Origin of the sequence: Ruminococcus sp. AF37-20 (genome assembly GCF_003460465.1) — a bacterium.
Taxonomy (GTDB): domain Bacteria; phylum Bacillota; class Clostridia; order Oscillospirales; family Ruminococcaceae; genus Hominimerdicola; species Hominimerdicola aceti.
The window spans coordinates 57,672-115,342 of record NZ_QTVE01000003.1 but is presented as its reverse complement, the minus strand read 5'-3'; the positions used below and the strand labels follow the sequence as shown (position 1 = coordinate 115,342).

At 43.8% G+C, this 57,671-nt stretch carries 52 protein-coding genes (2 of these 52 cut by a window edge); 28 read left to right on the top strand and 24 right to left on the bottom strand.

Annotated features, from left to right (window positions below):
* The 6 genes from ptsP to DW015_RS02835 all read left to right on the top strand — a co-directional run.
* Positions 1-1,301 carry the 3' portion of a phosphoenolpyruvate--protein phosphotransferase gene (gene ptsP / locus DW015_RS02860; protein WP_117904057.1) on the top strand. Its footprint begins 334 nt before the window's first position, so 1,301 of the gene's 1,635 nt are visible here — the last part of the coding sequence; the start codon falls outside the window, past its left edge; it ends in the stop codon at positions 1,299-1,301.
* Between the two features lie 220 nt (positions 1,302-1,521).
* Positions 1,522-2,082, top strand: a complete 561-nt coding sequence (locus DW015_RS02855; RefSeq protein ID WP_117904055.1) for a sigma-70 family RNA polymerase sigma factor — start codon at positions 1,522-1,524, stop codon at positions 2,080-2,082.
* Positions 2,075-2,878, top strand: coding sequence for a hypothetical protein (locus tag DW015_RS02850; protein WP_117904053.1), 804 nt, complete (start codon positions 2,075-2,077; stop codon positions 2,876-2,878). The genes DW015_RS02855 and DW015_RS02850 overlap by 8 nt, the downstream gene beginning before the upstream one ends.
* A gap of 51 nt (positions 2,879-2,929) precedes the next feature.
* Entirely contained in the window at positions 2,930-4,552 is a 1,623-nt protein-coding gene (locus DW015_RS02845; RefSeq protein WP_117904051.1) for a von Willebrand factor type A domain-containing protein, read from the top strand.
* A gap of 153 nt (positions 4,553-4,705) precedes the next feature.
* Entirely contained in the window at positions 4,706-5,161 is a 456-nt protein-coding gene (locus DW015_RS02840) for a LytTR family DNA-binding domain-containing protein (RefSeq protein WP_117904049.1), read from the top strand.
* Positions 5,158-5,862 (top strand): hypothetical protein, encoded by a 705-nt coding sequence (locus tag DW015_RS02835; RefSeq protein ID WP_117904047.1) that lies wholly within the window; start codon positions 5,158-5,160, stop codon positions 5,860-5,862. Before DW015_RS02840 ends, DW015_RS02835 begins: the two co-directional genes overlap by 4 nt.
* A 65-nt stretch (positions 5,863-5,927) precedes the next feature.
* Here the strand turns inward: DW015_RS02835 and DW015_RS02830 are convergent, their stop codons facing one another.
* The 3 genes from DW015_RS02830 to DW015_RS02820 all read right to left on the bottom strand — a co-directional run bounded on the left by DW015_RS02830 (position 5,928) and on the right by DW015_RS02820 (position 8,813).
* The gene (locus DW015_RS02830; RefSeq protein ID WP_117904045.1) at positions 5,928-6,722 is read right to left on the bottom strand and encodes an ATP-binding cassette domain-containing protein; all 795 of its coding nucleotides are present in this window, start codon (positions 6,720-6,722) and stop codon (positions 5,928-5,930) included.
* A 10-nt stretch (positions 6,723-6,732) separates the two neighbouring features.
* On the bottom strand, positions 6,733-7,704 hold the full coding sequence (locus tag DW015_RS02825; protein ID WP_347500999.1) for an ABC transporter permease: 972 nt from the start codon (positions 7,702-7,704) through the stop codon (positions 6,733-6,735).
* Between the two features lie 86 nt (positions 7,705-7,790).
* Positions 7,791-8,813, bottom strand: coding sequence for an ABC transporter substrate-binding protein (locus DW015_RS02820; protein WP_117904043.1), 1,023 nt, complete (start codon positions 8,811-8,813; stop codon positions 7,791-7,793).
* A gap of 218 nt (positions 8,814-9,031) precedes the next feature.
* Here DW015_RS02820 and DW015_RS02815 point away from each other — a divergent pair, with 218 nt between their 5' ends.
* On the top strand, positions 9,032-11,422 hold the full coding sequence (locus tag DW015_RS02815; protein WP_117904041.1) for a CotH kinase family protein: 2,391 nt from the start codon (positions 9,032-9,034) through the stop codon (positions 11,420-11,422).
* 52 nt (positions 11,423-11,474) lie between these two features.
* Here DW015_RS02815 and DW015_RS02810 read toward each other — a convergent pair whose 3' ends face one another.
* The 3 genes from DW015_RS02810 to DW015_RS02800 all read right to left on the bottom strand — a co-directional run bounded on the left by DW015_RS02810 (position 11,475) and on the right by DW015_RS02800 (position 15,329).
* Entirely contained in the window at positions 11,475-12,665 is a 1,191-nt protein-coding gene (locus DW015_RS02810; protein ID WP_117904039.1) for a metallophosphoesterase, read from the bottom strand.
* 131 nt (positions 12,666-12,796) lie between these two features.
* The gene (locus DW015_RS02805; RefSeq protein ID WP_117904037.1) at positions 12,797-13,903 is read right to left on the bottom strand and encodes an ATP-binding protein; all 1,107 of its coding nucleotides are present in this window, start codon (positions 13,901-13,903) and stop codon (positions 12,797-12,799) included.
* Positions 13,904-14,018: 115 nt separating this feature from the next.
* Complete coding sequence (locus tag DW015_RS02800; RefSeq protein WP_117904035.1) at positions 14,019-15,329, bottom strand: MATE family efflux transporter; 1,311 nt, start codon at positions 15,327-15,329, stop codon at positions 14,019-14,021.
* Between the two features lie 309 nt (positions 15,330-15,638).
* Between DW015_RS02800 and DW015_RS02795 the strand changes: the two genes are divergently transcribed.
* Entirely contained in the window at positions 15,639-16,565 is a 927-nt protein-coding gene (locus DW015_RS02795) for a LysR family transcriptional regulator (RefSeq protein ID WP_022286543.1), read from the top strand.
* Between the two features lie 254 nt (positions 16,566-16,819).
* On the opposite strand, the gene DW015_RS02790 is transcribed toward DW015_RS02795, so the two are convergent.
* Positions 16,820-17,302: a metallophosphoesterase gene (locus DW015_RS02790; protein WP_022286542.1), complete on the bottom strand. Its 483-nt coding sequence runs from the start codon at positions 17,300-17,302 to the stop codon at positions 16,820-16,822.
* A gap of 82 nt (positions 17,303-17,384) precedes the next feature.
* On the opposite strand from DW015_RS02790, the gene DW015_RS02785 reads away from it, so the two are divergent.
* Genes DW015_RS02785 through DW015_RS02775 form a run of 3 tightly spaced genes read left to right on the top strand, consistent with a single transcriptional unit; the run spans position 17,385 to position 18,459 of the window.
* Positions 17,385-17,645, top strand: a complete 261-nt coding sequence (locus DW015_RS02785) for a hypothetical protein (protein ID WP_022286541.1) — start codon at positions 17,385-17,387, stop codon at positions 17,643-17,645.
* A 51-nt stretch (positions 17,646-17,696) separates the two neighbouring features.
* Positions 17,697-18,137 (top strand): hypothetical protein, encoded by a 441-nt coding sequence (locus DW015_RS02780; RefSeq protein WP_038672934.1) that lies wholly within the window; start codon positions 17,697-17,699, stop codon positions 18,135-18,137.
* A complete protein-coding gene (locus DW015_RS02775; protein WP_117904033.1) occupies positions 18,124-18,459 on the top strand; it encodes a hypothetical protein in 336 nt (111 codons plus the stop codon). The genes DW015_RS02780 and DW015_RS02775 overlap by 14 nt, the downstream gene beginning before the upstream one ends.
* Here the strand turns inward: DW015_RS02775 and fliB are convergent.
* A complete protein-coding gene (gene fliB / locus DW015_RS02770) occupies positions 18,456-19,559 on the bottom strand; it encodes a flagellin lysine-N-methylase (RefSeq protein WP_117904031.1) in 1,104 nt (367 codons plus the stop codon). The genes DW015_RS02775 and fliB overlap by 4 nt on opposite strands.
* A 100-nt stretch (positions 19,560-19,659) precedes the next feature.
* The gene (locus DW015_RS02765; RefSeq protein WP_117904029.1) at positions 19,660-20,592 is read right to left on the bottom strand and encodes a hypothetical protein; all 933 of its coding nucleotides are present in this window, start codon (positions 20,590-20,592) and stop codon (positions 19,660-19,662) included.
* Positions 20,593-20,929: 337 nt separating this feature from the next.
* Between DW015_RS02765 and DW015_RS02760 the strand changes: the two genes are divergently transcribed.
* From DW015_RS02760 to nrdD, 3 genes are all read left to right on the top strand, one after another.
* Positions 20,930-21,457 (top strand): SH3 domain-containing protein, encoded by a 528-nt coding sequence (locus DW015_RS02760; RefSeq protein ID WP_038672938.1) that lies wholly within the window; start codon positions 20,930-20,932, stop codon positions 21,455-21,457.
* Between the two features lie 56 nt (positions 21,458-21,513).
* On the top strand, positions 21,514-22,200 hold the full coding sequence (locus DW015_RS02755) for a SprT family zinc-dependent metalloprotease (RefSeq protein WP_181979819.1): 687 nt from the start codon (positions 21,514-21,516) through the stop codon (positions 22,198-22,200).
* Between the two features lie 132 nt (positions 22,201-22,332).
* The gene (gene nrdD / locus DW015_RS02750; RefSeq protein ID WP_038670637.1) at positions 22,333-22,623 is read left to right on the top strand and encodes an anaerobic ribonucleoside-triphosphate reductase; all 291 of its coding nucleotides are present in this window, start codon (positions 22,333-22,335) and stop codon (positions 22,621-22,623) included.
* A gap of 76 nt (positions 22,624-22,699) precedes the next feature.
* Here the strand turns inward: nrdD and DW015_RS02745 are convergent, their stop codons facing one another.
* The 5 genes from DW015_RS02745 to DW015_RS02725 form a co-directional block, all read right to left on the bottom strand.
* Entirely contained in the window at positions 22,700-23,521 is an 822-nt protein-coding gene (locus DW015_RS02745) for a zinc ribbon domain-containing protein (protein WP_181979818.1), read from the bottom strand.
* A 133-nt stretch (positions 23,522-23,654) separates the two neighbouring features.
* On the bottom strand, positions 23,655-26,603 hold the full coding sequence (locus DW015_RS02740) for a YfhO family protein (protein ID WP_117904024.1): 2,949 nt from the start codon (positions 26,601-26,603) through the stop codon (positions 23,655-23,657).
* A complete protein-coding gene (locus DW015_RS02735; RefSeq protein ID WP_117904022.1) occupies positions 26,590-27,537 on the bottom strand; it encodes a glycosyltransferase family 2 protein in 948 nt (315 codons plus the stop codon). The genes DW015_RS02740 and DW015_RS02735 overlap by 14 nt, the downstream gene beginning before the upstream one ends.
* A 78-nt stretch (positions 27,538-27,615) precedes the next feature.
* Positions 27,616-28,200, bottom strand: coding sequence for a hypothetical protein (locus tag DW015_RS02730; protein WP_117904020.1), 585 nt, complete (start codon positions 28,198-28,200; stop codon positions 27,616-27,618).
* 48 nt (positions 28,201-28,248) lie between these two features.
* On the bottom strand, positions 28,249-29,118 hold the full coding sequence (locus tag DW015_RS02725; protein WP_117904018.1) for an AraC family transcriptional regulator: 870 nt from the start codon (positions 29,116-29,118) through the stop codon (positions 28,249-28,251).
* A 170-nt stretch (positions 29,119-29,288) separates the two neighbouring features.
* Between DW015_RS02725 and galE the strand changes: the two genes are divergently transcribed.
* From galE to DW015_RS02705, 4 genes are all read left to right on the top strand, one after another.
* The gene (gene galE, locus DW015_RS02720; protein WP_038670643.1) at positions 29,289-30,299 is read left to right on the top strand and encodes a UDP-glucose 4-epimerase GalE; all 1,011 of its coding nucleotides are present in this window, start codon (positions 29,289-29,291) and stop codon (positions 30,297-30,299) included.
* A 171-nt stretch (positions 30,300-30,470) separates the two neighbouring features.
* Positions 30,471-30,887: an anti-sigma factor antagonist gene (locus DW015_RS02715; protein ID WP_117904016.1), complete on the top strand. Its 417-nt coding sequence runs from the start codon at positions 30,471-30,473 to the stop codon at positions 30,885-30,887.
* 4 nt (positions 30,888-30,891) lie between these two features.
* On the top strand, positions 30,892-31,308 hold the full coding sequence (gene spoIIAB, locus DW015_RS02710) for an anti-sigma F factor (protein WP_117863155.1): 417 nt from the start codon (positions 30,892-30,894) through the stop codon (positions 31,306-31,308).
* Between the two features lies 1 nt (position 31,309).
* Positions 31,310-31,975 (top strand): sigma-70 family RNA polymerase sigma factor, encoded by a 666-nt coding sequence (locus DW015_RS02705; protein WP_117904014.1) that lies wholly within the window; start codon positions 31,310-31,312, stop codon positions 31,973-31,975.
* A gap of 36 nt (positions 31,976-32,011) precedes the next feature.
* Here DW015_RS02705 and DW015_RS02700 read toward each other — a convergent pair whose 3' ends face one another.
* Positions 32,012-33,421: a helix-turn-helix transcriptional regulator gene (locus DW015_RS02700; protein WP_181979817.1), complete on the bottom strand. Its 1,410-nt coding sequence runs from the start codon at positions 33,419-33,421 to the stop codon at positions 32,012-32,014.
* Between the two features lie 209 nt (positions 33,422-33,630).
* Here DW015_RS02700 and DW015_RS02695 point away from each other — a divergent pair, with 209 nt between their 5' ends.
* Entirely contained in the window at positions 33,631-34,620 is a 990-nt protein-coding gene (locus DW015_RS02695) for a 2-hydroxyacid dehydrogenase (RefSeq protein ID WP_117904010.1), read from the top strand.
* Positions 34,621-34,717: 97 nt separating this feature from the next.
* Here DW015_RS02695 and gdhA read toward each other — a convergent pair whose 3' ends face one another.
* A complete protein-coding gene (gene gdhA, locus DW015_RS02690) occupies positions 34,718-36,070 on the bottom strand; it encodes an NADP-specific glutamate dehydrogenase (protein ID WP_117904008.1) in 1,353 nt (450 codons plus the stop codon).
* A gap of 409 nt (positions 36,071-36,479) precedes the next feature.
* Between gdhA and nth the strand changes: the two genes are divergently transcribed.
* The 5 genes from nth to DW015_RS02665 all read left to right on the top strand — a co-directional run bounded on the left by nth (position 36,480) and on the right by DW015_RS02665 (position 38,989).
* Positions 36,480-37,106 (top strand): endonuclease III, encoded by a 627-nt coding sequence (gene nth / locus DW015_RS02685; RefSeq protein WP_117904006.1) that lies wholly within the window; start codon positions 36,480-36,482, stop codon positions 37,104-37,106.
* Positions 37,107-37,172: 66 nt separating this feature from the next.
* Positions 37,173-37,709: a DUF5662 family protein gene (locus tag DW015_RS02680; protein WP_117904004.1), complete on the top strand. Its 537-nt coding sequence runs from the start codon at positions 37,173-37,175 to the stop codon at positions 37,707-37,709.
* Positions 37,710-37,720: 11 nt separating this feature from the next.
* Complete coding sequence (locus tag DW015_RS02675) at positions 37,721-37,924, top strand: hypothetical protein (RefSeq protein WP_038670658.1); 204 nt, start codon at positions 37,721-37,723, stop codon at positions 37,922-37,924.
* A gap of 350 nt (positions 37,925-38,274) precedes the next feature.
* Complete coding sequence (locus tag DW015_RS02670) at positions 38,275-38,550, top strand: HU family DNA-binding protein (protein WP_022286828.1); 276 nt, start codon at positions 38,275-38,277, stop codon at positions 38,548-38,550.
* A gap of 31 nt (positions 38,551-38,581) precedes the next feature.
* The gene (locus DW015_RS02665; protein ID WP_117904002.1) at positions 38,582-38,989 is read left to right on the top strand and encodes a DUF6465 family protein; all 408 of its coding nucleotides are present in this window, start codon (positions 38,582-38,584) and stop codon (positions 38,987-38,989) included.
* 147 nt (positions 38,990-39,136) lie between these two features.
* On the opposite strand, the gene DW015_RS02660 is transcribed toward DW015_RS02665, so the two are convergent.
* A complete protein-coding gene (locus DW015_RS02660) occupies positions 39,137-39,691 on the bottom strand; it encodes an SH3 domain-containing protein (protein ID WP_117904000.1) in 555 nt (184 codons plus the stop codon).
* A 344-nt stretch (positions 39,692-40,035) separates the two neighbouring features.
* Here DW015_RS02660 and DW015_RS02655 point away from each other — a divergent pair, with 344 nt between their 5' ends.
* Both DW015_RS02655 and DW015_RS02650 read left to right on the top strand, forming a co-directional pair.
* On the top strand, positions 40,036-41,235 hold the full coding sequence (locus DW015_RS02655; RefSeq protein WP_117896792.1) for a 6-phosphofructokinase: 1,200 nt from the start codon (positions 40,036-40,038) through the stop codon (positions 41,233-41,235).
* Positions 41,236-41,599: 364 nt separating this feature from the next.
* Complete coding sequence (locus DW015_RS02650) at positions 41,600-44,227, top strand: valine--tRNA ligase (RefSeq protein ID WP_117903998.1); 2,628 nt, start codon at positions 41,600-41,602, stop codon at positions 44,225-44,227.
* 139 nt (positions 44,228-44,366) lie between these two features.
* Here the strand turns inward: DW015_RS02650 and ileS are convergent, their stop codons facing one another.
* From ileS to DW015_RS02630, 4 genes are all read right to left on the bottom strand, one after another.
* Complete coding sequence (gene ileS, locus DW015_RS02645; RefSeq protein ID WP_117903996.1) at positions 44,367-47,516, bottom strand: isoleucine--tRNA ligase; 3,150 nt, start codon at positions 47,514-47,516, stop codon at positions 44,367-44,369.
* A 364-nt stretch (positions 47,517-47,880) separates the two neighbouring features.
* Positions 47,881-48,654, bottom strand: a complete 774-nt coding sequence (locus DW015_RS02640; protein ID WP_242993201.1) for a hypothetical protein — start codon at positions 48,652-48,654, stop codon at positions 47,881-47,883.
* 292 nt (positions 48,655-48,946) lie between these two features.
* On the bottom strand, positions 48,947-50,137 hold the full coding sequence (locus DW015_RS02635) for a hypothetical protein (RefSeq protein ID WP_117903994.1): 1,191 nt from the start codon (positions 50,135-50,137) through the stop codon (positions 48,947-48,949).
* A 222-nt stretch (positions 50,138-50,359) separates the two neighbouring features.
* Positions 50,360-51,019 carry a Crp/Fnr family transcriptional regulator gene (locus DW015_RS02630; RefSeq protein WP_117903992.1) on the bottom strand — a complete coding sequence of 220 codons (660 nt, stop codon included), beginning with the start codon at positions 51,017-51,019 and terminating at the stop codon, positions 50,360-50,362.
* Positions 51,020-51,166: 147 nt separating this feature from the next.
* On the opposite strand from DW015_RS02630, the gene DW015_RS02625 reads away from it, so the two are divergent.
* Positions 51,167-51,859, top strand: a complete 693-nt coding sequence (locus DW015_RS02625) for a 4Fe-4S binding protein (protein WP_022286663.1) — start codon at positions 51,167-51,169, stop codon at positions 51,857-51,859.
* A gap of 93 nt (positions 51,860-51,952) precedes the next feature.
* On the opposite strand, the gene DW015_RS02620 is transcribed toward DW015_RS02625, so the two are convergent.
* Together DW015_RS02620 and DW015_RS02615 are read right to left on the bottom strand one after the other, a co-directional pair.
* Entirely contained in the window at positions 51,953-53,125 is a 1,173-nt protein-coding gene (locus tag DW015_RS02620; RefSeq protein WP_117903990.1) for an FprA family A-type flavoprotein, read from the bottom strand.
* A 96-nt stretch (positions 53,126-53,221) separates the two neighbouring features.
* The gene (locus DW015_RS02615) at positions 53,222-54,217 is read right to left on the bottom strand and encodes an asparaginase (RefSeq protein ID WP_117903988.1); all 996 of its coding nucleotides are present in this window, start codon (positions 54,215-54,217) and stop codon (positions 53,222-53,224) included.
* Between the two features lie 532 nt (positions 54,218-54,749).
* On the opposite strand from DW015_RS02615, the gene DW015_RS02610 reads away from it, so the two are divergent.
* Positions 54,750-56,060 carry an alpha-amylase family glycosyl hydrolase gene (locus DW015_RS02610; protein WP_117903986.1) on the top strand — a complete coding sequence of 437 codons (1,311 nt, stop codon included), beginning with the start codon at positions 54,750-54,752 and terminating at the stop codon, positions 56,058-56,060.
* Between the two features lie 324 nt (positions 56,061-56,384).
* Here the strand turns inward: DW015_RS02610 and DW015_RS02605 are convergent, their stop codons facing one another.
* Positions 56,385-57,671, bottom strand: partial view of an Ig-like domain-containing protein gene (locus DW015_RS02605; RefSeq protein WP_117903984.1) — the 3' portion only. Its footprint extends 870 nt past the window's final position; only the last 1,287 of its 2,157 coding nucleotides appear in the window; its start codon lies off the right edge, out of view — the gene reads right to left on this strand; the stop codon is at positions 56,385-56,387.

The following is a 57,671-nucleotide window of genomic DNA, read 5'->3' as shown; positions in this document are numbered from 1 at the left end:
CGGAGATGTTTGCTTCTATGGACGATCCTTATATGCAGGCAAGAGCCGCAGATGTAAAGGATATTTCCAACAGGATCATCGCAAACCTCATGGGCAATGTCAGCGACGGTTCTGCAGGTGACGACAAGATGATAGTTTGTGCCGATGATCTTGCACCTAGCGAAACTATATCTCTTGATAAAGACAAGGTGCTTGCCTTCGTTACTGCACATGGCTCATCAAATTCACATACAGCTATCCTTGCAAGAAATATGAACATACCTGCGGTAATAGGTGTAGGAAGCAAATTCCTGTCTGAGATAAAGGACGGCGACTTTGCTATCGTTGACGGATTTACAGGTGAGATATTCGTTGACCCTGATGAAAAGACCACCGCTGAGCTTACCGCAAAGCAGAAAGCAGACGAGGAGAAAAAGCGTCTTTTGCAGACCCTCAAAGGCAAGGAGAATGTCACAAAGGACGGTAAAAAGATAAACATTTATGCAAATATCGGAAGCGTTGACAACATCGGTGCTGTGCTTCTCAATGACGCAGGAGGAATAGGTCTTTTCAGAAGCGAGTTCCTCTATCTTGAAAACTCAGATTTCCCTACAGAGGAACAGCAGTTTCAGGCTTATAAGCGTGTTCTTGAGAGCATGGCAGGGAAAAAGGTCATCATAAGAACGCTCGATATCGGTGCCGACAAGCAGGTGGATTATTTTGGTCTGAAAAAAGAGGAAAACCCAGCTTTGGGATACAGAGCAATAAGAATTTGTCTTACAAGACCTGAGATATTCAAAACTCAGCTCAGAGCGCTTTTCAGAGCTTCCGTATACGGCAATCTGGGCATAATGTTCCCTATGATAACAAGCGTTTCAGAGGTAGAAAAAGCCCTTGCTATGTGTGGTGAAGTCAAGGCTGAGCTTAAAGAACAGGGTATAACAGTTTCTGACAGCGTTGAGCTTGGCATCATGATAGAGACCCCTGCGGCGGCTATCATAAGCGATAAGCTTGCAAAGCTTGTGGACTTTTTCAGCGTTGGCACTAATGATCTCACTCAGTATACCCTTGCTTGCGACAGACAGAACCCTGATATAGAGCAGTTCTGCGACACTCACCATGAGGCTATACTCAGGCTTATTGAAATGTCTGCAGAGAATGCCCACAAGAACGGTGCATGGATAGGTATATGCGGTGAGCTTGCGGCTGACACAACTCTCACAGAAACCTTCCTGAGAATGGGCATTGACGAGCTTTCAGTTTCTCCGACCTTTGTTCTTAAGGTAAGGGACGCTGTAAGAAATATTGACCTCTCCAAATAATTTCTCATAGATCTTCACGCAAAGAACACACCCTCGTTCATATGGACGGGGGTGTGTTCTTTTATTTGACAGATATGCTTTAATGTGCTAAAATATCTTATCGGCACAATCGTGTTTGTACATAAGTTTGTTATTAATGCACAAAAAATAAAAGTAAAATTTGTATACTATTTTGCCATAAAATCTCCCGTGCAGAATCGTATATAAGTTATCGAGGGGTGTGAAAGACTTGACCGACACTGAGTTCGATTTCAGGGTGGAGCTGATCCTGAAAAATGACAAAAACGGGCTTAGGGAGATCTATCAATGCTACGGCAAGGTGATATATAACATCATGCTTGACATTGTGAAAAGTCCTCAGGACGCTGAGGATCTCACATCAGATTTTTTCCTAAAGCTATGGGACACCGCAGGTCAGTACCGAAAGGGAACGGGGCATAAGCGATATCTGACTGTAATGGCGAAAAATCTCGCTCTTGACTTTATCAAAAAAAGGCGGCACGAAACGCCGACCCTTGATGATGAAGAAGCAGGGCATAAAGAACAGCAGGACAGTATGCGGGTAGACGACGATGTGATCGGAAAGCTCACCTTCGAGGAGGCTTTGAAGCTGCTTTCAGAGGGCGAAAGGGATATCCTGAACATGAGGCTTGGAATGGATATGACATTTCGTGAGATAAGTCGGGCAGTGGGGAAGCCGCTGGGTACTGTCACATGGAAATACCGTCAGGCTGTTTCCAAACTAAAAAAGACCATAAAGGAGGACAGTATCTATGGCTAAAAACATAAAATTTCTTTACAAAAAGCATATTTCTGATACTGCCCCTGACATGGAAAAGCTCTGGGACAGGATAGAGGGACAGCTTGAAAACAAAACGGACAAAGATCAGACACAGATAAAAGTAAGCCGCAGAAATTACAGAAAATTTGCAGCGGCAGCAGCCTCGCTCGTGCTTATTATCGGCGGCGTAAGCCTTTACGCCGATATCCGCTCAGAGTCGGACAGTGTTTCAAAGCATAGCGTAGAAACGGCTGACAAGGCTAGGCTTGAAAACAGAGAAGAAAAGACATACGAACAGCTCAGTTTCAGCCGCACAGACACAAAGGCTTATGAGGACAGCTACATTCCAAAGGGCGATGATTATTTCACAGAGGACAGCGTTCTGGAAGATACAGACTTCTTTGCAGATGTGACAGTGCTTTCAGCAAGGCTCGACAGCGACAGCGCACATTACACCCTGAGAATAAACAGCCTTGTATCAAAAAAGGGCGAAGAAAGCGAAACAAATATCACCATTGAAAGCTCTACCCCTTATATCATGCAGGAAAACAGAGAATATTTCATACCGCTGAGGAAAGAAAACGGCACTTATTCTATGGCCTTTGAAAATGCACCTCAAATAGAAATTTCTCTTGACGGGGATATCGTTTTTCAAAACGGCTGGAAAAGTCTTGACGATGATTCGGGTATTCTTAAGGACTCGCAGAAAAGCAAGAACGATTATTTCTATGACCGAATGAGATATTCCTCGAAAAACGATCTGCAAGACCTGCTTGCTAAGTGGAGGACTATGTAGCTAACAACGCAAGGGCATATCGCCCACGCTATTTTATGGGAGATGACAGCTATGAAAAAGACAACTTCAAACAGCATAAAAAGAAACTTGACCATGACTCTGTCGCTTATGATGACGGCGACAATGCTTGCTTCATGCGGAAGCGGTTATGACGGCTCGGAGAGCAGAAAGAGCGGCAGCTATAACAATGAAAGAACAACTGCGGAAAACTACAGATACAGCAATGTTACAGCCGGAGATACTGACGGCACGGCGAATATAGGAGGGGATTATAATACGGAGGAGTATAACCACCTGACGGAAAACGGCTATAAGCTCGTTTCAGACGAACCGCTTTCCACCTTTTCCACAGACGTTGACACGGCTTCCTACACAAACGTGAGAAGAATGATAAATGATGGCTGGGAGGTCGATCCTGACGCTGTGAGAACAGAGGAGTTCATAAACTATTTCAAGTATGACTATGAAAAGCCTACGGAGGGTGCGGTGTCTATAAATACCGAGCTTTCCGATTGTCCTTGGAACAATGAAGCAAAGCTTATGCTTGTGGGGCTTCAGGCAAGGGAAGCAAAGGTCAAGGACGTTCCTACAAACCTTGTTTTCCTCATAGACGTGAGCGGCTCAATGGAGGACGAGGATAAGCTTCCTCTTGTTCAGCAGGCTTTCTCGATGCTTGCTGAAAACCTTGGGGCTGATGACAGAGTTTCTATCGTCACTTATGCAGGAAGCGACAGCGTTGTTCTTGAGGGCGAAAGTGGCGACAACAGCGAGGAGATAGTTTCAGCACTTAACAGCCTGTCAGCAGGCGGCTCGACAGCAGGTGCGGCAGGAATTACCACAGCTTACAAGCTTGCAGAGGAGTATTTCATAGAGGGCGGCAACAACAGGGTCATTCTTGCAACTGACGGTGATCTGAACGTTGGTCTGTCAAGTGAAGAAGAGCTTACTGACCTTATATCACAAAAGCGTGACTCAGGGGTATATCTCTCAGTGCTTGGCTTCGGCTCAGGAAACTATAAGGATAACAGGCTTGAAGCCCTTGCTGATAACGGCAACGGAAACTATGCTTATATCGACAGCGTTGACGAAGCAAAAAGAGTGCTTGTAACAGAAATGAGCGGAACTCTTTTCACTGTCGCAAAGGACGCAAAGGTGCAGATAGAGTTTAATCCCGAAAATGTTTCAGCATACAGGCTGGTGGGCTATGAAAACAGACTTCTCAATGACGAGGACTTTGAGGACGATACAAAGGATGCAGGCGATATTGGCTCGGGTCAGCAGGTCACGGTTTTGTATGAGATAGTGCCAAATAACGGCAATGAAAAGTCGCTGAAATATCAGGATAACGAGAGCAAGGCTGAAACCAACGAGCTTAGCGGAGAAATGCTCACAGTTTCAGTGAGGTATAAAGACCCGGAGGCGAGCGAAAGCAAGCTTATAGACAAGTCTGTTATGTGTTCTGACTATACAGAGGCTGTGTCACAGAATTTTGCAAAGGCTTGCTCTGCGGCAGAGTTTGCAATGGTGCTTAGAAACAGCGACTATGCAAGCGGTCTTACCGCTCAGGGCGTTGTGGATTATATGGAACAAAACAATGTTGACAACAGCGAGCTTTTTGAACTCATATACAAATATATGCAAAACGGCACAGGCAGCGAGGCAAGCTACTGGTAAAAAACTAAATCAAGGGGTGCTGCATGGTCAGCACCCCTTTGGGCCATAAAATTTACCTCTTGCATAGAAATCTGCACCTGTCAGCCAAAAGGGGTTTACATGAAAAGAAAAATAGATTATAATAAGGCTGTCAGATAAAACGGGGGTGAAAGCGTGAAGGTCAGGATAGAGATAGACGAGAATATGTCTGAAGACGAGATAGTCATAAGGTGCGCCCAGCCCGATGAACGTGTGCTTAAAATGAAAAGGGCGGCGGAGTCGGCAGAGGGCGATCCTGAGATAGCTTTTTTCAAAGACGCAGTTCAGTTCTATCCTCCCCTTGATTCCATACTGTTTTTTGAAACAGGGGAACATAATCTTAACGCACATACCTCTGACGACGTTTTTCAGGTCAAAATGAAGCTTTTCGAGCTTGAAGAGATACTTCCACGAAAGTTCGTGCGGGTGTCAAAATCCGCTATCGTGAACGTAAAGCACATCTATTCTGTTGAACGAAACATAACCTCTGCAAGCCTTATAAGCTTTGCAGGCACTCACAAACAGCTTTACGCCTCACGAAGCTTTTACAAGCTTTTGAAGCTCAGACTTGGAGAAAGGAGATTTCTATGAAAAACAAAAATCTTATATGGGGCTTGTTCGTTATCCTTGCAGGCGTTGCCCTTATCCTTGACCGCACAGGTCTGCTGGGAAGCGTAAGCGTGTGGAGCGTTGTGATCTCACTGCTCCTCGTTCCTGTTATCGTAACGAGCGTCAGACACCTTAACTTCTGGGGAATATTCTTCCCTATGGCTATCATGGCGATACTCTTTGACGAAACTCTCGGTATCGAGAAGTTCACCCCATGGCCGGTTCTCGGTGCGGCACTGCTTCTCAGCGTGGGATTTTCATTTATTTTCCCTTACCGCTACAGGTTTACCCAAAGCAAGTGGACCACCCACACCACCGATAATCCTGCATGGGATAAATCCTCAGACAACGGGGAATATGTGCGTATCGACGCAAAATTTTCAGGCTGCACAAAGTATATAACCTCAAAGGTGCTGAAAAGAGTTGACATAAGCTGCCGTTACAGCGGTATGGAGGTGTATTTCGATTCTGCCGATATGGCAGGAAACGAAGTCGAGCTGAATGTTGATGTGCTTTGCGGCGGAGTGGAGCTTTATATCCCGAAGAACTGGGGCATAAAGGTGGAAGCCGACTGCGTTCTTGGCGGAATAGACCAGCCTAACGGAGCTTATGATGAAAAAGAAAAGATCCTTATCATAAAGGGCAGAGCAAAGATCGCAGGAATAGATATAACATATGTTTAGTCTTAAGTGAAAGAACAAAAGTAAAAGCTGCGGAGGGAAAACTCCGCAGCTTTTTGTATGTCTGATTATTCTTGAAGTATCATCTTGTCTGAAAGTTCGTCCTCGGCGGTGTCGGAATAAAGCTTCATAAGCTTTTCCACCGTCATGTTTGCTCTCTGCTCTCCCTCGATTGTAAGAAGCAGTTTGCCTTGGCTCATTACGATAGTCTTGTTGCCGTATTCAATGGCATTTGAAATGTTGTGTGTTATCATAAGAGTAGTCAGTGCGTTTTCTTTTACTATCTTTTCGGTTATCCTCATGACCTTTTCTGCGGTCTTAGGGTCAAGTGCCGCAGTGTGTTCATCAAGAAGCAGAAGCTTTGGTGTAACGATAGTCGCCATAAGCAATGTGAGCGCCTGTCGCTGTCCGCCTGAGAGCAAGCCCACAGGCATTTTCATTCTGTCCTCAAGACCTAAGTCAAGCTCCTTGAGCCTTTCTCTGAACACTGAAACGTCCTTTTTCCTGATACCGATAGTCAGCGAACGACGCTTTCCACGACTGTAGGCAAGGCCGAGATTTTCCTCTATGGTCATGTTTGGCGCAGTTCCTCTCAACGGGTCTTGGAAAAGCCTGCCTATAGTTCTTGCACGTTGATGCTCCTTTAGGTGAGTGATGTTCTTTCCGTCAAGGAATATCTTGCCGCTGTCAGCCTCGTAGCTGCCACTGATAACGTTCATAAGTGTGGATTTTCCTGCACCGTTTGAACCTATTACAGTAACGAAATCTCCGTCAGCCACATCAAGGTCTATGTGCTGAAGCGCCTTACGCTCGTTGGCAGTGTTCTTGTTGAAGGTTATGTTTATATTTTCAAGCTTAAGCATTTTAAACCTCCTATTTGTCACTGCATACACGCTTGTATGCCTTTGTGATATACTTCTTGATAGCAGGCAGAGAGATAGCAAGGGCAACTATGCAGGCTGAGAAAAGCTTTGTGTAGTTGCTGTCCATACCGAGATTCATTGCAAAAGCAAGAACAAATCTGTATGCTATCGCACCGAATATCGCCGCAAGTATTCCGCAGAGGATCGAGTGCTTGCTGAAGAATATCTCACCGATAATGATAGAAGCAAGGCCTACCACCAGCATACCTGTACCGCTGTTTGAGTCGCCTGCCGAGGAATACTGAGCGTACATTGCGCCTGAAAGGGATACCAAAGCGTTTGCAATGGCAAAGCCCATTATTTTCATTCTGTCTGAGTTTATTGAAGAAGCCCTTACCATGTATTCATTGTCGCCTGTGGCTCTAAGTGACATTCCTGCCTGAGTTTTAAGAAACCAGAAAAGCAGAACAGCCGCAATAACAAGCACGATACCTGCTGCCGCAAGCTTGTAATAGTCGCCGAAATATTTCTGTGCTATTGTAAATATAGTATCTTTTTTATAGAGTGAAATATTAGGTCTGTCCATGATTTTCAGGTTTATGGAGTAAAGAGCCGTCATTGTGATTATTCCCGCAAGTATAGGCTGAACGTTGAGTTTTGTGATAAGTATTCCCGTCACGCTTCCTGCGATAGCTCCTGCAACTATTGACAGCAGTATGCCCTTGATAGGGTCGCCGTTGAAAGCCTGCATAACTGATACTGCAACGCCAAGGGTGAAAGTTCCGTCTACCGACAGGTCAGGGATATCAAGTATCCTGAATGAGATGAATATTCCAAGTGCAAGGATAGCAAAAACAAGACCCTTTTCAAATGTTCCCGTAACAACGCTTTCCGTGAGCTGAGTGTTTATTATCATAAGAAGTAAGATCAAAAGCACAGCTTTCGGTATAAGCGAGATAACTGTTTTCTTATTCAGTTTCATATAATTTTCCTTTCAATAAAAAATAGCAGGGAGCGAAAGTCCCGCTCCCTACTATTATACTATGTTTGCTTTGATTTTGCAATAGTTTAATCGAAGTAAACTGTCTTTTCTCCGTTTGCAATATCGTCAGGAATAGTGATACCGATCGTGTCAGCAGTTGTCTTGTTGATATAAGTGCTGAGGTCCTCGTTGAATACCTTTATTGGTATCTCGGAAGCCTTCTTTTCACCGCTGAGTATCTGAGCTGCCATGTTTGCAGTTTCCTTACCAAGGTCGGAATACTCGATACCGACAGTGCCAAGACCGCCGTCCATTACCATTGAGTCAGCGCCAACGAACATTGGAACCTTAGCCTTGTTCATAACTTCTGTAACTGTACCCATAGCGCCTGCAATAGTGTTGTCGTTAGGGGAGAATACAGCGTCGCACTTTGCGGCAAGGTTCTGAGCAGCTTCCTGAACCTCAGATGTGTTTGAAGCAGCGCCTTCGATAACAGTGATACCCTTTTCCTCACAGTAAGCCTTTACTTCTTTAAGGGTAGAAACTGAGTTGTCCTCGCCTGTGTTGTAAAGATAACCGAGAGTTTTTATTTCAGGCTTCATTTCAAGCGCAAAGTCAAGTATCTTTGTGATAGCGAGCTTGTCAGATGTGCCTGTGATGTTTGCCCCTGTGCTTTCAAGCGAGTCGCAAAGACCTGCACCGATAGGGTCTGTTACTGCGGAGAATACTACTGGTATCTCCTCAGAGTATGGAGCTGCGAGCTGTGCGCATGGTGTTGTGATAGCGATGATGATATCGTCACCGTCAGCCTTGAACTGGTCGAGTATCTGCTGAACAGTTGTTGACTCGTTGTTAGCCTGCTGAGCGTCGATAGTGCAGTTTTTGCCGTCAACATAGCCAAGCTCTGCAAGTCTGTCGATAACAGCATCTCTGATAGTGTTGAGAGATGTATGCTCCATTATCTGCACAATGCCTATCTTATAGTGCTTTTCTGATGAGCCGCCCGTCTTTGAATCGTTTGAGGAGTCCTCCTTAACGCCGCATGACGCAAGAGCAGCCACAGCCATTACCGCTGCAGCGGCAAGTGCCAGAACTTTTCTTAACTTCATATATGTACCATTCCTTTCGCATTTACGGGGATTTTACCCTACTACTCTATTAAAGCACAGCCGTAAAAGTTTGTCAAGTAAAAGTTAAAAGGATTGTAGAAATAGTAAAAGTCACAGAGAAAATTCCCATGGATTTTGTATGTTTTGCAGTCGGTTGACAGAAATGTGAAAAAAGGCTATAATGATATTTGTAATATTGCAGAGCGGGAGGTTTCATATTGGGACTGAAAAGGGTTTCCGTGATAGGGCTTTGTCTTGCGGCGGTGGCAGCGGTTGTAATGCTTGCTGCGGTGATAATAAGACCGCCGAAAATATATATAAGCGAGATATGCCCCTCAAACAGTGAAACATCTGAGAAAACAGCTATGCAGGACAAAAACGGAGAACCAAGCGATTGGATAGAGATATATAATCCTACAAATAAAGATATTTCACTTACGGGATTTTCACTTTCAAAAAATGGCGGTGTAGATCAGCCTCTGGGCGGATATGTCATTAAAGCCCATGACTATATAATAGTATACTGCTCGTCAGCAGGCTTTGAAAATGCTGATTTTCCTCACGCTGATTTCAGCATAGGCAAGGTCAGCGAAGCGGAGATAATATTGAAATATGACTCGCTTCAGTGCGAGAGCATAAAATTGCCTAAGCTTAACAAGGGCGTGAGCTATTCTAAAAATGCCAAGGGTGAAATGTACGTTTCAGAGCCTACACCTCTTGCGGCGAATGCAGAGAAAACTATCGGAGATACACCTGTGTTTTCTCAGGCGGCAGGTAGCTATGAAAAGGCTTTTGACCTTGAGATAACCGCAGGAGAGAGTCAGACGGTGTATTATACCACCGACGGCACCGACCCTGCCACGTCGGACACAAGAAAGGTCTATGAAAATGCCCTGAGAATTGACGACAGGTCAGATGATGAAAATGTCCTTTCGGCTTATGACCCTATGAAAATACAGCTTGATTATCGTGACAGCATAGAACTGCCTGACAAAAGCGCAGTTGATAAAGGCACTGTCATTAGAGCCTGCGCAGAGGGTACAAGCGGAAAGTGCGGAAAAACTGTTACTGCCACCTATTTTGTGGACGTTTCAAGTGCAGATCATAACGATTTGCCTATAGTATCCATTACCACCGATCCTGATGGGCTTTTCAACGAAAAAACGGGCATTTACTGTCTTGGGGACGTATACAAAGAATATGACGAAGAAAACCCCGACCACCCTTGGAACGGCTCTATCCCTGCAAACTATAATCAGCGTGGCAGAGAGTGGGAAAAAGAATGTTATGTTGAGTATTTCGACAGTGAGGGCAACAGCCTTATTTCTCAGGATTGCGGCATAAGGATACAAGGCGGCTGGTCTAGGGCGGATTATCAAAAGTCGTTCAGGCTTTATGCTCGAAACGATTACGGCAAAAGCTCTTTTGATACAGTTTTCTGGGATAGCTTTACAGATGTAAACGGCGAGGCTATCACTTCATGCAAGACCTTTGTGCTTAGAAACGGCGGAAATGACGCCAATTATTCAAAGTTCAAGGACATGATGATACAAAATATGGTGTCAGGCAGAGGTGTTGAAACTCAGCAGGGAACAGCCTGCGTGCTGTTTATAGACGGTGAATACTGGGGACTTTATACCTTGCAGTCGGATTACAGCGACAGATATTTTGCGGATAGATATAATGTTGCAAAAAGCAACGTTGTCATGTATAAAAATGATGAGCTGAGCGAGGGTGAGGCTGAGGACGAAAAGCTTTTCAATGATATGTATAAGTTTATCACAGAAAACGATATGTCCATTGAGGAGAATTATCGCAAAGCCTGCGCAATGATAGATATGGATAACCTTGTGGAGTATGCCGCCACGGAAATGTATATCTTCAATGACGATTGGCCGCAGAACAACTATGCTTGCTGGCGCACAAGAACCATAGAGCAGGGCAATAGCTATGCAGATGGCAGATGGCGTTTTGTGCTTTTCGATACGGAATCGTCATGCTCGCATTATAACGAGAAGGATCTGGAAACAAATATGTTCTCGTATCTTAGAAGCCAAAGCTATACAAAATTTGGCGGAATACTTTGCAGACTTATAGATAACGAGGAATTCGATTTGAAGCTCGCTTCTGCAATGTGTCAGCTTGGAAGCGTGAACTTTACTGCGGAGCGGTTCGGGGAGTATCTCGAATATTATAAGAATATCTATTACGGCGAGCTTGATAATTATTTCGACCGTTTTCCAACATGGGCAAACCTTGCGAAAGCTACAGACCCTATGATAATACGTTGGCAGAATTTTATTGAGGGAAGATATGATAAAGTGCTTGGCTATCTTGAAAGAGAGTTTGACTATTATGAGCGCAGAACAGTGAAGATATCAGCGGATAACCAGCAGGGAAGCGTTTTGATAGGGGGCGTTGAAATAGAAAGTGATTATAGCGGCACATATTTTGACGGCTGTGAGATAAAATTGAACGCACAAGCAAAATCAGGCTGGCATTTTGACCATTGGGAGGGCGTAAAGGGCGATAATACCCAATCGGAGATAAAGGCTAAGGTGAACGGGGATATGAATATCAAAGCCGTTTTTGAAAAAGATATTGTTTAGCATAAAAAAGGTCTGTCACCAAAATCAAGTGACAGACCTTTTACTATATAACTTAACCTGCAAAATCAATATCTACAGAGCATATCTCAGCGTCAGTTCCTACCCTCATGAAAGTGCCGTATACACCAACACCGGAGGTGACAATGGAGTACATATTATCTTTCTTTATCATGCCACATGGGTTTTCCCAGAAAAGACCTATTGTCAGATTGCCTGGGAAAAGCTGCCCGTCATGTGTGTGACCTGAGAAATCTATGTCTGCACCTGCGTCAGCGGTCTTTTGAAGCTCGTCAGGCTCGTGGGAAAGCACAAATATCGGCTTGGTCTTGTCAAGATCCTTCGTAAGCTCTGATATCTCTGCACGAGTGCCGTCCTCAGTACCGGGCTTGTCAGTGTCACGCCTGCCCACAAGATAAAATTCATCGTTTATCAAAACAGACTCATCATTGATAAGCTTTATGTTACACTCTTTCATAAAGTTTGTCATTTTCTCGTTGTGGAGCTGTTTTCCGCCCCAATCGAATGTGAAGCCCATTAGTATCTTTTCGTCAATGTCATGATTGCCATAGACCGCATAAACACCGTATTTGCTCTTTATGGACTTGAGCTGTGCCTTTATCCCTTCGGGATCGTCCATGCCGTCATAGCTGTTGTCAAAAATATCTCCTGCTATTATAACAATGTCAGCGTCCTGCTGGTTTATTTTCTCAACCATGTTGGTGATGTGATCCACACCGATAGCGTAACCCATGTGCATGTCAGCCACAAGCACAGCTTTTAAATGCTTGTCACTGCCACATGACTTGTTGACAGTTACGCTGTATTCATTTACCTTGATGTTTCGTGCATTGAAAATGCCGTAAAGACAGGTCGCCACCGCACAAGCCACAACCACCGAACCTATGGAAATAACGCTTCCTCGGGAAAAAAGCAGCGTGTTTTTGAGCTTCGTGTGTTTTGCAATAAGCCTTAGCAGGTCAAAAAGCACCACATACAAAAGGGAGTAGAGCATAATGCCTATCCAGTATGTAGAAATTCGCCTTATGACGATAGCAACGGCGGATTTCGGGAGCAGAAAAGCTATAACAGGCGAAAGCGCCATGAAAAGATAGACCACTGCAAAAGGCACTTTGAAACGCAGCCAGTTAAATCTGTGGTTGCAGTGCTTCATCCAGTAGAAAAATCGGAACATCATGTATGATGATACGCCCAGATAAAAGGGCAGAAGAAATAGAAATATCATTATTATGCCACCTTATAGATAAGTGAGGAATGAGGAGTGAGAAATGAGGAATTAAGGTATCGCCTGCGGTGATGATTTTTTGTAGTGGCGACCTTTGGTCGCCTGTTTCGCCGCTTGTGGCTGATGCGTTTTTACTCCTCTTTGAATCTCTCCAAAAAGCTGTGTCTGCCCTCGTCATCTTTGTATGCAATGACCTGATTGAGCATAACGTTTTCCACGCTCTTGAAAATATTATATTCTACCTGCGGATTGACAAGCTTTAGCTTTGCGATAAGCTGTTTTATCTCCATACGCTTTGATACTGTCCTGCTGTCAGGTGCGCAGGTGGTGCAGGTGTCGGTGAACTTGCAGGCACACTGTATGAAACGCAGCCCATTATAGTCACGCCACCTTTTTATGTCGTCCTCTCTTACCATATAGAGAGGTCTTATAAGCTGCATACCCTCAAAATTCGTGCTGTTGAGCTTCGGCATCATTGTCTGTATCTGTCCGCCGTAAAGCATTGACATTAGTATGGTCTCGATAACATCATCATAGTGATGTCCAAGTGCGATCTTGTTACAGCCAAGCTCCTGTGCTTTGCTGTATAAATGACCTCTTCTCATTCGTGCGCACAGATAGCATGGATTTTTCTCCACATTGTATACAGAGTCGAAAATATCAGACTCAAACACTGTTATTGGTATGCCCAGCCGCTTTGCGTTGCGTTCGATTATCTCACGGTTGGCAGGACTGTAGCCCGGATCCATAACAAGATATTTTACCTCGAAAGGGAACTTGCTGTGGCGGTGAAGCATTTGTATGAGCTTCGCCATGAGCATTGAATCCTTGCCGCCCGATATGCACACCGCTATCCTGTCATTAGGCTTTATAAGCTCATATTCGTTCACAGATTGTGTGAATCTGTTCCATATCTCCTTGCGGAATTTCTTTTGTATGCTCCGCTCAGCGTCCTGCGAGATATCCTCTGCGACCTCTTTGGAGAGCTTTTCTCTCAGCCAACCATAGTAGCCGCCCTCGAGGTTTTCAGCGTCATAGCCAAGCATTCGAAGCTTTTCGGCCTCAGTGTCGCTTATAAGTCCGCTTTTACAGCAGATAAGAAGTTTTTTGTCCTTTGGCAGGTCGCTTTTATCAAGCTTTTCGACAGGGATGTTCACTGCTCCGTCAATGTGACCATACTCAAAAGAAAGCTCGTCCCTTATATCTATTATCAGCGTGTTGCCGCTTGCATCTATCATTTGTCAGTTGACCTCCGCAAAATTAATCACTATTCTTTATGATAGCATAAAAATCAACTTTTTTCAAGCTTTATGCAAAAATAAAACGGCAAAGCCTGATACTTTGCCGTTTGTTTTATGTCTTGTGTCTGTTTTTTATATAGAATATTATGGATATTGCCGCTACGATAAATTCCGTGACAGGATAAGCAAGCCATACGCCAGTTAATCCTGCTGCCTTGGACATAATGAAAGCCATTGGCACGATAAGAGCAAAGCCCCTTAATACGGTGATGGTCTGGGCTGGTATGATTTTCTCAGAAGCCGCAAAAAATGCAGATATTATTATATTGAAGCCTGAGAAAAACAATCCGGTAAAGTATATTTTCATGCCGTCCTCTGCCATGTGCTGAAGAGAGTCGATATGTTCGCTGTTGAATATAGCAGCAATAGGCGTTGTGAAAAATGCAATAGCAAGGTAAACCATAAGCGCTATTACAAGCTGTGATATAATAGAATATCTCAGCACTGCTCTAAGACGGTCTTTGTCGCCAATGCCGTGAGCAGCACTGATAAGCGGCTGACCGCCTTGTGCGATACCGGTGAATATGGATACCGCCACAATGGAAGTATTCGCTATCACTGCATAAGCTGCAACGCCTGTGTTGCCTGCAAGACCAAGTATTATTATATTGAACGCAAGCACTACGATGCCTGATGAAAGCTCAGTTATAAGCGACTGCACGCCTATGGATAATATGCCGCCAAAAGTTCTCCCTTCGTGCCTTGCCCTGACGATATGGAAGCTGTTCTTTTTGCGGAATTTGTATATGCTCAGTATGCAAAGGCTTATGACAGGCGAAAGCCCTGTTGCAAGGATAGCTCCGAAAATGCCCATACCCAGCGGGAAAATGAACACATAGTCAAGTATTATGTTTGAAAAGCTTCCCGTAAGCATTGCTGCCATTGAAAGCTTTGGGCTTCCATCGTTTCTTATAAAGCAGTTGAAAGTATCATTTAGCACAAAGAACGGTCCGAACATCATAAGCACTTTTAGGTAGGTATTAGTCATGCCCACAACGCTGCCCTTTGCACCAAGAAGCTTTGCAAGTGGCATTGACAAAAATGCTCCGCCCAAAAAGTATATCGCTCCAAGCACCAGAGCCATAAGCAGTGCGCAGGTGAAAACTCTGCTTCCTGCTTCGTCACGTCCCTGACTTTTGTATATTGCAAACTTTGTCGCTCCGCCCATGCCGATCATAAGTCCTGTGCCGTGGATAAGGCTGTATATTGGAATGGCGATATTCAGTGCAGTAACACCGTCTGCACCCATGCCCTTTGCGACAAAGAACGTGTCCGCAAGGATATAGCACGATACACCTATCATTCCTAAAACGTTCAGAGAAGCGTATCTGGCAAAGTCCCTAAGATGTGAATTTTTCTTCATTTTTACCCTCCGTTTATCCCACAAAAAAACGCCGAACACCGCTGTCTTTTAAAGCCTAACGACAGCAGGTCCGACGCAAAACTTCTACCCGGCGGCAGAAGCAAGCCTTAAACATATAAGATTATAACAGAGTATAAAGGCATTGTCAAGAGGTGAATGCCTTCGCTTTATGTTAAATAAATGTTAAAAAACGCTCCTTGCGGTTGACAAGTTTTTAACAAAGCTTTATAATGAAATTGACAGAAAGCATATATAATATTATATGACAGCCTTAAAATTTTATATACCGATAACAAAGAAGGGGAAACTATGAATTTAACTCATCTCAGATATATGGTAGAGGTCGAAAGACTTGGGTCTATCACAAAAGCTGCTTCAGCACTTTATATGGGTCAGCCTAACCTTTCAAAAGCCATAAAGGAAATGGAAAGAGAAGTTGGCATACCGATTTTTAAAAGAAGTGCAAAGGGTGTTGTTGCCACAGAAAAGGGTAAACAGTTCTTGCAGTATGCCAAGGCCATACTTGTGCAAATGGATAAAATGGAGAGCCTTTATAAGGATAATGGTGAAAACGCTGTGAACTTCTCTCTGCTTTTGCCAAGAGCAAGCTATATAACCCACGCTTTTACTTGCTTTGTGAACAAGTTAGGCACGAATGTGGAGCTTGACGCAAAAATAAGGGAAACAAACTCCATGGAAGCCATAAACGCAGTGGTGGAATGCGAATATAACATGGGTATAATCCGTTATCCTGTGGCGTATGAGAGCTTTTTCATGTCTATGATAGAAGAGAAAAATCTGAAATATCATAACGTGTGGGAGTTCGATTATGTACTTATCACAAGCGAAAACAGCCAGCTTGCTAAAGAAAAAGAGATAAACGAAACTGTTTTGGATAAATACATAGAGGTATTGCACGGCGATAATATAGTGCCGAACATCTCAGCGACTTATCAGAAGAAAAACGCTGAGCTGAATAATCACAGCAGACATATTTACGTTTATGAGAGAGGAAGTCAGTTCGATATCCTCTCGGCTTGTCCGGACTCATTCATGTGGGTAAGTCCTTTGCCAAAGGAGATATTGAAGCGTTATGGCCTTGTGCAGAGAGTTTGTCATAGCTTCAAAAAGACCAACAAGGACGTTCTTATCTATCAGAGCAATTACCGCCTTAGCCATGCGGATCAGATGTTCCTTGATGAGCTTGAAAGGGTAAGAAAAGAGATATCAGAATAATTTTTAGCATAAAAATGCGGGCGAACATGAAAAGTGTTCGTCCGCTTTTTGTTTAAGGCAACACCGCACAAAGCCTGCCTGACGGCTTTGCACGCCATCTGCTTGCAGATTTTCTGTCATATCACACAAAAATCCCTTGATATACGACAGTATGCCTGCGGAATTTTTATGCAATCTGACAAAAAATCTGACTACGCATCTGACGCACAATCTTTGTGCGGTATTGCCTTAACAAGATCTAAGTCCTGAGCATATTATAGGTCAACGTGACTACAGAATATGCCACCGTCCTTTGTAATGTCAATATAGGCATAGCTTGCAGGCTTGCCGTCTCTCGGCTGACCTGCACTGCCGGGGTTTAAAATGTGGATACCCTCCTCATAGGCATAGTAGCGGCAGTGTGTGTGTCCGAAAAGTGCTATCTGTGCGCCTATTTCCTTGGCTTTGTAAAAAAGTCTGTCGGTAGAGTATTTTACGCCCCACTTGTGGCCATGTGTGAAAAATATCTTTATACCGTCATCGGTCATGTATATGTCATTTTCGGGAGTGAGCGAAGCAAAGTCGCAGTTTCCTGATACGTTTACTATCTTCTTGTCAAGATACTGCACTCTCAGGCTGTCAAGGTCACGTTCGCCGTCGCCAAGAAAAATAAACAGGTCGGCGTCGCCGTTTCTCTTGAATATTTTGTGCATTGCAGAATAATTTCCATGAGTATCCGAAAAAACGATTATTCTCATAGTTACACCCCTTTACCAGTTATAACAAGCAATATTATAACATAAATATTTATAAATACTATAGAAAAAAGGAGAATTTTTTATGAGCGCAAAAAACAGCTTCAATTCTATGGATCCAAAAGCCATGCAGGCGCTTCTTGCAGTGGCTTCAAGAAAGCTAGGCACTACTCCTGATGTGCTGAAAGGTCAGCTTGAAAGCGGAGTTTATGACAGGGCGCTTCAGGGTATGCCACAAAACGAGGCTATGATGCTTCAAAAGGCTTTGTCAGATCCGAAAACTGCCGAGAAAATATTGTCCTCACCGCAGGCAAGGGCAATATTCAAAAAGCTTCAGGGGAAATAGTATTTTGCAGGGCAAAAGCTTGAACAGGCGGTGAAATAATTGGACGATCTGATGAACAAAATACAGAATGTGCTTAATGACGAGGAAAGCATGAAGCAGATAAAGGAGCTTGCGGATATGCTCACGGCGGATAACGGCGGACAGGGAGAACAGGGCGGTCAGAGCGAAGCTCCACAAAGCCCTCAGAACATGGACTTTTCTCAGCTTCTCCAAAGCCTGGGCGGCGTTTCTCCGCCTGCGGAAAGCAAGCCTGCGCAAGCGACACAGGCAGGGGGTCTTGATATTGCAAAGCTTATGAAGATACAAAGCATTATGCAGTCAGCTTCAAAGCCTGATAAAAATATCCAACTTCTTCTTGCTCTGCGACCTCTGCTGAAAGAAGAAAATCAGGCGAAAATAGACAGGCTCATAAAAATATTCAAGCTTTTTGCGGTGTATCCCGCACTGAAAGAAAGCGGGCTTCTGGGAGGTGATCTGCTTGGCTTATTCTGATGACAATAATTTCACCACTATGCAGGAGGAAGCCATTCGCCGTGTGAGAGAAATGCAAAGGCGTTCACGAAGCATTGTGGGCGCAAGCCCTAATAGCGAGCCTGCACCACCTAAAGCAGAGGAAACCCTTCGCACTCAGAATGCTCATAGCCCACAAAAAGCCCCTCAGAGCAGTTCGCTTTTAAGCGGTCTGCTTGGGGGGAATTTAGGCGATATAAAGATAGACGAGGAAAAAGCCCTTATCGGTCTGCTTATTTACATATTATACAAGCAGGGCGCAGACATAAAGCTTCTTCTGGCGCTTGGTTACCTTCTTCTCTAAAGCGTCCATTCAAGAAGTGCAAGCATAGAAGTATCGGAGAAAATATCGGAAAGATAGCTGTCGTCATATATCCTGTCCATGTTGTCACCTGAGTATTCTATCTCCTTGCAAAGCTCCTTGACGGTTTCAAAGCGTGCGTGAGCGTCATGCTCACGACTGAGGTTTATGACCTCTGCGGCAAAAACGAACACTATCATAGCCTTTATTTTTGACAGCAGGTCGAAATCTCTCACAGCTTTAAGAAAATATCTGTATACAAAATACACCGCAAGCTTTTCGTACTCACCGCTCGTCTGAGCCTTTATGGGTGCGGAAAGCTTTTTCACAAATCGGCTTGCGTCTTTTATCTGCTGTGGGAGAATGTCGCCTATAAAGTCAAGACGTTCAAGATACAAAAGCATATTTTCGGCATTTTCCAAAGGCTTTTCAGGCAAAGCCTTTTTCAAACTCTCCACACGCTCTGCAATTATCTCAGGGTGGGAAAGCTCCTGGGCAATGGCTTTTATCTCCTCTGTATCCTCTTCGTCAAGAGCATATTGTATCTCCGCTGACGCTGAAAGAACGTTCACAAGCCTGTCATGGAGAGAATATTCCCTGTTTTGAAGCAGGTCAATGAAAGCCGTTCGTGCAAAAAGCATGGTTTCAAGAAGCTGGGGATCGAACTCAAGGTCATCAGGCTCTTCATCTATCTCTTTGGTAAAAAATCTTACGGGCTCATCGTCAGAAAGATACATTCTCACAGCTTCTTCGCAGGCAAGTCCCACGCCTGCCTCCTTGTAACCTCCAAACCACTCGTAAAACCTCGGGTGTTCACGGCATATGTCTGAGATGTTTTCCTCGCCGTAAGCAAGCTGAACAGAGCAAAGCCCCTTTTCGTTGAGCATAGGGCATTTGCCGTCGCAGTGGACAAGATATTTCACGCCCTCGTCTTCTGTAACTGAGTTTACAAACTTCCTGCCTATATCATTGTCAAGCTTTTTGTAAAAGCCGTAGGTGTCCTCGTCTATCTCGATATCCCAATCGGTCATACAGCAGTTGTCAGAACACTGCGAGCCTGTGCAGGCAAATTTATCAAATATCTCAGGGTAAAAAAGCTTCATATAAATATCTCCTTATGAGGTGTTGACCTTATTATAATACTAATGCTTTTATCTGTCAACTTTCAGAATAAAAAAAGGCAGACACCTTGTCCGCCTTTTGTCATTCTTGTGTGAAAACTATCCATTTTATGTTTTTGGGGCTTATCTCGTCAAGATACTCTGACGGCACTGTGACAGTTATCTGACGTTTTGAAGTCGCCCCTGCCTTGTTCTCGGGTATCTCTTTAGCCACATATATGAAAAGGGAATCCTTGTCCTTGACCGCCCTTACTGCTTTGTAGTCGATATGCTCATATCCCGAAAGCTCTCCTTTTAGAAAAATAACATGGTTGTTGAAGCCGCCTTCGTTTTCAAAAGCTTCCATATCCTTTTTCATTTCCTGAATTTGCAGCTCACCATTGTATTTCAAATAATATTCACTGAAATCATCATAATTTGAAAACATTTTTTGATAGGGGAATGTCATGTTGGCTTCACTGCTGCACTTGTATATCTTTTGCTCAAAAGGAACGTCTGTAAGCTCACTTGTTACATTCTCTGTCTGATAAAGCTTGTTGCTTCCTGCGTAATATACCGTCAAGCCGTTTTCACAAACGCTGTAAAGGCTGTCGGAAGAAAGCTTTTTTGAGAAAAGCTTCATGCTGCCCTCAGAAAAGTCCTCGGATTCTATGGTAAGAACACCGCTGTCCCCCTCCAAAGAGCTTTCAGCATGTATCACCTGCGTGCTTGTGCATACTGTTATCTCAGCCGCAGTGCCGCTTTTTACGCACTCGCAGAACTCAGCCCAGCGCATATCGCTTTCTTTTGAAGAGTCCATGAAAAGCATACCATGCTCTCTGGCCGTGTCAGCAGTTATCTCACTGCCGTTCCATGCCGAGAAAAATATCTTTGCAGGGCTGTCAACGACTTCCTCTTGTTCGATAAACGATGAGTTTTCAGTATTGACCACTCTCTCTTCAGACCGACCGCAGGCTGAAAAAAGGTTCAGGAACATTGCAGCGGACAATGCACCGCAGATAATTTTTTTATGCAACTTCCTGCCCCCTTGCTTTTATACTGTAGGGGCAACGCCTCCCAAGGCACGCCCTCAAAATTCATTATATCACATTTTGCTGATTCTGTTAATATGTATTTTAATCAAATTAGCAAACGCCTATTTGGCTATAATGTCAAAACATCAGCGTAAATATGGCAAATATCTCAAGAAGAGGGTTTGAAGGGTGAAATGTGACAATATTGTAATTAAACTGTCATTGACATTGATGATAAAAAATATTATAATATGTTTATGTACCTGTGCTTTGTTTGCAGGTGTGCAGGTGTGTTCCTGCAAAAGGAGGCGAAATGTGACGGCTTGTGCCGTGCAATATATGGATAATAACAAGAATAACGTTTCCCGCAAGGCTTCGGGAAATACGGCGAGCGTTGTCGCAATAATAGTTGTGGGCATATTTGTTCTGTGCGTGATACTTCTGCTTGCCAAGGGGCTTTTTGCAAGCAATAGTTCAGAAGTGCCAAAGGGTATAAATACTGCCACCATAAATACAAATGAGTCTGTGGCTGAGCCGGTGAACAGCACCGCCCCTGCGGATACGTCCGTTACTGATAACAGCAGTGTGGACGAAAGCGGTGCGGTAACAGATGTGTCCAGCGACGAGTCTAGCCAGACAGATGTGCTTGAAGTAATGTATGTCACAGAGTATGCTTATCTTCATGTGGCGCCTGATAATGACGCTGAGAATATCGTTTGTATGTCACCGGGCGTTCAGGTAAACGTTCTTGAATATGAGGATAACGGATATGTGAAGATAAATTTCATGAACATAGACGGTCCACTCACGGGATATATTTATAAGGATTATCTTACGACAGACAGCTCTATAGCAGTACAGTGGTAAAAAATACAGCGCCGCACAAAAGAATGTGCGGCGTTTTTGGATATGGGGGCTTTGAAGTGCCGAAATATAATACTTTTATCGAGGATAAAAACGGAGAGCGCATAGACTTTATCCTTGACGTTGCCAAAAGAAGTCGCCTTAATATGGGTATGCGTGACGGCACTTTGACAGTGCGTGTGCCTTACGGCTGTTCAAAGCAGCAGCTTGAAAGCTTTATTAATAACAATCTGGGCTGGATAAAGGAGCAAAAAGACAAGGCGGCGGTGGGTCTGCCGAAAGATTTCTGCCATGGCGAAAGGCTCAGACTTTTGGGGAACGAGCTTACCCTGACTCTTGTTCAGGCTGATAAGTATTTTTCTCCTAAGATAGAGGACGGCAAGCTTCTTATTGCCGTGAACAAGACCAGCGACCAGACCTATGTAAAAGAGCAGACCACCAAGTTCATAAACGATCTCACAGTGGCGGAGATAACAAAAAGTATGCAGAAAATGTCTGCCTCCACAGGGCTTGTGCCTGAAAAGGTCACAATAAAACCGCTGACAGCAAGCTGGGGAAGATGTATCTCAAACAGGCATATTTCCATAAACTCAAAGCTTATCGTTTTCCGCAGAGAGTGCATAGATTATGTCTGCCTCCACGAGCTTTGCCACTTGGTCTTTATGGATCACAGCAAGGATTTCTGGGCTTTGGTGGGCAAGTTCTGTCCCGATTGGCAAGGCATAAGAGAAGAAATGAAAGGCTGACCATGCAGGCATACCCTACAAAATATACTCATGTGCTTTGTAGGTATTAACTATTGACAAATACAAGATATTGTGGTATCCTTTTATTGTGGCAACAATATGTATAACAAAGAAAAATGGAGGTAATGTAAAATGGTAAATGTGAACGTAACAGGCGGGGAGATGTCCCAGGCTGAGATAAATTCTTATATCGACAGGGCACAGAAGCTTTACCCTGAAAAGACTATCCAGACTATCGACCTTAAAATAGACGGCGACTTTGTTGACGTTGATTATCACTTTGCAGACGTGCCTTTTCAGCGTATAAGAAGAATAACAGGCTATCTTGTTGGAACTCTCGACAGATTTAACGACGCAAAGAGAGCGGAGGTCCGTGACCGAGTAAAGCATGGTCTTGCAAGCCCCAGCATATCAGAACAGTAAAAATGAAACACGGCATATGTCACCGAAAAAGTGGCATATGCCGTATTTTTTTATGGAAGTGTATTGGTGTAGCTTTTTAGACCTTGTTTCCGCAAACGCTGCAAAATTTGGCTCCGCTCTTCAGCTCTGAGCCACAGTGAGGACACTTTTCAGGTGCGGACTGCTCGACAGGCTGTTCAGCCGTTTCTGTAGGTGGTTCTATAGGCTCTGTCTGTTGTGGTATCTCAGGCTCAACTACGCTCTGTGACATAACAGGCTCGGCATTGTCGGGCTTTCTGAACTGTGACATATCAGGCTGAGCAAAACTCTGTTCTTGCGGTGTAGTCATTGGTATAGGCGCAGGGGCATTGTCAGGCGTCTTTGCGGCAACAGGTATCTCAACGGCAAAATCTTCGCCCATAAGTCTGCCTGCAATAACAAGTCCACCGATAAAAAGCAGGAAAGCCGCAATAAATGGCAGAACATCATTAGCAAGTGAAAGGGCTACCCTGAACTTGTCATTGTCATAGCCCATTGTTATAGCGTTTGAGAAGTGACCTTTTACCGTAACATAGTATATCATTATGCCCTTTGTTATCATCACAACAAGCGGGAAAAGGATAAGAAAGCCTGCGAATGCACCATCAAGCTTTTTCTTGCCCTTTGCTCTTGCAGATGTGAAAAACGCCACAAGGCTGAATATGGCGAGTGCGCATGAAAGACCATAGGTGTTCACATAAGCGAAAATGTCGGGGGTGAACAAAAAGTCTATCTTGTTTGTGAAAACGTTGTTGTAAACGAGCTTTCCCACAGGGTCAGCAAGTGCGCCTGCCACCGAGAGAACGAATGCGAAAAAACTCAGCAGACACAGGGACATTCCTGCATATGTAAGCTTCTTTGTGTAGATCTTTTTTGCCATTTTGATTAGTCCTTTCATTTGTGAAGTCTTTATCCGCTGTCCGAAAAAATAGGGGCGGATAGAATTTCCGTCCCTATTATAATACTATTTTATAAAAGCCTTGTCAATAGACTTTTTTTCGCAGCTTTCGTCGCTATTTATCGTTTTTGCCGCTATCCTCGTCCTCACCGAGAATATTTTTCATCATCTCGTTTATGTGCCGAAGCTTTTCGTCATCATCATTGTCAGGTCGGTATATCCTCAGCGGCTCGTCCGTTGTATCAGTTGTGTCATTTATTACAGGGGTTGTGGCTTTCTCACTGCTCTCAGCCGTAAAGTTAGCTTTTGCAAGCACCTTTTTCATGACTTTTCCACGCTTATATTCAAACAGGAATATAAGCACCAGCAGGGCAACACCAAAGCCCGTTATGATAAGAGATACTTTCCAATAGTCAGGTGAGAACTTCATTGTTATCTTGTTTTCACCCTGCTCCAAAGGGATAGTTATAAGGCTGTCAAGAGATTTTTCAGCCGTCACCTTTTTGCCGTTCACAGTGATAGTCCAGCCGTTTTCGTATGGTATGGTCGTGAACAGTACAGAGCCGTCATTTTCAGCATTAACAGTGCCCTCAAGATAAGTGTCCTTAAAGCTTGTGACCTCAAGCACATTTTTCTGCATATCAGCGCAGGTCTGTGCAAAGCTGTCATAATCAAAGGTGTAGAAAAGCTGGTCTTTCCAGTAAGCTTCGTTATCGTCATTTGCCACCGTTATGCGTATGCGAAGCTCCTGACCCTCACAGAATTTGCCGAGATTCATAATAGAATAATTGTCGCCCACAAAGAACTGACCTGCATATTCCATAGGCTCAGAGCCGTCCATATAATCGTCCTCGTCCTGTATCCACACGTTGCAGGAACGCTCATATTTGGTTGGAAGATACATATAAAGATATGAGTCCTTATCCATTTTCACAACATAGTCAATGTGACATTCAGCAATGGAAGTGTCTGTAGGGAAGTATTTCGTGTGTCCGTCAGTGAGCTGAGATGTAGAAACGTTCTCCATTTCGCTGTTTATAACAGGTATCTTTGTGAAATATTCCTTTGTTGTGCCTGCGAGGGCGTTGAATACCATGTTCTGATTTTCAAAAGGATTATCTTCAGAAAGTGACACGTCCTCAATACTAGGCGAAGATACCATGCCAAGACCAAGAGCGTTAGGGTTGTTGTAGAATTTATATGTTGCGTCGCCCTCAGTGTATTCTGTAGTAAGCTTGTATTCCTCAGGGACTTTAACTCTTGTGCCTACAAAAGAGGTGTTGCCCGTTTTGTCCATAAGATATTTTATGTCAAACAGAGCGTCGGTCATGAAAGTTGTTCCGTCATATTTTGTGTAGTGTCCGCCGTAAGCATATCCAAGCTTGTGGAGCATCATAAGGGCAGGTGCGTTCATTGTTGAGCTGGAGTGTGAAATGCCTTTGTAGCCTGTTCCGATAGGGTCGTTTACAGTTCTGTGGAAAGTTGCCTCCATGCGGTAGAAAAGCGACGGGTCATATTCCTTCATCATTGACACAGCGTTTCTCGTCTGCGTCATGTAAGGTTCATAAGAGGTGTACTTGCTGTATGCAACGTCAGTGTCTATCTTGTCGATAGTGTCAGCGCTGTTTGCAAAAAGCTCAACCGCAAGAACGCCTACCATTACGATACAAACAGCCTTTGATTTTGGATATTTCTTGATAAGATAGATAAGTGCGAAATATGCCGCCAGAGCTATCATGGATACCCATATGCCTTGTATAACGTTTGTGGTGTCGCCTGTTTCACTTGTCTTTGTTTCAAAAAGCTGGAAGTGAGAGTAGTTCTCTCGCTCACACCAGAAGAGGAATACCATAAGTCCGAAGAAAATTCCGCCGATATTCTTTGCCGTAACGCCCTCGAGGTTTTCAAACGCCCTGAATGCCATTACTATCATCAGGAATGAGAATATGAAAGAATATCTGTAAGGCAGCCAGTTCGGCACTTGAAAGCCGTGCATTGCCATATCAGCAGGCTTTATATACATTAATATAACAAGCAGAAAAGTGAGCAGACCTGTAGAGGTCTTTTCTTTCATTGTTATCCTGTCGTTCATAAAGAACAGCGGAACAAGTATCAATACAGCCGTTCCGCAGTATATCATAGGCATACCCTCAGGGTAAACAGTGTCATATGACATTGGGAAAAGCTTTGTTATGAATGTAAGGAAATCAAACTGCGTTGCAAGTGAGAAATCAGGGTCAGTGAACTCAAACTTGCCAAGCTTCAAAGAATTGTAAACGGTTATAAGAACGAACGCCGCACACATAAGCGCAACAAGCGTGCCGATACCGAAAGCCACACAGCGTGAGAAGAACTTTTTTGGCAATATCCTGCCCTCTCTTGAAAGGCAGTACCAGCAGAAGTAGAAAAACGTGAAAATTCCCACCATATAGCCGATGTAGAAATGTGCAATGAACATAAGCGCCAGCGGCACTATATAAGGCACAAGCTTGCCCTCATCAACGAGCCTGTGAACGCCCCAGCATATAAGCGGCAGATAGATAAGTCCGTCAAGCCACATAGGGTCCATAAGCTGTACCACCATGTATGACATAAGAGCATACATGGTAGGGAATATGATAAGTGAGATAGTTTTAGGCTTCTGCACTGATATCTTTTTTAAGAAGAACATGAATGTCACAGCCGCCGTGCCTATCTTTGCAAGCTGTAAAATAAGGATAGAGGTCGCCATCATCGTTCTCGGCAGCAGCACAAGTATCAGCATAAAAGGGCTTGCAAGATAATATGCAAACACACCGAACATTTCTCCGCTGAGGTTTCGTGACCAGTTGTAGATAAAACTGCCGTTGCCATGGAAAGCGTCACGGAACTGCTCGTAGTAGTAAACATACTGACCGTTCAAATCAAGCACAAGCACCGAGCTGTCACCGATAGGGTGTATCTTGAAAAACGCATAGGCTGAAAACATTATTGCCACAGGCAGAAAAAACACCAAAAAGTACAGCCGCTTATCATAGCACCATTTTTTTATAAATGAAAGGGGAGATGTCTTAGTCTTTTCCATTCTTTTTCTCCTCGTCGTCTTTTCTTATAATATCACGGATTATGTATCTAGGCCGCTGTTTTATCTCCTCGTATATCTTTGAGAGATAAAAGCCTATTATTCCAAGACTGAACATTATTATACTCGATGTGAGAAGCTGTAGGATTATGACAGTTGAAAATCCTGCCGCCGACGCACCGATAAGCTTTTTGATAAGGGTGTGAAGTCCCAGTATGACAGAGAAAATAAACGTTATAACACCGCATACTGTCACTATCTGCAAAGGCGCAGATGTAAAAGAGGTTATGCTGTTTATGGCGAATTTGAAAAGCCCCTTTACAGACCACTTTGATTCGCCTATCTCTCTGTCAGCAACGTCAAAATATACACGCTCCGTCTTGTAGCCTACCCAGCTTGACATTGCTCTGAAAAACGTCAGTCTTTCAGGCATTGCATTCAGTGAATCTACCACAGCCCTGTCAAGAAGCTTGAAATCGGAAGCCGCTTCCATGTCGAGGCCGCTTGACTTGTTTATCATTTTGTAAAACCACAGAGAGAAAAATTTGTATACAGGGTTTTCCTTTCCACGGGAATTTTTTCTGCCCTCAACAATGTCAACGTCATTGTTTTTCCAGATGTTGTACATCTCGATTATGACCTCAGGCGGGAACTGCAAATCACAGTCCAGCAGAACGCAGGCGTCGCCCTTTGCAGTTTCAAGTCCTGCGAAAATTGCGCTCTCCTTGCCGAAGTTTCTTGAAAAGTTCACGCCCACGATATGCTCGTCATTGCGTGCAAGGTTTGAGATTATATCCCATGTTCTGTCCTTTGAGCCGTCGTTTACAAAAACAAGCTCATAGTTTATACCGTTTTCACTGAGAAGCTTTGAAACAACAGAAGCACATTTTGCAACGTTGCCTTCCTCGTTATAGCTTGGTATTATTATTGATAGCATTTTTCGTTCTCCTATTCTTTGTTGCCTTTATACACAAAACAGAACGCCATTTGTGAACATGACGTTCTTGAAATATCCTTATTTGTTTTCTCTTTCACGGCGTTTTTCATAATCTGTCCTCAGCTTGTTGAAGTTGTAAAGCATGATGAGCAGGAAAATATACACAAGTATCTTTGCTATTGCCGCAATAACGCCTGCAAAGGTGGTGACGAACTCTATTGGTATTAGCCTGTTAAGCAGGTCGCCCCCAAAGTAAATAAACGTCATGAGAGCAAGCTTGTTGAAACTGCCCTGAAGCCTTACAATGTTTGAAACGTCTTCCACAAGCTCTCTGTGGCTGTCAAGCGCCACAAGGAACATTCTCATAAGGTTCAGTGACATATAGACAGTTGCCGCCGACAGCAAAATGCTTATAACGTTCGCCGCCATTGCCGCAGGGGAGAGAAGCTTCAATAGAAGCTGACATACCACCGCAAGAGCGCACATAGCGGAAGAAGTGTAAGCAGGCTTTTTAAGATGTGCGAAAGCGTCAGTGCGTTCTTCCGCTTCAGCCGTTCCCACCGCGAAAAATAAAAAGCCTGCAAGCTTTATAACGTAATTAGAAGTCCAGCCTGCGTTTAGCATGAAAAGCATGAAAAACGAGCCGACCATAAAGAAATTCATTGTTTAAGACCCTTTCGTAGCTGATTATACCTATTTATTATATCTCATTTATATACCCTTGTCAACCGAAAACGCCTTGTTTTCACCTTTTGTACACAAAGCGTCAGCCCTGTATTCCGTAGGTGACACACCCTTTGTCTTGTGGAATATCCTTGAAAAATAAAGGCTGTCATTATACCCTACCGACCTTGCCACAGCCGACACAGGAAGCTCAGTTTCTTCCAGCAAACGGCAAGCGGCGTTCACACGGAAATCAGTTATATACTGTGCAGGAGAAAGCCCCTCGTATTCCATGAAAGCTCGATATAGCGTGGCACGGCTCACGCCAACGAAATCGGTGGCATTCTCGACCCCTATCCCAAGGGTGTAGTTGTGTGCAATGTAGTTTTTCGCCTTTGTGACATATCCCTTTGCGGTGCTCCCCGAACGGCTTTGACTTCCCGAGCGTTCCATAAGAATGCCCAGCGTGATGTAAAGCTGACCTGTCATTTTCACAAGGTCTGAGCTTCTGTTTCCGCTAAGACGATAAATGTGTTCAAGGCTGTCTTTAAGCTCGCTTCCAAAGTCTGCGGAGATAACGGGACACTCTCTTGTGAAGCCTGCACGATCAAGGATAAATTCAGCGTCAGAGCCGTTGAAGCCTGCCCAGTAGTATTCCCATGGGTCGTTCTTGTCGGCAGTGTATGTTATAACAGTGTAGGGGTAAATGAGAAAAGTGTCCCCTGCGCTAAGGTGATACTCTCCCTGCGGTGTTTTGTATACGCCCTTGCCACTTATGATGTGGTGGATAAGATAATGGTCACGAACGCCGCTTCCCCAACTGTGAAGCCCCTGACATTTTTCATAGCCCACGTTGTATACTGACAGTGAAAGTGAGTCCGTCTGGTCTGATTTAAAGGAATGGCGGTCTGTATTCATTCTGTGTGTTCCTTTCTGTGAGATGGTCTGTTATAGATATGATAGCATATTTTTATTCTCTTTGCAACAAAAATCCATGCGTTTGAAACAAAAATGGTATTGCAAAAACGTGAAAATATGGTATAATGTAAGTGTAAGAAAAAACCTGACATATTTGGGAGGTAAAGAATATGGCAAAAATACTCGTTACAGGCGGAGCAGGATTTATCGGAAGCCACACCTGCGTTGAGCTTCTTGAAGCAGGCTATGAAGTAGTTATAGTTGATAACTTTTCAAACTCAAAGCCGGAGGCTCTTAACAGAATAAAGAAGATAACAGGCAAGGACTTTGCTTTTTATGAGGCAGATCTTCTTGACCTTGCGGCGCTCGAAAAGATATTTGAAGAAAACAAGATAGACGCTGTTATACATTTTGCAGGCCTTAAAGCGGTTGGCGAATCTGTTCAGAAGCCTGTTGAATATTACCACAACAACATCACAGGCACTCTCATGCTTATCAAGGCAATGAGAAAATACGGCTGTAAGAAGATAGTTTTCTCATCTTCCGCAACAGTTTACGGCCCTGTAAACAAAGCTCCATATACGGAGGATATGCCTACATCAGCAACAAACCCTTATGGCTATACAAAGGTAATGATAGAGCAGATACTGAGAGATGTTTATGTTTCCGACAACGACTGGTCAGTTTCACTTCTGAGATACTTCAACCCGATCGGCGCACATAAGAGCGGTCTTATCGGCGAAGACCCTAACGGTATACCAAACAATCTGCTTCCGTACATTTGTCAGGTAGCAGTAGGAAAGCTTGAAAAGCTCGGTGTGTTTGGTGACGATTACGATACTCCTGACGGAACAGGTGTAAGAGATTATATCCACGTTGTTGACCTTGCTAAGGGTCACCTTTGCGCAGTCAAGTATGTAATGGAAAACAAGGGCGTTGAAGCTGTAAACCTCGGCACAGGAAAAGGCTCAAGCGTTTATGACGTTCTTCACAGCTTTGAAAAAGCCTGCGGAAAGAAGCTCCCATATGTGGTAAAACCAAGACGTGCAGGCGATATCGCAACCTGCTATGCTGATACAGCAAAGGCAAAGAAGGTCTTTGGCTGGGAAGCACAGTATGGTCTTGATGAAATGACAGCAGACAGCTGGAACTTCATTAAGAATAATCCTAACGGACTTTAATACATAAGCATAGGACATAATAATTTTCCTAGGCAGGGACACACAAAAAAGTGTGTTCCTGTTTTTTTTATGCCCTTTTTCCATCATACAATAATGCGACAAAAAAATCCCACTGTAAGTGATAATATATTTTCAGCGGATAAAACGAAAAGATGAAAGGAATGATAAAGCATGAATGTGGAGATAAAAAACTATCCGTCAGCCAGAACTCTTGTGGCAGAGATATGTGGCGATATCGACCACCATACAGCGAAATATTTCAGGGGAGAGATAGATAAAGCCATTAGAAGCCATAACCCTCTTACCCTTATCCTCGACTATTCTCAGGTGACTTTTATGGATAGCTCAGGTATCGGACTTGTTATGGGCAGATACAGGATAATGTCAGAAATGGGTGGCGAGGTGATAGTGGCGTCGCCTCCTGCTTATATCCGAAAGGTCTTGCAGCTTGCAGGTATGCACAAACTCACAAAGATAGTTATGGATATGACCCCGTATATACAAGAGAAGAAAGCAGCTCAGGAACAGAATGAAAGCCCCGATGACAAAACAAAGGAGAGTGATAAAATTGAAACGAAAACCCCTTAATGAAATGAAAGTCAGTTTTCCCAGCTATTCTGAAAATGAGCGCTTTGCTAGAGTTGCAGTCAGCGGTTTCCTTACTCAGCTTGACCCTCAGATCGACGAGCTTGCAGATGTCAAGACCGCAGTGTCAGAGGGAGTCACAAACGCCATTGTCCACGGATACCGAAACACCCTAGGGGAGATATTCATGCAGATAAGGATATTCGAGAACAGACACGTCTACATAAAAATAAGGGATAAGGGCTGCGGTATCGCCGATATCGAGCAGGCTATGCAGCCGCTATTCACCACTGCGCCTGAGGAAGAAAGAGCAGGTCTTGGCTTTGCGGTCATGGAAAGCTTTATGGATAAAGTGAAGGTGCGCAGCAAGCTTGGAGAAGGAACTACCCTTATCCTTGAAAAAACCTTGAAAGAAAGAGTATAAAATGAGCAGCATAGTCGAGACCCCTCTTGCAGAAGAAAATCTGGGGCTTGTTCACCTGTGCGCAAACCGCTTCCGCAACCGTGGCATAGAGTATGACGACCTCTACGGTGCAGGCTGTATAGGTCTTGTAAAAGCTGCGAAAGCCTTTGACAGCGAACGTGGTGTGAAATTCTCCACCTATGCAGTGCCAGTGATATTAGGGGAGATAAAAAGGCTTTTCCGTGACGGTGGCACGATAAAAGTGTCACGGAGCATAAAAGAGCTTTCCATGCGCCTTGTAAGAGAGCGTGAGCGATTTTCCATACAGCAGGGGAGAGAACCTACAGTAAGCGAGCTTTGTGAGCTGTCAGGAGAAAGCGAAGAAGCCGTTACTCTGGCCATGAACGTCGCCCTGCCCCCTGTTAGTCTTACTGAAAGCTCAGATGAAGACGACCGCCACGGACAAATAGATATCCCTGTTGATGCTCCTGACATAGAAATTGCTGACAGGCTCTCTCTCCGTCAGGTCATAGCTTCCCTTGAAGCGGAGGATAGAAAGCTTATATACCTGAGATATTTTCAGGATAAAACTCAGATGGAAACGGCAAAACAACTTGGTATGTCACAGGTGCAGGTGTCAAGGCGTGAAAAAAAGCTGCTCACTTTAATGCGTGAACAGCTTAAATAATATCATTACAGTGGGCGGCTTTTGGTCGCCCATTTTTTACAAATAAGATCTGAGTATCTCGATAGTTTCTTCATGTGAGCAAACAGCGTCAGAATCTATAAAGTGCTGAAAATAATCCCAGAAAGCCTGAACAAGGCTCGTTTCGCTTATCTTCAAATAAGAAAAATCAGAGAAGCAGTTGTTTCTGGCAATGATGTTAAGACTTGTGTTGTCAGAAATGTTGATACAAAGATTTTTCGACACCGCAAAATAGTCGTCCTTTATTATCCTGTAGTCTGCCATGCCGTTTTCACAAAGCGATATCATTATCTGCAGCATTATCTTGCGTTCTGCAAGAGTGGGAAAAGTATATGAATTTCTCGGAAGCTCAAAAATCTCTCCCGTCGTCATAAACTCTGCAAGACCCTTTTCACTGAACAGATTTACAAATTTGTGTTCAGAAAGAGCCTTCTTGCCCATGGTGAGCTTTGCTTTTACAAATTCCTTTGCGTCAGCCGGCAAAAGTGCATGGGCATTGTATATATCCTCTGTAAGACAAAGCATGGTGCATGGCTGAAAATCCACGCCGATGAAATTTGCGTTGTCATCGTACCAAAAGTAAACATATTCCAAAATATCCACGGCGTGGTCGAGAAGCTTTGCACATTTTGTCTTGAACTTTTCAAACTGCCGCATATAAAATTCTACCATAGGCTTAGATCTGTATATAACGCCCTCGCAATAATCGCTGTCTGTTCTGATCAGAAAATTATTCGTTATCATTATGTTTGGCATGATGTTCGTGGAGTTGAAATATGCCGACGCACCCTCATAATAATAAAAAGCCTCATATTTTTCATGCTTTTGTGCAAGGTGACATATGAACGGAAAAATATCCAGATTGTATTTTGCGGTGTTTTTTTCACCTGAGGTGTTGTCAAAGAAGAACAGATGGTTTATGGTAGACTCGCTGCCTTCTGCGGCAATGGACAGCAGATTGGTAAGAAACTCTGTTGGCTGAGCGATGACCTGAATGTCAGAACCATTATGAACATCGCTGCATATAAGCACCTGCAGGTTTTTTCTAAGCTCACGTTTGTCGGTGTAGATGGATATCTCAGGCACAGAGTCAATATCAACTTCTGTCTTGAAAGTCAGAGCGTCAGGCTCTTCCATGTTGGTGTTTGCCATATCGTGTATTATCTTTGACACCTGCTTGCGGCGATTGTAGACATCTTCCCCCATCTCAGAAATGTTATAAAGCTCCATGAGCCTGCTTTTATCCTCTGTGGAAAGCATGAGCTGCAAGCTTATATTTTCTACAAAATCTACGCTTGGCACTTTCCTTTCACCTTTGAGTATCTTATGAAGATATGTTCTGTCGATACCACATTTTTCGGCAAGGGCTTTTATAGTAATATCTTTTTTCTTTATGTATTCTCTGAGAAGTTCCGAAAATTGTGACATTGGCATCATATCCTTTCTGTAGAAAACAGGCATTTAAAGTATATTTAAAGTATATTTTTACATACCGATACCTATATTATATCCTATTCACGCACAATTGTCAACCTTTGATAATTTTATCTTATTAAGGCAAAAACCGTATATTTTTATAAACAGCTGCAAAAAATACAAGCGTAAAATGAAATACTTTAAAATTTGGAGGAGTTTTCATGAAAATAATATTCTATGACGCAAAGCAGTATGATATAGATTCATTTGAAAAGCAGCGAAAAAACTATCCCGATATAGAAAGCGTTTACCTTGAAGCCGACTTGACGGAAGACACAGCAAGGCTTGCCGAGGGCTGCGAGGGCGTGTGTGCCTTTGTAAGCTCAACGATAACAGGCTCAGTGCTTAGACGGCTCCATGAACACGGTGTAAAGCTTCTTCTTATGCGATGTGCAGGCTATAATAATGTTGATATAAAAGCCGCCGATAAATACGGCATAACAGTGCTTAGAGTGCCTGGGTATTCTCCGGAAGCCGTGGCAGAACACGCTATGGCGCTTGCGCTTGCAGTAACAAGAAGAATACACAAGGGCTATATAAAGGTAAGAGAGAACAATTTCAGCCTGAATGGTCTTATGGGACTTGATTTCCATGGCAAGACCGCTGGTATAATAGGCACAGGCAGGATAGGTGCGGCAATGTGCAGGATATGCCACGGCTTTGGTATGCGTGTTATAGCTTATGACGTTTATCAAAACCCCGACCTTGACTTCGTGAAGTATTATCCCCTTAGCGAAGTCCTGCGGGAAAGCGACCTTATCTCACTCCATTGCCCCCTGACAGAAGCAAGTTATCATCTTATCAATACCGAAACTATCTCCCTTATGAAAGAGAATGTTGTTTTCGTAAATACCTCCCGAGGTGCGCTTGTGAATACCGAAGACCTTATAAAAGGTATCAGAAGCAGAAAATTTCACGGAGTGGGTCTTGACGTTTACGAGGAAGAAACAGAGAATGTCTTTGAAAACCGACAGGAGGATATCCTTGAAAGCTCCGTGACCGCAAGGCTTCTGTCTTTTCCAAACGTTATCGTCACCTCTCATCAGGGCTTTTTCACCGAAGAAGCCCTAGCCGCCATAAGCCGCACAACGCTTGAGAATGCTTGTGCTTTTGAGCGTGGCAGCATAATAAAAGAAAATCAGGTCAAATAGACCTACGGTAACATTCCCGTGCGTCTTTGAAATATAACAAAAAACGGACGGCATAAAAACCGTCCGCTTCGTATATAGCTTTGTTTATACGCTCTTATTAGTAAGCGATACCCTGCCACTTCATAGCGTCAGCGACCTTCAGGAAACCTGCGATGTTAGCACCTGCAACCAGGTTGCCTTCAAGACCGAACTCCTTAGCTGCATTGTATGAGTTGTGGAAGATGTTTGTCATGATGTTCTTGAGCTTAGCGTCAACTTCCTCGAATGTCCAAGAAAGTCTTTCGCTGTTCTGTGACATCTCAAGAGCTGATGTAGCAACACCGCCTGCGTTAGCAGCCTTAGCTGGTCCAAAGAGAACGCCTGCATTCTGGAATACAGCGATAGCCTCTGGAGTTGAAGGCATATTAGCACCCTCGGCAACAGCAAATACACCGTTAGCTACGAGAGCCTTAGCTGACTCCTCGTTGATCTCGTTCTGTGTAGCGCATGGAAGAGCGATATCGCACTTGATAGTCCAAATGCCGCTGCAGCCCTCGTGGTACTCAGCACCCTGTACTCTGTTTACATACTCCTTGATTCTGCCTCTCTCAACTTCCTTGATCTGCTTAACAACATCGAGGTTGATGCCGTTTGGATCGTATACATAGCCGTTAGAGTCAGAAAGTGCAACTACCTTGCCGCCCAGCTCTGTAGCCTTCTGTGTAGCGTAGATAGCAACGTTGCCAGAACCGGAGATAACAACTGTCTTGCCTGCGAATGTTTCATTCTTCATGCACTTGATCATCTCAGCTGTGTAGTAGCAAAGACCATAACCAGTAGCCTCTGTTCTTGCAAGTGATCCGCCGTATGAAAGACCCTTACCTGTAAGAACGCCTGTGAACTCGTTTCTGATTCTCTTGTACTGACCGAACATATAGCCGATCTCTCTTGCACCTGTACCGATATCGCCTGCTGGAACGTCTGTGTCAGCACCGATATGCTTGCAAAGCTCTGTCATGAAGCTCTGGCAGAATCTCATAACTTCTCCGTCAGACTTGCCCTTAGGATCGAAGTCTGAACCACCCTTACCGCCGCCGATAGGAAGACCTGTAAGGCTGTTCTTGAAGATCTGCTCGAAGCCGAGGAACTTGATTACTGATGCACATACTGAAGGGTGAAGTCTGATACCGCCCTTGTATGGTCCTATAGCAGAGTTGAACTGAACTCTGAAACCTCTGTTTACCTGTACCTTGCCGTTGTCATCTACCCAAGGAACACGGAAAATGATCTGTCTTTCCGGCTCAACTATTCTGTCGATTATACCTGCCTCAACAAGGTCAGGTCTCTTTTCTACAACAGGAATGAGGCTTTCCAGTACCTCATATACTGCCTGGAGGAATTCCTTTTCGCCGGGATTTCTCTTCTCAACCTTCTCATAAACGCTTTCAAGATACGCATTGTTCAAAGCCATTATTAAAACTCCCATCTTATAAATTATAATTTGTGCACGGCTTTTTTACTCATTCCGCACATCACCTACTTATTATAGCACACTATTTTGCAATTTGCAAGTAGTAAAATGCAAAATTTCATAATTTTATTGAAATTGTATAAAAATCATAGGCTTTTTTTGAAATGTGAAGTAAAATCACGATTATAAATTCATAATTCGTGTAAAATTTCCGTGAAATGTCGACAAATCATTGCGCTGTGACCAAAGCTGTTTCAGTCTGCAAAAATGACAAAACGCATTTTTATGCCGGTATAACGCACAAACCCGCTGAAATATCGTCCCTGATATGAAATTTTGGTTGACGAATCCTGCAAAAAAGTGTACAATATAAAGTAATAAAGCACTTATAAACAAAGGAGCAGTACCGATGACAAAGAAAGAACGTGCACAAATGATAGTGGAAAGACTGGAGCAGGTCTACCCCGAGGGCATATGTTCCCTTGACTATAAAAAGCCCCACGAGCTTATGATAGCAGGCAGGCTTTCTGCACAGTGTACAGACGCAAGGGTGAATATCGTCACGAAAGAGCTTTTTGCAAAATATAAGACCATTGAGGATTTCGCAAATGCCGACATCGCAGATATTGAGGAGATAATACGCCCCTGCGGTCTGTATAAAACAAAAGCTCGCTCTATCGTAGCAATGTGCAGACAGATAATGGATAACTTTGGCGGCGAGATACCTGATACCATAGAAAAGCTCACTACCCTTGCTGGCATAGGCAGAAAGACGGCAAATCTTGTTATGGGAGATGTTTTTCATAAGCCTGCGGTGGTAACTGATACCCACTGTATAAGGATATGCGGCAGACTTGGGCTTACAAAAAATAAAGAGCCTGCAAAGGTGGAAGAGGATCTGAGAAAGATACTTCCCCCTGAGAGATCCTCTGATTTCTGTCACCGCCTTGTACTGTTCGGACGTGAATACTGCAAGGCAAGGGGAGAGCGCTGTAGCGAGTGTCCCCTGCTTGATATCTGCGGCAGCAGAAAATGACCGCAGGCTGTTGAAATAATAACGCAAAAGTAGTATAATAAGGTCACAAGATGAAATGCAGAGGAGATGAGCGTTTTGATAAAGGCATGGGAGCATTTCAAGACCATTACAAGACATCGCCACGGAGTGATAAAAAACTGCTATAAGGCAGGCATTTTGTGGCAGGGTCTGAGGCATGACCTTTCAAAATATTCCCCGGAGGAGTTTCTCAAGGGCTGTAAATATTATCAAGGCACACGTTCGCCCCATGAAGCAGAGCGTGAAGAATACGGATTTTCTTACGGCTGGATGCACCACAAGGGAAGAAATAAGCATCACTTTGAATATTGGACGGACTATGACCTGCGGACTAAGTTGATGACCCCTGTGAAAATGCCCCTTAAATATGTGAAAGAAATGTTCTGCGACAGAGTTGCCGCAAGCAAGATATATATGAAAGACAAATACGACGACGGCGCACCTCTTGCGTACTTTTTAAGAGCGAAAAAAACAAGAGCCATTCACCCTGAAACATCAGACCTTTTGGAAAAGCTGCTCACAATGCTTCGTGACAAAGGCGAGGACTACACTTTCGCCTATATAAGACATTTGAAAAAATATTAGGGGGAGTTTCCGTGGGAATTTTCAAAAAGAAAACTGTCAAGCCCGTCCCTGAGGAGTGCAGGGGAATGGAGATAAAAATAATGTCTAGCACCTGTACCGGCGAGAAAACTATCGGCTTTTATAACCGCAACACTCGTGAGATAATGTATCCCGAGCTTGTGAAAAGCGACAGCGATGTTGAGGCTTTTTATGAAAAATACGGATTGAAAAAATGAATTATGTTGCATGAGAGAATATATAAAAGAATGTAAATATTTAATGAACTTTGAAATGAAATATATGTAAGAATATTTTGTGGGTGATTTTTATAAAGTGCGAAAAATAGGCGTTTATAAAAAAATAATGATGCTGACCGAAAGTTAATTATGGCTAAATTATAAATACTATTTCCAACGTGTGAATAAGTACAAAAATCAAGCGGCGACTATGCCTCTTTTTTATGTAAAGCTACAAAGATTGCAAGAAAGCACGCAAAATCGGGCAAATTAATTGACAATAGGGGTCAAATACGTTATAATAACAGCATAAAAACAATGTAAAAAATTATAACGGAGGTAGATTCAAAATGACAAAAAATGATCTGATATCCGCAATAGCAGAAAAGGGCGGCTATTCTAAAAAGGAAGCAGAGCAGGCACTTGCGGCTGTAACAGAAACTATCACAGAGGCACTTGTAAAGGGCGAAAAGGTATCTATCGTAGGTTTTGGTGCATTTGAGGTAAGAGATCGTGCAGCTAAGGATTCTATCAATCCTGCAACAAAGAAGCCTATCCATGTTCCTGCAAAGAAGGTTCCTGCATTCAAGGCAGGCAAGGCTCTTAAAGAGGCTGTGGATAAGTAATTAGTAACACTTTTAAAGGAGAGGTTTTACAATGGCTGAAAAGAAGATCGCCGCTGACAAGAAGGCAGAAGAAGCTGTAAAGGAAGTCAAGGCTGAGGTAAAGGCTGCTGCTGAAAAGACAGGCGAAGCAGTAAAGGAAACAGCAAAGAAAGCTGTCAAGACGGCAGAAAAGGCAGTAAAGACCGCAGCAAAGGCAACAAAGGCAAAGAAGGAAACTGTAAAGAAAGCAGTTGAGACTGAGATAAAGGACGAGGTATTCGTTCAGTTCGCAGGCGTAGAGATAAATGTTGAAGCTGTAGTGGCTGCTGCAAAGGCTGACTACAAGGCAAAGGGTCACAGAACACCAAAGACAGTTTCAGTATACATCAAGCCTGAAGAGGGCGTTGCTTACTACACTGTAAAGGGTGTAGGCTCAGAGGATTACAAGGTAGAGCTTTAAGCCGCTCACTGTGGCAGGCTTTTGTATACTTTTATAAGCTGTATCAAGCGGAGGACAACACCTCCGCTTTTTTTGCGTATATAAACAAAAAGTGCAGCATATTTCCATGCTGCACTTTCTGCGTTATTTAAGAAATCGTAAAACACATTACTGTGGTGGTGTCGAGAAGAATGTCTGCCATGCGTAGCCCTTTGTGCCATTGTATTCAACATAATACCAGCCGTTTTCGTTGCGGTAGTATTTGCAGGTCGCACCCGATGGGATAGTGAGAAGATTTTCACTGCTCGATGTAGGCTGTGGGTGGAGATAAACTGCACTTATGCACTGGATATCACCAACAGCGTCACCGTTGTCATCCTTATCACCGTCATATGGATCTTCGTCAGGCTCAGCGGTCTTTTTGGACTTTTTAGATGTTTTCTGCGGTTCTTCCGAAGTGGTGGTGGTCTTTGGCGGAATGTATTCCGTAGAAGTTATCGTACCGGTCTTTTTCGGAGTGGTGTTGGTGTTCACAAAAAGAGTTTTTGCAAATATCATTATTACTATGGCTACCACAAGTACAGTCAGCAGTATCGCTATTATTCCCTTTACAGTAGGAGTGAGCCAAGTGGAGCCTTCCTGCTGCTGAGGTCTGTTCTGACCCTGCGGTCTGCGATCCTGTTCAGGACGATAGTAGCCTTTATTGTTTCTGTTGTCAGGCATTATTTATAATCTTCCTTTCGGTTCATTGACTAGAGTTCGACACATTTCGTGTCTATATCTTTAATTATACAAAATATAAACTGTTCTGTCAATTAAAATTCGGTTACGATTTACATTTACTTTATAACAATATGGTGTAAATCGGGAGGCATTTTTATGTAATAGATGTGAAAATTATCAAAGTGGATAGATATAACGTTTTCTTGAAGGCTTGTTTTGTTACAAAGGGAAAAAATATGTTAATAAATTTTCACAACCCTTTTATTTGTATATATAATATGCTATAATAATAACAAATATGAGAATTTTAATATTTTCAGTAAGCTGTAAGGAGATTGATGATAATGAATATTGCCGTTGCACAATCAGGAGGACCTACCTGCGCTATCAACGCTTCATTGGTGGGAGTTTTCAAACAGGCTGTGAAAACACCACAGATAGACGCCGTTTTCGGTTCGCTCAATGGTATCGAGGGTATCATAAACGACCAGCTCATAGATCTTAAGCTTGTTATAAAAACAAACGAGGATATGGAGCTTTTAAGACAGACACCGTCAACAGTTCTCGGCTCATGCCGTTATAAACTTCCTGATGTTGAGGAGGGCGGTGAAACATATGAGCGTATCTTGAACTGCCTTGAAAAGCATAGGATAGAAGCTTTCTTTTATATCGGAGGAAACGATTCTATGGATACCGTGGCAAAGCTTTCCGATTATCTTGCGGCAAGAAATTCAAAGATAAGAGTTATAGGCATACCAAAGACCATAGATAACGACCTGCCTGTAACAGACCATACACCAGGCTTCGGCTCTGCCGCAAAGTATGTTGCCGCAACGGTTCAGGAGATAATCCGTGACAGCTCGGTTTATTCTATCGAGTCCGTCACTATCGTTGAGATAATGGGCAGACACGCTGGCTGGCTCACAGCTTCCACCTGCGTTCTCAGAGCAAATGACGAGATAGCCCCTCACCTTATCTATCTCCCTGAAAATAACTTCACCGCCGAAAAGTTCCTGGAGGACGTAAGAAATCAAATGGCAAAGCATAAAGCCGTTATCATCGCAGTTTCCGAGGGCGTAAAGCTTAAGGGTGAGGAAAATAAGCCGAGAGTTGTGGATAATTTCGGCCATGAGTATCTCTCAGGCATAGGAAAGACCCTTGAACAGCTCGTTAAAGAGAATATCGGCTGTAAAGTCCGTTCTATCGAGCTTAATGTTATGCAGAGATGTTCTTCTCATATCTGCTCAAAGACGGATATAGACGAAGCCGAGGAGATAGGCTCAGCAGGCGTAAGAGCGGCTCTTGCAGGTAAAACAGGTAAAATGATGATATTCAAGCGTATCAGCGACGTGCCTTATGTTGTGACCGTTGACAGCGTTGACGCCCATGATGCTGCAAATAAAGAAAAATTCTTCCCTGCCCAGTGGTTAAGCGAGGACGGCAATGACGTAAAACCGGAAGCCGTAAGATACTTCCTGCCCCTTATCCAAGGCGAGGTAAAAATAGCAATGAAAAACGGTATGCCCGTTCATTTCAAGCTGTAAAGCGTAAATTCGTTTTTATGCAAGTTGTAGGGGACGGCGACCTCGACGTCCCGTTTGTTTAAGTCTTTTTCAACACTCTCAGCAGAGCAGTTTCAAGCTGTTCTGCTTTTTTCGTTCCATACCGTCATCAGCCCTTGACAATTCGGTGCAAAAGTGAGATAATATTATAATAGGTGCAGTAATGCCATATCATGCGGAAAGGAAAGAATATAATGTGTGATCTCAAATTCAGCTTTCAAATGAAATTCACAGTTCCGTTTCGCAGACAGCCTAAGACGCGAGTCTGACGGCAAAAAGGCAACACCTCTTGGTCTTGCCACGATACTGTGATAGAAAAAATATTTGCGAAAGGAATTGTTTTATAATGAAAAAAGAGCTTTCAAAGCTTTATGAGCCTAATAAGGTAGAAGATAAGATCTACAAATATTGGCTTGACGGCGGATTTTTCCACGCTGAGCCTGATTCCAAGAAAGAGCCATACTGTATAGTTATCCCACCACCGAACATCACAGGACAGCTCCATATGGGTCATGCCCTTGATGAAACTTTGCAGGATATACTTATCCGCTGGAAGAGAATGAGCGGATATGCCGCAGAGTGGATACCTGGTACAGATCATGCTTCTATCGCAACAGAAGCAAAGATAGTTGAAGCTATGCGTAAAGAGGGTCTTACAAAGGACGATATCGGCAGGGACGGTTTCCTTGAAAGAGCATGGGATTGGAAAAAGAAATACGGCGGCAGAATAGTTGAGCAGCTCAAAAAACTCGGCTCTTCCTGCGATTGGGACAGAGAGCGTTTCACAATGGACGAGGGCTGTTCAAAGGCTGTAAAGGAAGTTTTCATAAACTACTATAATAAGGGACTTATCTATAGAGGCGAAAGAATAATAAACTGGTGCCCGCATTGCCGTACATCTATCTCAAACGCAGAGGTTGAGTATGAAGATCAGGCCGGTCACTTCTGGCATCTGAAATATCCTCTTACAGACGGAAGCGGATATGTAGAGCTTGCTACAACACGTCCTGAAACGCTCCTGGGCGATACTGCCGTTGCAGTAAATCCAAAGGACGAAAGATATAAGGATATCGTGGGCAAGACACTCACTTTGCCGCTTGTTGGCAGAGAGATACCTGTCGTTGCCGACAGCTATGTTGATATGGAATTTGGTACAGGCGTTGTAAAGATCACTCCTGCCCATGACCCTAATGACTTTGAAGTCGGTAAAAGACATAACCTGCCAGTTATCAACGTTCTCACTGAGGACGCAAAGATAGTTGACGATTATCCTGAGTATGCAGGTATGGACAGATACGAGGCAAGAAAGAAGATAGTCGAGGATCTCGAAAAGGGCGGCTTCCTTGCTTATGTTGAGGACCATGAGCATAACGTAGGTACTTGCTACCGCTGCGGAACAACTGTCGAGCCAAGAGTATCCCTCCAGTGGTTCGTTAAAATGGACGAGCTTGCAAAGCCTGCAATAAAGGCTGTTGAGGACGGCTCTATCAAGTTCGTTCCTGAAAGATTTGAAAAGAACTACCTTAACTGGATGAACGATATCAGAGATTGGTGTATCTCCCGTCAGCTTTGGTGGGGTCATCAGATACCGGCATTTTATTGCGACGATTGCGGCGAAACTGTGGTAACAAAGGAAGACCATGCTTGCTGTCCTAAGTGCGGCAAGGAAATGCGTCAGGACCCTGACACACTTGATACATGGTTCTCATCAGCACTGTGGCCGTTCTCAACTCTCGGCTGGCCTGACAAGACAGAGGAGCTTGAGTATTTCTATCCAACAAACACTCTCGTAACAGGCTATGATATCATTCCTTTCTGGGTATCCAGAATGATAGTTGCAGGCATGGAGAACATGAAGCAGAAGCCTTTTGATACTGTTCTTATCCATGGTCTTGTTAGAGATTCACAGGGCAGAAAGATGTCAAAATCTCTCGGCAACGGTATCGACCCGCTGGTTATCATCGACCAGTACGGCGCAGACGCCCTGAGATTTATGCTCGCAACAGGCAACGCACCTGGAAACGATATGAGATTTATCGAGGATAAGGTAAAATCCTCAAGAAACTTTGCAAATAAGATTTGGAACGCCGCAAGATTTATCATGATGAACTTGCCTGACGATTTCAAGGCTGATAAGCTCCCTGAAAACCTCAATGTTGAGGATAAGTGGGTAATATCAAAGTTCAATACTCTTGCAAAGGAAGTAAACGATAATCTTGATAAGTTCGAGCTTGGCGTAGCAGTTTCAAAGCTTTATGACTTTATCTGGGATATCTATTGCGATTGGTATATCGAACTTACAAAGCCAAGAATAGCCGCTGGCGGTGAAACAGAGGCTACCGCACAGGCAGTTCTCGTGTGGGTAATGAAAGGTATGCTGAAAATGCTCCACCCATTCATGCCTTATATCACCGAGGAGATCTGGCAGGCTCTCGTAAATGACGGCACAGCTATCATGGTTCAGGATTATCCTGTATATGACGAAAAGCTTGAGTTCGCCGGTGAAGAGGCAACATTTGAGAAGATAATCGCAGGCATAAAGAGCATAAGAAACTGCCGTGGTGAAATGAACGTTCCGCCGTCTGTAAAGGCAAAGCTTTATATTGAAACTGCACAGCCGGAAGTATTCTCACAGGGCGTAATGTTCTTTGAAAGACTTGCTTCTGCATCTGAGGTCATCATTACAGATAAGTGTGAGGAAAAGGATTGCGCCGCCGCTGTTACAGACAGTGCAAGATTCTTCATTCCGCTTGCCGATATCATAGACGTTGACAAGGAGCTTGCACGTCTTGATAAGGACAGAAAGAATGCACAGAAGGATATAGACTTCCTTAGCAAGAAGCTCAGCAATCAGGGCTTCCTTGCAAAAGCCCCTGAACAGCTTATCGAAGCCGAAAAGGCAAAGCTTGCAAAGGCAGAGGAGAAGATGTCAAAGATAATGGAATCTATCTCCGCTCTGGAAGCAAGAAAGTAATATAAAAAATCAATGGCGAGGTCTTTCACCTCGCCATTTTTGTGTTTTATGTAGGGTGAGCTGTGCATGGCTTATAACCCAAAACAAAAAAGGCAGGATAGCCCGAAAGCTGTCCTGCTTGATTTTTTATATCTCAGAATTAGTTCTTCTTTACGCCGATAGAAACCTTTTCGCCGTTGATGTCCCAATCCTTTTCGTTGCCGACATTTTCGCCAAGAACGATATCGTCTGCAAGAACATCATGAGAAATAGCCTTTCTGTTCTTGTCAACAACAGCCATAACCTTTTCGCTGCCGCTTACAGAAACAGTGATGTGATCCATTACCTCAAAGCCCGAATCCTTTCTCATTGTCTGAACCTTGCTGATAACTTCTCTTACAAAGCCCTCTTCAATAAGCTCAGGAGTGAGAACAGTGCTGATAGCAACAGTAACACCGTTTTCAGAAAGGGTGTAGAAGCCCTCTTTCTGCTCAGACTCGATAAGAACATCATCCTTGTCAAGTGCTATCTCACCGCTTGAAAGTGTGAGTTTCAGGCTGCCGGTTTCGTTCAGTTCGCCCATAGCCTTGTGTCCGTCAAGCTGTGAAAGCTGTGTTCTTATCTCACCAAGCTGCTTGCCGTACTTTGGACCAAGTGTCTTGAGCTGTGGCTTGAACTTGTAGTCGATATATGCAGATACATCATTTGAGAACTGAACGTCCTTGAGGTTAAGCTCATCTCTGATGATGTCGATATAGTAGCTGTCAAGTGGGTGGTCTGCTGCAACGTACATCACGCTCAAAGGCTGACGGTTTTTAAGGCTTGCACCGTTTCTTGCAGAACGTCCCAGAACAACTATCTCCAGAACTTCCTCCATGTCAGCTTCAAGCTTTTCGTCTATCATGTTCTCGTCGCAAACAGGATAATCGCAAAGGTGGATACTCTCAGGAGCGTCCTTGTCAACGCTTCTAACAAGATTCTGATATATCTCCTCTGTGATGAAAGGCACCATAGGCGCTGCACACTTGCAGAGTGTAACGATAGCAGTGTAAAGAGTCATGTAAGCATTTATCTTGTCCTGTGACATACCCTGTGCCCAGTATCTCTCTCTGCCTCTTCTTACATACCAGTTGGAAAGATCATCAACAAACTCCTGCATAGCCTTTGCAGCCTCAGGTATCCTGTAGTTGTTAAGGTTATCGTCAGCAGCCTTTATCATAGAGTTCATCTTTGAAAGCAGCCACTTGTCCATAACAGAAAGCTTGTCATATTCTATCTCATGCTTTGTAGGGTCGAATTTGTCTATCTCAGCATAAAGCACATAGAACGCATATGTGTTCCAAAGCGTGCCCATGAACTTTCTCTGACCCTCTGTTACGCCCTTGTCATGGAACTTATTAGGCAGCCATGGAGCAGAGTTAGTGTAGAAATACCACCTGATAGCGTCTGCACCGTATTTAGCCAGTGCCTCGAATGGGTCAACAGCGTTGCCCTTTGACTTTGACATCTTCTGACCGTTCTCGTCCTGAACAAGTCCAAGTACGATAACGTTCTTGTATGGTGCTTTGTCAAAAATAAGTGTCGAGATAGCAAGGAGTGAATAGAACCAACCTCTTGTCTGGTCAACAGCTTCTGAAATGAAGTCAGCAGGGAACTGCGACTCAAAAAGCTCCTTGTTTTCAAATGGATAATGATGCTGAGCAAAAGGCATTGAGCCTGAGTCGAACCAGCAGTCTATTACCTCTGATACACGGTGCATCTGCTTTCCGCATTCAGGGCATTTGATAGTTACAGCGTCGATGTATGGTCTGTGAAGCTCGATATCATCAGGGCAGTTGTCTGACATTGACTTCAGCTCCTCGATAGAGCCGATAGAATGTCTGTGACCGCACTCACATTCCCAAATGTTCAGCGGAGTACCCCAATATCTGTTTCTTGAAATGCCCCAATCCTGAACGTTTTTCAGCCAGTCACCGAAACGTCCCTTACCAATGCTCTCAGGAATCCAGTTGATAGTGTCATTGTTTGCGATAAGTCTGTCCTTGACATCTGTCATTTTGATGAACCAAGTATCTCTTGCATAGTAGATAAGAGGTGAGCCGCATCTCCAGCAGTGCGGATAATCATGCTCGAACTTAGGAGCGGCAAAAAGCTTGCCTGACTTGTCAAGGTCTTTGAGCACCTCAGGGTCAGCGTCCTTTACGAACATTCCGGCATATGGAGTTTCAGCAGTCATGTCGCCCTTGCCGTCAACGAACTGAACGAAAGGCAGATCATACTTCTTTCCGACTTTAGAGTCGTCCTCGCCGAAAGCAGGCGCAATATGAACGATACCTGTACCGTCTGACATAGTTACATAGCTGTCACAGGTAACAAAGTGACCCTTTTTGCCCTGCTTCTTTGCGCTTTCACCTGCGCACTCATAAAGCGGCTCGTATTCAATATATTCAAGATCCTTGCCCTTGTAAGTTTCAAGCACCTTGTATGCAGGCTTGTCCTCAGTTGCAAGCTTGCCGAGAACAGTGTCAAGAAGCGCTTCGGCAAGAATATAAGTGTAGCCGTCAGCGGCTTCTACCTTGCAGTAAGTTTCATCAGGGTTTACGCAAAGGGCAACATTTGAAGGGAGCGTCCAAGGAGTTGTCGTCCATGCAAGGAAGTATTCGTCCTTGCCAACAAGCTTGAAACGAACGATAGCGGAACGCTCTTTAACTGTCTTGTAGCCCTGAGCAACTTCGTGAGAAGAAAGCGGTGTACCGCAACGTGGACAGTAAGGAACTATTTTGAAGCCCTTGTAAAGCAAGCCCTTTTCATATATCTGCTTCAAAGCCCACCATTCAGACTCTATAAAGTTGTTGTCATAGGTAACATAAGGGTGTTCCATGTCAGCCCAGAAGCCAACAGTGCCTGAGAAGTCCTCCCACATACCCTTGTATTTCCATACAGATTCCTTACACTTCTTGATGAACGGCTCAAGACCGTATTCCTCGATCTGCTCCTTGCCGTCAAGTCCCAGCATTTTCTCTACTTCAAGCTCAACAGGCAGACCATGTGTGTCCCAGCCGGCCTTACGAGGTACCTGATAGCCTTTCATAGCACGGTATCTTGGTATCATATCCTTGATAGCACGAGTGAGAACGTGACCGATATGCGGCTTGCCGTTAGCCGTTGGAGGTCCGTCATAGAAAACATAGGACTCGCCCTTTTTACGGCTGTCAATACTTTTTTCGAAGATATTGTTATCGTCCCAGAACTTTTCCACTTCTTTTTCTCTCTGAACGAAGTTCAGATTGGTGTCAACCTTTTTGTACACGAAGATCAATCCTTTCTGATTTTGTAATAAACGATCAGTTACGCATAAAGATAAAATGCAATAAAAAAGGCTTCCGCCCTGAAACAGGACGAAAGCCGTAAAGCCATTCGCAAACCACCTTTTCAGCATACTGACATATGCGTTCCCTTTAACGCAGGAAAAGCGGCGAAGCTTACTTATCTTATTGATTTTCAGCCTGCAACTCGGAAGTGATATTCAGCCTGAAGCTAATCATACCGCCCTCTCACTGTCGGCGGCTCGCTGAGATTTTCGCATAAAGCCTACTGTCTTCGTCAACGTTTTTTACATATGAAATCAGTATATCACCATGCTGATGTTTTGTCAATGGTTATTTTGTTAATTTTCATGTATCCGACTTTTTTATTTTTGATATAAAGTCATTGAGCCTGTGTCCACGTTGCTCCTCACGCTGTTTGTCACGATACTTTTTCAAATGCTCGCCAAGCCTTGCACCTGAGCCCATGGAAAGCATAAATCTGTATTTCTCTTTTCTCTCCTCTGAACTTTCCCTGATGTGCCGTTTGAACTCTTCGTATCTGATGACCATATCGTTCTCTTCCGCAAACGTTTTTATCTTCTCTGCCAGCTTCAGGGAATAGAACAAGTCGATAGCAAAAACGCCATAGAAAAATCCAATAAAGAACGAGAACGCCAAATTATTCGCAAGCCAGTTGAGTGCGTCAAGAATGTATGGGTGTATAAAGAAATAATAGACCGCGCCCAGTGCTGCCCATATGAGCGAATACAACGGACATATTATGCCTTTATAGTTGAATTTGTTTCCAGTGTAGTCCCACAGCTTGACGTGCATTTTCACAATGAATATCTCGCCTGCAATAAACTCTATCACTGTCATTGCAATAGCCATAAGCAAAAAAAGTATAAACTTCTGCAAAGCCGTGTTGTCAGTGTGTATAAATTTTTCAAGTCCCGCCAGCAGATAAAGAGTGCAAAGCCCGAAGCCGTATAAAGGCAGATAAGGACCAATAAGAAAGCCGGGATTTATCCATTTTCTTGCTTTGTTGCTAGGCTCAAATCGTCTGAAAATAACTTCTATCCCCCAGCCTATCAGACACCCTGCAAAGAACAGGAATGCCAGAATAAGTATATTGCTCATATAAAATATCCTTTCAAGGTTTATAAAAGCATTGTACCATATTTGCCGTACTTTTTCAATACTTTCAGACAAAAAAGTTTGACTTTAATCAAAAAAATGCCCCATTCTGTAGGGGCGAACAGCGTTCGCCCGTCGAAGCAACAAACCTAATAATTAACGGGCGACCCAAGGTCGCCCGCTTGCGTTCTTGCCTTTTTTCCATATTTGCACATACTCTGTTACTCCATTCTCCGCAAATAAAAAAGGCAGGAAACCGAAGCCTCCTGCCTTATATGATTTGAATAAGACGCTATTACATATAGCTCTTGAATTCGTTGTTTTCTTTTCTGATGCCTTCGATCTCAGCGTTTACCTGACTGATCTGAATATCAACCTGCTCCTTCTCGGCGTTGAGTGCCTTAGCCTTTTCCTGAAGCTTAACGATCTCCTCGTAGATATCGCTTGCCTGCTTACCGAGATCCAAAGACTTTGCCTCAGTTTCAGCAATGCTTGCCTTAAGCTCGTCGATCTTCTTGTTGTTCATCTCGATCTGCTCCTGCGCAAACATACGCATTTTTTCCATTGGACTCATACCCATATTCTCGCCCTCCTCATTATTATTTGTATTTTCAGCTTCCGCAGCTTTCTTTTCAGCTATCTCGTCTTCTATAGACGGCATAGTAGACTCAGGGGCAGGTGAAACCACCATTGTGTCATCAAGGCTTATAGGCTCGATGGACGGCATCTCGACCTCGTCCATTGTAGGAACTTCCTCAGCCGCAGCAGCTTCAGCCTTTGCATTTTCCTCTGCCTTAGCTTTTTCCTCAGCCTCTTTGAGAGCCTCAGGAGTAACAAGGTGAACGCTATTGTCCTCAGGAGGAACAGGAGCGGAAACAGGTTCAGCCTTTGCAGGTGTTTCGATGCCTGTTGCATACATATTGCTCTTTCTCTTTGCAATGCCGCTTGCAAGGCTTGCCGCCAACGGATCAGTTATGTTCTGAGCAGGCTCTTCCTTAGGCTCAGACGCAGGCTCTACCTTTGGACCCTTGTATGTATTCATTCTTTTGAAATGCTCGTCCATGCAGCCCTGAACAGCCTTGATATCCTCAGGATCTTTATTAAAGAATCCTGCGATATCGTTTACGCTTCTGCCTTTCTGAAGCATTGAGGCGATAGCCGCAACACTGTGATCAACAAATCCGTCATCGTCCATAGCCAGATTTACAGTTACCTTTGCAGGCTCAACATTCTCCTGCTTTTTGTTCTTCTTTCCGAAAAGCTCGCTTACAGACATATTGAAAACGCTCTTTTTTCCATTGCCGTTTTCATCAGCACCCTCTCTTACAGGCTGTTCAAAGCTTGCATAGTCAGGGAAGTGCTTTTCAAGTATTCTCGGAACATTATCCTTAGGCATCTCCATTTCTTTTGCTATCTCAGGAATAGAGTAGCCCTCCTTATACAAACGAACGATCTTGTCGCTTATGCTTTCATTCTTCTTTGCCAAAGCAATCAATCCTTTCAATCAATTTCCCAATACCGTGGCCATTTGTAAATAAATACATTTCCGCAATAAACGTTTAAGTAATTATGAACTGTCACGGCGGCACTATATATATTATACAACACAAAGCAGGTTGTGTCAATATAAAATATGCAATTTTTCTTTAAAAAGAGCAAAAAAATGAATATGGTTAAATGACTTATTATTTACATATAAATTAACAAATCACATTTCACAAGAGCAGTTTTCAGGCAGTATAAACTCCCGACCTTTGAGATCTATCAGCCCCTCACGGTGCATTTTCCCAAGCTCTGTTGACAGCGCACTGCGGTCAACGCAGAGAAAATCTGCAAGCTGTTGACGGTCGAAATTTGTCGTGACAATGTGCGATCCGTTTTTCTTTGCAAGCGAAGAAAGATAAGCCATAACACGCTCTCTGATAGTCCTTGGGGTTATCACTTGTATCTTTTCGTTGAGCCTGAGATTTTTCATAGCCGTTATCTTTAGAAGCCTAGCCGTCAGCGTTGAACTTTCCTTTATAATAGACTCAGGGGATAAAAACAGCACTGCACATTGCTCCTTTGCACATACGCTCACCCCCAGCGGTTCACCTGTGCAGGCATAGACCTCTCCGAAAAGCTGTCCTGCCTCTAAAGGGGCTATTATGCTCCTGTCGCCCCAAAGTTCGTCACGCTCGATAAGCGCCTTGCCCTCCAGAAGTATGCCGAAATAAGCGGTCTTGTCTCCTGCGTGAAAAATATAGCTTTCCTTGGGAAAGCTTTTTATGCCGCTGCCGTCAGGTCTGAGAAACTGAGCTATCTCCTCGTCGCTCATGCCATGGAAAAGGGGAGTGCCTTTTATTATCTTGATGTACTTATTATCCATTTTATCTTCCTCATTTTTACGAAATAATTTTATGCTTTTGTTGTAATTACAACAGACTTTGTGATAAGATTATATTATAATCATAGCATAAAGTCAAGAGCTTTATGCCGAAACGAGAGATATCAATAAAAATACGGAGGTAACCATATGATAAGACGAGTAATACAAATAGACGAAGAAAAGTGCAACGGCTGTGGTGCTTGTGCAAAAGCCTGCCACGAAGGCGCAATAGGCATGGTGAACGGCAAAGCAAAGCTTATGCGTGACGATTATTGCGATGGTCTTGGAGATTGTCTTCCGGCCTGCCCAACGAACGCCATATCCTTTGTTGAGCGAGAAGCTGCCGCCTATGACGAAAAAGCAGTGGAAGAAAACAAAAAACGCCTTGGCAAGCCTGTTTTCCATGGCTGTCCGGGCTCAATGATGAAAACCTTTGCCAAAAAGCCAGCCCCGGTAGATACCCCGTCAGCAAAAACTCCGTCACAGCTTATGCAGTGGCCTGTGCAAATAAAGCTTGTACCTGTGAACGCACCATACTTTGACGGTGCAGACCTGCTTGTTGCTGCGGATTGCACAGCCTATGCCTGCGGAAGCTTCCATTCAGATTTCATGACAGGCAAAATAACCGTCATAGGCTGTCCGAAGCTTGATGCCACAGACTATTCCGAAAAGCTTGGCGAGATAGTGAAAAGAAACAATATCCGCAGCATAACAGTAGCCCGAATGGAAGTTCCATGCTGTGGCGGAATAGAACACGCAGTAAGAAAAGCAGTCACCGACAGCGGCAAAAATATCCCCGTGGCAGTAAGAATAATCACCACAGACGGCAATGTGATATAACACAAAAGGCAGGACAAAACGTCCTGCCTTTTTCGTATCTGTAGGGGAGAATAATCCGCCCTCATTTTTTGTTAGACTTATCCCCAAAATTGCTTACTCCGCCTTTGCCATGACCTCAGCCAACTCGCCCAAAGCCTTTTCTGAAGCCTCGTTAAGCGTAGAGCGTATAGTCACAACAGGTTCAGCAATGGTAACATTCTTGAAGTTTTCCACATAGCCCTTCATAACTCTTGCCGCAGTAGGCGCCCATGAGCCGTTCTCTACAAGACCTATCTTTCTGTTCTGATAGTTCTTTGACTTAAGGTGCATAAGGAAGTCCTCCATAACAGGGAACACACCGCCGTCATAACTGCTTGCCATAAGTATTATTCTGTCGTATCTGAAAGCGTCCTCAATATTTTCTGCCATGTCGCTTCTTGAAAGGTCGCTGACTACTACCTTCTCAGCACCCTTTTCTTTCAGCATCTCACCAAGCTTTTCAGCCGCCTTTGCAGTGTTTCCGTGTATTGAAGCATACGCAACGAATACGCCCTTGCTCTCAGGCTGATAGCTTGACCATGTGTTGTAAAGTCCAAGATAGTAACCAAGATCTTCTTTGAGTATAGGACCATGTAAAGGAAGTATCATCTTTATGTCCAGTGCCGATGCCTTTTTAAGAAGTGCCTGCACCTGTGCACCATATTTGCCCACAATGTTGAAATAGTATCTTCTAGCCTCGCAAGCCCAGTCCTCATCAACATCAAGTGCGCCGAACTTTCCAAATCCGTCAGCAGAGAACAACAGCTTTTCGCTCTGCTCGTATGTCACCATTACCTCAGGCCAGTGTACCATAGGCGCCATTACGAACTGAAGCGTGTGGCTTCCAAGAGAAAGCGTGTCCCCCTCTTTTACCACAACAGACCTATCGTCAAGTCCGTCAATGGTGAAAAACTGCTTCATCATAGGGAAAGTCTTTGCGTTTCCCACTATCTTCATTTCAGGATATTTCTCCGCAAGCTTTTTGATGTTTCCTGCATGGTCAGGCTCCATGTGCTGAACAACAAGATAATCAGGCTTTCTGCCGTTCAGAGCCTTTTCAAGATTGTCAAACCAAACGTCCGTTACCCTAGGGTCAGCGGTGTCCATTACCGCTATCTTCTCGTCAATGATAACATAAGAGTTGTACGAAACGCCGTTTGGTACAACATATTGGCTCTCAAAAAGGTCAATGTCATGATCGTCTGCACCAATATAAATAACTGAGTCTGAAATTTTTGTGTCTGCCATTTTTATTACCTCCGTTGTACTTTTTCTAAATATACTATTTTAATATACTTTGATTTTATCACAAGCTCAGCATTTTGTCAATAACTGAAACAATGTTTATGAGAATTTTACCTCCTCAAAGAAAAGGTCTTTCCCCATGACCTCTTTCACAGGCATTTCCTCCTGATTGTAAGCAAGCAGAAGCTTCATATAAGCCGCCACCGCTGAGGTGGTGTATATTGGTATGCTGCCTGCCTTTATTATCTCCGCCACAGTGGAGTATATAGGCACTTTTCTTTTCAGACCGCAAATATACACCATGATGTTCTTTGTTATGCACCGCTTGATAAATTCCGTCAGTGCATAGCTTTTCCCTTCTGAAACGTCAGTGCAAGCCGTCGCACTGTGATAAGGTGAGTAAAGCACCGCCGCCGTGTCTTCGTTTGGCACAAAGCACCCAAAGTCCATTGCAGGATAACCCTCTATAAAAAGAACACGCTTCCCAAATTTGACATCATTATGAAAAATCCGTTCCCTAGAGCGTGACAGCATATTCTCGCTCACTCCGCTGAAAATCGAAAAATCATTGAAGCCGTCATAACCGTATACCCCAAACCTGTCCCGACAGGTGTCTGCAGGTATCACTCTAGTAGGAAGCATGACCCTCTCGTACAGCGTGAAAATGCCCTTGTATTTTCCCTCTTTTATAAGACCCACCGCCGAGGTGAAGTTGAAAAGCCCGTTCGAACCTTTCTCGCCAATGGGCTTGTTGCTTGCGATAATAAAAAGGGGTATATCAAAATGCCTGAAATACATTCCAAGCAGAGCCGAAGTGTAAGCAAGGGTGTCGCTTCCGTGGGTGAGGATAACGCCAGAGTATAAAGCCGTGTCAATGCTGTTTATCTCGTGTATCATTTTCTCCCACCCCGAAAACCCCATGTTTTCGCTGAGTATATTAAGCACCTGTCGACATTCAAATTCCACATCATCGCCGTATGCACTCTTGTAAGCCTCCACAACAGCGTATTTTCCCTCTCGCTCAACATCTATTATCCCATCAGAAGTAGCGCTCCCGATAGTTCCGCCTGTGAACAGCACAAGTATCTTTTTCATGTTTTTATCCCTGCCTTTACCAAAAATCAACCCTTGACATTTGTTATAAATATAATATCATTTCACGATTGATTTGTCAATAGTTGTACAAAATGCACAAAAGTGTGGATTATATTAATGAAAAATGAGCATTGAGAAATATGCCAAAGTTTGATATAATAATAAGGCAACACCGCACAAGGCACGCCTGTCGGCTTTGCACGCAATCTGCTTGCAGATTTTCCGTCATATCGCACTAAAGCTCCTTGAAATACGTTAGTATTCCTGCGTCACTTTAGCACAATCTGACGAAAAATCTGACGGCGCATCTTACGCACAATCCTTGTGCGGTGTTGCCTTTTGTTGTATTTTGTACAGTTTAACTATAGTTTCGCAGATATTCCATAAAATATAAATAAGCTGAGAAATTTAAGGACTAGAAACGTCATGCCACCCCTGTAGGGGCGAACAGCTTTCGCCCGCTTTTTCTCAGCAAATCATATTTCATCTGCGAACAACATTTTCTATTAGCATCAGAAAGGAAGATAATATTATGTGGGCATACGAAAGTGTATTTTATCAGATCTATCCTCTTGGATTCTGCGGTGCGCCATTTGAGAATGACGGCAAAGAGGAAAGCAGGATATTAAAGGTAATAGATTGGATACCTCATATCAAAAAGCTTGGCGCCAACGCTATCTATTTTTCACCGGTGTTCGATTCCGACACTCACGGCTATAATACCAGAGATTACCGCAAGATAGATTGCCGTCTTGGCACAAATGAGGACTTTGCAAAGGTCTGCAAAGAGCTTCACGAAAACGGCATAAAGATAGTTTTGGACGGCGTTTTCAATCACGTCGGCAGAGGCTTCTGGGCTTTTCAGGACGTTCTGAAAAACCGTGAGAACTCACCATATAAAGATTGGTTCCATATCAATTTCGGTGGCAACAGCAATTATAATGACGGACTTTGGTATGAGGGCTGGGAGGGTCACTTTGACCTTGTTAAGCTAAACCTTAACAATCCGCAGGTAGTGGATCATATCTTGGAATGCATAACAAATTGGGTCAAGGAGTTTGATATAGACGGACTCCGCCTTGACGTTGCGTATTGCCTTGATAAGAACTTCTTGAAGCGCCTCAGACAGCATTGCGATTGGCTCAAGCAGGATTTCGTTCTTATCGGCGAGCTTCTACATGGTGATTACGCTCAGTGGGTAAATCCTGAAATGCTCCATTCCTGCACGAACTACGAGTGCTATAAGGGACTTTATTCAAGCTTCAATTGCATGAATATGTTTGAGATATGCCATTCTCTGAAAAATCAGTTCGGACCTGAGAACTGGTGCAGATACAGAGGAATGCACCTGCTGTGCTTTGTTGATAACCATGACGTATCAAGAATAGCAAGCCAGCTCACAAATGAGCGTCATTTGCCACTTATCTATGGAATGCTCTTTGGTATGCCTGGTATCCCATGCGTTTATTACGGTTCAGAGTGGGGAACAAAGGCAAACAAGAGCGAGGGCGACCCTGCTCTCCGTGTAAGCTTTGAAAAGCCTGAGTGGAACGACCTTACAGAGCTTATCTCAAAAATGGCAGATGCACACAAAAACAGCAAGGCTCTCTGTTATGGCTCTATCAAAATACCTGTTCTTACCAATAAGCAGTGTATAATCGAGCGTGAGTTCGAGGGTGAGCGTGTCCTTGTTGCAATAAACGCTGACGATCAGCCTTTCACAGCTCACTTTGACGCAGGCTGCGGTCAGGCAGAGGAGCTTCTAACAGGCACTATCCATGATTTTGGCGGAGGAAGCGAGCTTAAGCCATACTCTGTAGAGTTCTGGAAAATGGAAAGATAGACCTATATGAATATAGAAAAAGGACAGCATTTTTTTTCAAAGTGCTGTCCTTTTTTGTGTAGCAATAAAAAATGTAGGGGCGAACATTGTTCGCTCGTTTGGGATAGTTCAAGCCTTGTAGGGGACGGCGCCCTCGACGTCCCGATTTCGGAACATTACCATTTGTAAGATTGCAAAAAACTTGTGTAATTTCGCCATATATCGGTTGCCACTAAGATACATGACTGGTACGCTACACAATTGAACTATCGTAGGGGCGACCTTTGGTCGCCCGCATATCACCTATCGCTTGCTTATTTTATATCATATGTTTCTGTATCCAGCCTACTTAACAATAACCATAACCGCCTGCGAAAAAGCCCCGTAAGAAGTCTTTCCGTTTACAGTTTTGTAAGCCCTTACCTTTACCATTCTAAGTGAGTAAGGCTCAAATCCTGATACGATAGCACTCTTTTTAGAGCCACCCACCTTTGCCGACTTCACATAATCACTGCCATTTGAAGAGGAGTATATCTCATATCCGCTTGCACCCCCAACAGCTTTCCATGATACCTCAATGCTGCCGCTGCCTGATGATTTAGCCGTGCATGAAGCCTTTGCAGGCTTTGTGACAGCCTCTACAGCCTTTGAGTAGCTAGCCGAAATGTATTCTTTTCCGCCAGATTTTTTCACAGCCTTTACCTTGTAGCTGTACCCCTTTGCACGAGCAAGTCCGCTGTCAGTGAAGCTCACAGCCTTTACAGTTTTTATCCTCTGCCATTTCTTGCTTGTGTTGTCATATCTGTATATAGCGTAGCTGTCAGCACCCGTTACCTTTTTCCAAGAAAGCTTAACGCTCTTTTCACCGGTGGAAGAAACTTTTAACTCCGTCACTGTGGCAGGACGAATGTTGAAGTTCACAGTTTTTGTGCCTTTGTATAAGCCCTTGCCTGTTATTTTTACGCTCGCCTGACCTATGGCTGTGTTCTTTGAGTAGCTCACAGTGTAGTCAGTGTTCTTTACAAGCTTTTTGCCACCATATGTCACTGCAGGCGCAGGAGAAACCGCCTTCCCTGTGTAGCTTTGCGTCTTTATAGCCGAAATACTGCTGTCACTGATTTTACCCTTTACAGTGACGGTACATTTAACATTTTTTCCTCCTGTTGTGTATGCCGTGATAGTTGCTCTGCCTACTCCTTTTGCAGTGACCTTTCCGTCTGACACAGAAGCAATTTTGCTGTTAGAAGACTTCCAGGAAACAAAGTCCGTCAGACCGCTTCCACCACCCATTTTTGCAGAAATAACACTGCTTTTTCCCTTGTCAAGAGTTAATGAAGTCTTGTCCAATGTTACCGAAGCCGCAGGCTTTATGCTAGCCTTTATAGTTTTTGCTGAGCTGTTTCCGTATTTGTCATAAGCCGTTATCTTAACGGTAAATTCACCGCTTTTTACTGAATAGTCCTCAGCAGAAACATAAGCCGAAGCCTTGCCGCCCGAAAGCTTTCCGCTTGCGTATTTCTTTGCACTTTCACCATTTTTTGTAGGGTAAGCAGGGAAGACCACCTTTGAAACTCCGCTCTTGTCGCTCACATTGCAAGAAACATCAAAGCCCTTTGCTGTGATGTTCTCCAC

Coding starts and splice junctions, on each gene's coding strand:
- DW015_RS02735 (WP_117904022.1), bottom strand. CDS start 27,537: ATGCTATCAATAATAATACCAAGCTATAACGAGGAAGGCAACGTTGCA.
- DW015_RS02745 (WP_181979818.1), bottom strand. CDS start 23,521: ATGGCAAAAAAGATCTACACAAAGAAGCTTACATATGCAGGAATGTCC.
- DW015_RS02680 (WP_117904004.1), top strand. CDS start 37,173: ATGAGCGTTTTGATAAAGGCATGGGAGCATTTCAAGACCATTACAAGA.
- DW015_RS02820 (WP_117904043.1), bottom strand. CDS start 8,813: ATGAAGTTAAGAAAAGTTCTGGCACTTGCCGCTGCAGCGGTAATGGCT.
- DW015_RS02670 (WP_022286828.1), top strand. CDS start 38,275: ATGACAAAAAATGATCTGATATCCGCAATAGCAGAAAAGGGCGGCTAT.
- DW015_RS02715 (WP_117904016.1), top strand. CDS start 30,471: ATGAATGTGGAGATAAAAAACTATCCGTCAGCCAGAACTCTTGTGGCA.
- DW015_RS02700 (WP_181979817.1), bottom strand. CDS start 33,421: ATGTCACAATTTTCGGAACTTCTCAGAGAATACATAAAGAAAAAAGAT.
- DW015_RS02610 (WP_117903986.1), top strand. CDS start 54,750: ATGTGGGCATACGAAAGTGTATTTTATCAGATCTATCCTCTTGGATTC.
- DW015_RS02725 (WP_117904018.1), bottom strand. CDS start 29,118: ATGAATACAGACCGCCATTCCTTTAAATCAGACCAGACGGACTCACTT.
- DW015_RS02800 (WP_117904035.1), bottom strand. CDS start 15,329: ATGAAGAAAAATTCACATCTTAGGGACTTTGCCAGATACGCTTCTCTG.
- fliB (WP_117904031.1), bottom strand. CDS start 19,559: ATGAAGCTTTTTTACCCTGAGATATTTGATAAATTTGCCTGCACAGGC.
- DW015_RS02625 (WP_022286663.1), top strand. CDS start 51,167: ATGATAAGACGAGTAATACAAATAGACGAAGAAAAGTGCAACGGCTGT.
- gdhA (WP_117904008.1), bottom strand. CDS start 36,070: ATGGCTTTGAACAATGCGTATCTTGAAAGCGTTTATGAGAAGGTTGAG.
- DW015_RS02790 (WP_022286542.1), bottom strand. CDS start 17,302: ATGAGAATAATCGTTTTTTCGGATACTCATGGAAATTATTCTGCAATG.
- DW015_RS02695 (WP_117904010.1), top strand. CDS start 33,631: ATGAAAATAATATTCTATGACGCAAAGCAGTATGATATAGATTCATTT.
- DW015_RS02660 (WP_117904000.1), bottom strand. CDS start 39,691: ATGCCTGACAACAGAAACAATAAAGGCTACTATCGTCCTGAACAGGAT.
- DW015_RS02665 (WP_117904002.1), top strand. CDS start 38,582: ATGGCTGAAAAGAAGATCGCCGCTGACAAGAAGGCAGAAGAAGCTGTA.
- DW015_RS02795 (WP_022286543.1), top strand. CDS start 15,639: ATGAATTTAACTCATCTCAGATATATGGTAGAGGTCGAAAGACTTGGG.
- DW015_RS02835 (WP_117904047.1), top strand. CDS start 5,158: ATGAAAAACAAAAATCTTATATGGGGCTTGTTCGTTATCCTTGCAGGC.
- DW015_RS02705 (WP_117904014.1), top strand. CDS start 31,310: ATGAGCAGCATAGTCGAGACCCCTCTTGCAGAAGAAAATCTGGGGCTT.
- DW015_RS02760 (WP_038672938.1), top strand. CDS start 20,930: ATGGATAATAACAAGAATAACGTTTCCCGCAAGGCTTCGGGAAATACG.
- DW015_RS02630 (WP_117903992.1), bottom strand. CDS start 51,019: ATGGATAATAAGTACATCAAGATAATAAAAGGCACTCCCCTTTTCCAT.
- DW015_RS02655 (WP_117896792.1), top strand. CDS start 40,036: ATGAATATTGCCGTTGCACAATCAGGAGGACCTACCTGCGCTATCAAC.
- DW015_RS02780 (WP_038672934.1), top strand. CDS start 17,697: ATGAACAAAATACAGAATGTGCTTAATGACGAGGAAAGCATGAAGCAG.
- DW015_RS02830 (WP_117904045.1), bottom strand. CDS start 6,722: ATGCTTAAGCTTGAAAATATAAACATAACCTTCAACAAGAACACTGCC.
- DW015_RS02730 (WP_117904020.1), bottom strand. CDS start 28,200: ATGAATTTCTTTATGGTCGGCTCGTTTTTCATGCTTTTCATGCTAAAC.
- DW015_RS02615 (WP_117903988.1), bottom strand. CDS start 54,217: ATGAAAAAGATACTTGTGCTGTTCACAGGCGGAACTATCGGGAGCGCT.
- nth (WP_117904006.1), top strand. CDS start 36,480: ATGACAAAGAAAGAACGTGCACAAATGATAGTGGAAAGACTGGAGCAG.
- DW015_RS02620 (WP_117903990.1), bottom strand. CDS start 53,125: ATGGCAGACACAAAAATTTCAGACTCAGTTATTTATATTGGTGCAGAC.
- DW015_RS02850 (WP_117904053.1), top strand. CDS start 2,075: ATGGCTAAAAACATAAAATTTCTTTACAAAAAGCATATTTCTGATACT.
- DW015_RS02810 (WP_117904039.1), bottom strand. CDS start 12,665: ATGATATTTCTATTTCTTCTGCCCTTTTATCTGGGCGTATCATCATAC.
- DW015_RS02785 (WP_022286541.1), top strand. CDS start 17,385: ATGAGCGCAAAAAACAGCTTCAATTCTATGGATCCAAAAGCCATGCAG.
- spoIIAB (WP_117863155.1), top strand. CDS start 30,892: ATGAAAGTCAGTTTTCCCAGCTATTCTGAAAATGAGCGCTTTGCTAGA.
- nrdD (WP_038670637.1), top strand. CDS start 22,333: ATGGTAAATGTGAACGTAACAGGCGGGGAGATGTCCCAGGCTGAGATA.
- DW015_RS02640 (WP_242993201.1), bottom strand. CDS start 48,654: ATGAGCAATATACTTATTCTGGCATTCCTGTTCTTTGCAGGGTGTCTG.
- DW015_RS02845 (WP_117904051.1), top strand. CDS start 2,930: ATGAAAAAGACAACTTCAAACAGCATAAAAAGAAACTTGACCATGACT.
- galE (WP_038670643.1), top strand. CDS start 29,289: ATGGCAAAAATACTCGTTACAGGCGGAGCAGGATTTATCGGAAGCCAC.
- DW015_RS02650 (WP_117903998.1), top strand. CDS start 41,600: ATGAAAAAAGAGCTTTCAAAGCTTTATGAGCCTAATAAGGTAGAAGAT.
- DW015_RS02740 (WP_117904024.1), bottom strand. CDS start 26,603: ATGGAAAAGACTAAGACATCTCCCCTTTCATTTATAAAAAAATGGTGC.
- DW015_RS02805 (WP_117904037.1), bottom strand. CDS start 13,903: ATGATAGATGCAAGCGGCAACACGCTGATAATAGATATAAGGGACGAG.
- DW015_RS02825 (WP_347500999.1), bottom strand. CDS start 7,704: ATGAAACTGAATAAGAAAACAGTTATCTCGCTTATACCGAAAGCTGTG.